General features: G+C 71.2%; 55 protein-coding genes, 2 pseudogenes and 1 riboswitch (2 of these 58 cut by a window edge). Of the genes and pseudogenes, 25 read left to right on the top strand and 32 right to left on the bottom strand.

Features of this window, described 5'->3' with window-relative positions:
- The 3 genes in view from OG331_RS12245 to OG331_RS12235 are tightly spaced (each overlapping or abutting the next) and all read left to right on the top strand, a layout consistent with a single transcriptional unit that may run on beyond the window.
- Positions 1 to 421: the 3' portion of a GvpL/GvpF family gas vesicle protein gene (locus tag OG331_RS12245; protein WP_406195030.1), read on the top strand. It extends 368 nt beyond the left edge of the window; the window shows 421 of its 789 coding nt (coding positions 369-789); its start codon lies off the left edge, out of view; it ends in the stop codon at positions 419 to 421.
- A complete protein-coding gene (locus OG331_RS12240; protein ID WP_030953078.1) occupies positions 418 to 606 on the top strand; it encodes a gas vesicle protein in 189 nt (62 codons plus the stop codon). Before OG331_RS12245 ends, OG331_RS12240 begins: the two co-directional genes overlap by 4 nt.
- Positions 603 to 887: a gas vesicle protein K gene (locus OG331_RS12235; protein ID WP_328421329.1), complete on the top strand. Its 285-nt coding sequence runs from the start codon at positions 603 to 605 to the stop codon at positions 885 to 887. Before OG331_RS12240 ends, OG331_RS12235 begins: the two co-directional genes overlap by 4 nt.
- A gap of 44 nt (positions 888 to 931) precedes the next feature.
- Here the strand turns inward: OG331_RS12235 and OG331_RS12230 are convergent, their stop codons facing one another.
- The 3 genes from OG331_RS12230 to OG331_RS12220 form a co-directional block, all read right to left on the bottom strand.
- Positions 932 to 1,102: a hypothetical protein gene (locus OG331_RS12230; protein ID WP_062716500.1), complete on the bottom strand. Its 171-nt coding sequence runs from the start codon at positions 1,100 to 1,102 to the stop codon at positions 932 to 934.
- A gap of 41 nt (positions 1,103 to 1,143) precedes the next feature.
- Positions 1,144 to 1,977, bottom strand: coding sequence for a methyltransferase domain-containing protein (locus tag OG331_RS12225; protein WP_406195026.1), 834 nt, complete (start codon positions 1,975 to 1,977; stop codon positions 1,144 to 1,146).
- A gap of 138 nt (positions 1,978 to 2,115) precedes the next feature.
- On the bottom strand, positions 2,116 to 3,609 hold the full coding sequence (locus tag OG331_RS12220) for a bifunctional phosphatase PAP2/diacylglycerol kinase family protein (protein ID WP_406195023.1): 1,494 nt from the start codon (positions 3,607 to 3,609) through the stop codon (positions 2,116 to 2,118).
- A gap of 72 nt (positions 3,610 to 3,681) precedes the next feature.
- On the opposite strand from OG331_RS12220, the gene OG331_RS12215 reads away from it, so the two are divergent.
- Positions 3,682 to 4,341, top strand: a complete 660-nt coding sequence (locus OG331_RS12215; protein WP_406195020.1) for a histidine phosphatase family protein — start codon at positions 3,682 to 3,684, stop codon at positions 4,339 to 4,341.
- 77 nt (positions 4,342 to 4,418) lie between these two features.
- Positions 4,419 to 6,038, top strand: coding sequence for an ABC-F family ATP-binding cassette domain-containing protein (locus tag OG331_RS12210; RefSeq protein WP_406195017.1), 1,620 nt, complete (start codon positions 4,419 to 4,421; stop codon positions 6,036 to 6,038).
- A gap of 44 nt (positions 6,039 to 6,082) precedes the next feature.
- Here the strand turns inward: OG331_RS12210 and OG331_RS12205 are convergent, their stop codons facing one another.
- Entirely contained in the window at positions 6,083 to 7,189 is a 1,107-nt protein-coding gene (locus OG331_RS12205; RefSeq protein WP_406195014.1) for a Vms1/Ankzf1 family peptidyl-tRNA hydrolase, read from the bottom strand.
- A gap of 59 nt (positions 7,190 to 7,248) precedes the next feature.
- Between OG331_RS12205 and OG331_RS12200 the strand changes: the two genes are divergently transcribed.
- Complete coding sequence (locus OG331_RS12200; RefSeq protein ID WP_328878179.1) at positions 7,249 to 7,506, top strand: DUF6158 family protein; 258 nt, start codon at positions 7,249 to 7,251, stop codon at positions 7,504 to 7,506.
- A gap of 36 nt (positions 7,507 to 7,542) precedes the next feature.
- Here the strand turns inward: OG331_RS12200 and OG331_RS12195 are convergent, their stop codons facing one another.
- The 3 genes from OG331_RS12195 to OG331_RS12185 all read right to left on the bottom strand — a co-directional run bounded on the left by OG331_RS12195 (position 7,543) and on the right by OG331_RS12185 (position 9,213).
- On the bottom strand, positions 7,543 to 8,097 hold the full coding sequence (locus tag OG331_RS12195; RefSeq protein WP_406195011.1) for a type 1 glutamine amidotransferase domain-containing protein: 555 nt from the start codon (positions 8,095 to 8,097) through the stop codon (positions 7,543 to 7,545).
- A gap of 208 nt (positions 8,098 to 8,305) precedes the next feature.
- On the bottom strand, positions 8,306 to 8,725 hold the full coding sequence (locus tag OG331_RS12190; protein ID WP_406195009.1) for a CBS domain-containing protein: 420 nt from the start codon (positions 8,723 to 8,725) through the stop codon (positions 8,306 to 8,308).
- A gap of 86 nt (positions 8,726 to 8,811) precedes the next feature.
- Positions 8,812 to 9,213, bottom strand: coding sequence for a DUF2795 domain-containing protein (locus OG331_RS12185; protein ID WP_406195006.1), 402 nt, complete (start codon positions 9,211 to 9,213; stop codon positions 8,812 to 8,814).
- Between the two features lie 132 nt (positions 9,214 to 9,345).
- Here OG331_RS12185 and OG331_RS12180 point away from each other — a divergent pair, with 132 nt between their 5' ends.
- Positions 9,346 to 9,477 carry a hypothetical protein gene (locus OG331_RS12180; RefSeq protein ID WP_406209968.1) on the top strand — a complete coding sequence of 44 codons (132 nt, stop codon included), beginning with the start codon at positions 9,346 to 9,348 and terminating at the stop codon, positions 9,475 to 9,477.
- A gap of 28 nt (positions 9,478 to 9,505) precedes the next feature.
- On the opposite strand, the pseudogene OG331_RS12175 reads toward OG331_RS12180, so the two are convergent.
- Positions 9,506 to 9,673, bottom strand: a pseudogene (locus tag OG331_RS12175) (IS5/IS1182 family transposase); the annotation flags it as partial.
- 47 nt (positions 9,674 to 9,720) lie between these two features.
- Between OG331_RS12175 and OG331_RS12170 the strand changes: the two are divergent.
- On the top strand, positions 9,721 to 10,458 hold the full coding sequence (locus OG331_RS12170) for a VOC family protein (RefSeq protein WP_406195003.1): 738 nt from the start codon (positions 9,721 to 9,723) through the stop codon (positions 10,456 to 10,458).
- Positions 10,459 to 10,536: 78 nt separating this feature from the next.
- A pseudogene (locus tag OG331_RS12165) lies at positions 10,537 to 10,617 on the top strand (IS5/IS1182 family transposase); the annotation flags it as partial.
- 95 nt (positions 10,618 to 10,712) lie between these two features.
- On the opposite strand, the gene OG331_RS12160 reads toward OG331_RS12165, so the two are convergent.
- From OG331_RS12160 to OG331_RS12120, 9 genes are all read right to left on the bottom strand, one after another.
- On the bottom strand, positions 10,713 to 10,949 hold the full coding sequence (locus OG331_RS12160; protein WP_406195001.1) for a hypothetical protein: 237 nt from the start codon (positions 10,947 to 10,949) through the stop codon (positions 10,713 to 10,715).
- Between the two features lie 96 nt (positions 10,950 to 11,045).
- Positions 11,046 to 11,702, bottom strand: a complete 657-nt coding sequence (locus OG331_RS12155) for a DUF3105 domain-containing protein (protein ID WP_406209965.1) — start codon at positions 11,700 to 11,702, stop codon at positions 11,046 to 11,048.
- Positions 11,703 to 12,417: 715 nt separating this feature from the next.
- Positions 12,418 to 13,443: an NlpC/P60 family protein gene (locus OG331_RS12150; protein ID WP_406194998.1), complete on the bottom strand. Its 1,026-nt coding sequence runs from the start codon at positions 13,441 to 13,443 to the stop codon at positions 12,418 to 12,420.
- Positions 13,444 to 13,602: 159 nt separating this feature from the next.
- Positions 13,603 to 14,514 carry a M56 family metallopeptidase gene (locus OG331_RS12145; protein ID WP_406194996.1) on the bottom strand — a complete coding sequence of 304 codons (912 nt, stop codon included), beginning with the start codon at positions 14,512 to 14,514 and terminating at the stop codon, positions 13,603 to 13,605.
- Positions 14,511 to 14,885, bottom strand: a complete 375-nt coding sequence (locus tag OG331_RS12140; protein WP_406194994.1) for a BlaI/MecI/CopY family transcriptional regulator — start codon at positions 14,883 to 14,885, stop codon at positions 14,511 to 14,513. The genes OG331_RS12145 and OG331_RS12140 overlap by 4 nt, the downstream gene beginning before the upstream one ends.
- A gap of 166 nt (positions 14,886 to 15,051) precedes the next feature.
- Positions 15,052 to 16,311 carry an MFS transporter gene (locus tag OG331_RS12135; protein WP_406194992.1) on the bottom strand — a complete coding sequence of 420 codons (1,260 nt, stop codon included), beginning with the start codon at positions 16,309 to 16,311 and terminating at the stop codon, positions 15,052 to 15,054.
- Positions 16,308 to 17,462 carry a PLP-dependent cysteine synthase family protein gene (locus OG331_RS12130; RefSeq protein WP_406194990.1) on the bottom strand — a complete coding sequence of 385 codons (1,155 nt, stop codon included), beginning with the start codon at positions 17,460 to 17,462 and terminating at the stop codon, positions 16,308 to 16,310. Before OG331_RS12130 ends, OG331_RS12135 begins: the two co-directional genes overlap by 4 nt.
- A 1,346-nt stretch (positions 17,463 to 18,808) precedes the next feature.
- Positions 18,809 to 19,555, bottom strand: coding sequence for a CbtA family protein (locus tag OG331_RS12125; protein WP_406194987.1), 747 nt, complete (start codon positions 19,553 to 19,555; stop codon positions 18,809 to 18,811).
- A gap of 14 nt (positions 19,556 to 19,569) precedes the next feature.
- Positions 19,570 to 19,788: a CbtB-domain containing protein gene (locus tag OG331_RS12120; RefSeq protein WP_406194984.1), complete on the bottom strand. Its 219-nt coding sequence runs from the start codon at positions 19,786 to 19,788 to the stop codon at positions 19,570 to 19,572.
- Positions 19,789 to 19,850: 62 nt separating this feature from the next.
- Positions 19,851 to 19,926, bottom strand: a riboswitch (cobalamin riboswitch).
- 112 nt (positions 19,927 to 20,038) lie between these two features.
- Between OG331_RS12120 and OG331_RS12115 the strand changes: the two genes are divergently transcribed.
- Positions 20,039 to 20,623: a histidine phosphatase family protein gene (locus tag OG331_RS12115; protein WP_406194981.1), complete on the top strand. Its 585-nt coding sequence runs from the start codon at positions 20,039 to 20,041 to the stop codon at positions 20,621 to 20,623.
- A gap of 213 nt (positions 20,624 to 20,836) precedes the next feature.
- Here the strand turns inward: OG331_RS12115 and OG331_RS12110 are convergent, their stop codons facing one another.
- The 4 genes from OG331_RS12110 to OG331_RS12095 all read right to left on the bottom strand — a co-directional run bounded on the left by OG331_RS12110 (position 20,837) and on the right by OG331_RS12095 (position 24,825).
- Complete coding sequence (locus OG331_RS12110) at positions 20,837 to 21,505, bottom strand: DsbA family protein (protein ID WP_406194979.1); 669 nt, start codon at positions 21,503 to 21,505, stop codon at positions 20,837 to 20,839.
- Positions 21,502 to 23,541 carry a cytochrome c oxidase assembly protein gene (locus OG331_RS12105; RefSeq protein WP_406194976.1) on the bottom strand — a complete coding sequence of 680 codons (2,040 nt, stop codon included), beginning with the start codon at positions 23,539 to 23,541 and terminating at the stop codon, positions 21,502 to 21,504. Before OG331_RS12105 ends, OG331_RS12110 begins: the two co-directional genes overlap by 4 nt.
- A complete protein-coding gene (locus OG331_RS12100) occupies positions 23,531 to 24,133 on the bottom strand; it encodes a copper resistance protein CopC (protein WP_406194974.1) in 603 nt (200 codons plus the stop codon). Before OG331_RS12100 ends, OG331_RS12105 begins: the two co-directional genes overlap by 11 nt.
- Before the next feature lie 89 nt (positions 24,134 to 24,222).
- On the bottom strand, positions 24,223 to 24,825 hold the full coding sequence (locus OG331_RS12095) for a hypothetical protein (RefSeq protein WP_406194972.1): 603 nt from the start codon (positions 24,823 to 24,825) through the stop codon (positions 24,223 to 24,225).
- Between the two features lie 362 nt (positions 24,826 to 25,187).
- On the opposite strand from OG331_RS12095, the gene OG331_RS12090 reads away from it, so the two are divergent.
- From OG331_RS12090 to OG331_RS12080, 3 genes are all read left to right on the top strand, one after another.
- Complete coding sequence (locus tag OG331_RS12090) at positions 25,188 to 26,222, top strand: cation diffusion facilitator family transporter (protein WP_406194970.1); 1,035 nt, start codon at positions 25,188 to 25,190, stop codon at positions 26,220 to 26,222.
- Between the two features lie 62 nt (positions 26,223 to 26,284).
- Positions 26,285 to 26,620 (top strand): ArsR/SmtB family transcription factor, encoded by a 336-nt coding sequence (locus tag OG331_RS12085; protein ID WP_406194968.1) that lies wholly within the window; start codon positions 26,285 to 26,287, stop codon positions 26,618 to 26,620.
- On the top strand, positions 26,620 to 27,369 hold the full coding sequence (locus OG331_RS12080) for a cation transporter (protein ID WP_406194966.1): 750 nt from the start codon (positions 26,620 to 26,622) through the stop codon (positions 27,367 to 27,369). Before OG331_RS12085 ends, OG331_RS12080 begins: the two co-directional genes overlap by 1 nt.
- Positions 27,370 to 27,390: 21 nt before the next feature.
- Here the strand turns inward: OG331_RS12080 and OG331_RS12075 are convergent, their stop codons facing one another.
- Complete coding sequence (locus OG331_RS12075) at positions 27,391 to 29,199, bottom strand: thiamine pyrophosphate-requiring protein (RefSeq protein ID WP_406194963.1); 1,809 nt, start codon at positions 29,197 to 29,199, stop codon at positions 27,391 to 27,393.
- Positions 29,200 to 29,460: 261 nt separating this feature from the next.
- Here OG331_RS12075 and OG331_RS12070 point away from each other — a divergent pair, with 261 nt between their 5' ends.
- Entirely contained in the window at positions 29,461 to 30,252 is a 792-nt protein-coding gene (locus tag OG331_RS12070) for an RNA polymerase sigma factor SigF (RefSeq protein WP_406194960.1), read from the top strand.
- A 16-nt stretch (positions 30,253 to 30,268) separates the two neighbouring features.
- Here the strand turns inward: OG331_RS12070 and OG331_RS12065 are convergent, their stop codons facing one another.
- A complete protein-coding gene (locus OG331_RS12065; RefSeq protein WP_406194958.1) occupies positions 30,269 to 31,405 on the bottom strand; it encodes a PAS domain-containing protein in 1,137 nt (378 codons plus the stop codon).
- Positions 31,406 to 31,529: 124 nt separating this feature from the next.
- Here OG331_RS12065 and OG331_RS12060 point away from each other — a divergent pair, with 124 nt between their 5' ends.
- The 4 genes from OG331_RS12060 (at position 31,530) to OG331_RS12045 (ending at position 35,733) form a co-directional block, all read left to right on the top strand.
- The gene (locus OG331_RS12060; RefSeq protein ID WP_406194955.1) at positions 31,530 to 32,246 is read left to right on the top strand and encodes an ANTAR domain-containing response regulator; all 717 of its coding nucleotides are present in this window, start codon (positions 31,530 to 31,532) and stop codon (positions 32,244 to 32,246) included.
- Between the two features lie 154 nt (positions 32,247 to 32,400).
- Positions 32,401 to 33,270, top strand: a complete 870-nt coding sequence (locus tag OG331_RS12055; protein WP_406194953.1) for a hypothetical protein — start codon at positions 32,401 to 32,403, stop codon at positions 33,268 to 33,270.
- Positions 33,271 to 33,352: 82 nt separating this feature from the next.
- Complete coding sequence (locus tag OG331_RS12050) at positions 33,353 to 34,600, top strand: aminotransferase class I/II-fold pyridoxal phosphate-dependent enzyme (RefSeq protein ID WP_406194951.1); 1,248 nt, start codon at positions 33,353 to 33,355, stop codon at positions 34,598 to 34,600.
- Positions 34,597 to 35,733: an MBL fold metallo-hydrolase gene (locus tag OG331_RS12045; RefSeq protein WP_406194948.1), complete on the top strand. Its 1,137-nt coding sequence runs from the start codon at positions 34,597 to 34,599 to the stop codon at positions 35,731 to 35,733. Before OG331_RS12050 ends, OG331_RS12045 begins: the two co-directional genes overlap by 4 nt.
- Here the strand turns inward: OG331_RS12045 and OG331_RS12040 are convergent.
- Positions 35,687 to 36,307 carry a DedA family protein gene (locus OG331_RS12040; RefSeq protein WP_406194945.1) on the bottom strand — a complete coding sequence of 207 codons (621 nt, stop codon included), beginning with the start codon at positions 36,305 to 36,307 and terminating at the stop codon, positions 35,687 to 35,689. The genes OG331_RS12045 and OG331_RS12040 overlap by 47 nt on opposite strands.
- Positions 36,304 to 37,077: an MBL fold metallo-hydrolase gene (locus OG331_RS12035; RefSeq protein WP_406194943.1), complete on the bottom strand. Its 774-nt coding sequence runs from the start codon at positions 37,075 to 37,077 to the stop codon at positions 36,304 to 36,306. Before OG331_RS12035 ends, OG331_RS12040 begins: the two co-directional genes overlap by 4 nt.
- An 83-nt stretch (positions 37,078 to 37,160) precedes the next feature.
- Between OG331_RS12035 and OG331_RS12030 the strand changes: the two genes are divergently transcribed.
- The 6 genes from OG331_RS12030 (at position 37,161) to dnaK (ending at position 45,378) form a co-directional block, all read left to right on the top strand.
- Positions 37,161 to 37,568: a hypothetical protein gene (locus OG331_RS12030; RefSeq protein WP_362381629.1), complete on the top strand. Its 408-nt coding sequence runs from the start codon at positions 37,161 to 37,163 to the stop codon at positions 37,566 to 37,568.
- A 190-nt stretch (positions 37,569 to 37,758) separates the two neighbouring features.
- Positions 37,759 to 39,807: a phage holin family protein gene (locus OG331_RS12025; protein WP_406209962.1), complete on the top strand. Its 2,049-nt coding sequence runs from the start codon at positions 37,759 to 37,761 to the stop codon at positions 39,805 to 39,807.
- Between the two features lie 98 nt (positions 39,808 to 39,905).
- Positions 39,906 to 40,967 (top strand): ATP-binding protein, encoded by a 1,062-nt coding sequence (locus OG331_RS12020; protein WP_406194940.1) that lies wholly within the window; start codon positions 39,906 to 39,908, stop codon positions 40,965 to 40,967.
- Positions 40,964 to 42,769, top strand: coding sequence for a DUF2201 family putative metallopeptidase (locus tag OG331_RS12015; RefSeq protein ID WP_406194938.1), 1,806 nt, complete (start codon positions 40,964 to 40,966; stop codon positions 42,767 to 42,769). Before OG331_RS12020 ends, OG331_RS12015 begins: the two co-directional genes overlap by 4 nt.
- 65 nt (positions 42,770 to 42,834) lie before the next feature.
- Positions 42,835 to 43,263: an OsmC family protein gene (locus OG331_RS12010; RefSeq protein ID WP_406194935.1), complete on the top strand. Its 429-nt coding sequence runs from the start codon at positions 42,835 to 42,837 to the stop codon at positions 43,261 to 43,263.
- A gap of 240 nt (positions 43,264 to 43,503) precedes the next feature.
- Complete coding sequence (dnaK, locus tag OG331_RS12005; RefSeq protein ID WP_406194932.1) at positions 43,504 to 45,378, top strand: molecular chaperone DnaK; 1,875 nt, start codon at positions 43,504 to 43,506, stop codon at positions 45,376 to 45,378.
- 7 nt (positions 45,379 to 45,385) lie between these two features.
- Here dnaK and narI read toward each other — a convergent pair whose 3' ends face one another.
- From narI to OG331_RS11975, 6 genes are all read right to left on the bottom strand, one after another.
- The gene (gene narI / locus OG331_RS12000; protein ID WP_406194930.1) at positions 45,386 to 46,108 is read right to left on the bottom strand and encodes a respiratory nitrate reductase subunit gamma; all 723 of its coding nucleotides are present in this window, start codon (positions 46,106 to 46,108) and stop codon (positions 45,386 to 45,388) included.
- Positions 46,105 to 46,599 (bottom strand): nitrate reductase molybdenum cofactor assembly chaperone, encoded by a 495-nt coding sequence (narJ, locus tag OG331_RS11995; protein ID WP_406194928.1) that lies wholly within the window; start codon positions 46,597 to 46,599, stop codon positions 46,105 to 46,107. The genes narI and narJ overlap by 4 nt, the downstream gene beginning before the upstream one ends.
- Positions 46,599 to 48,248, bottom strand: coding sequence for a nitrate reductase subunit beta (gene narH / locus OG331_RS11990; protein ID WP_406194925.1), 1,650 nt, complete (start codon positions 48,246 to 48,248; stop codon positions 46,599 to 46,601). Before narH ends, narJ begins: the two co-directional genes overlap by 1 nt.
- Positions 48,248 to 51,940: a nitrate reductase subunit alpha gene (locus OG331_RS11985; RefSeq protein ID WP_406194922.1), complete on the bottom strand. Its 3,693-nt coding sequence runs from the start codon at positions 51,938 to 51,940 to the stop codon at positions 48,248 to 48,250. Before OG331_RS11985 ends, narH begins: the two co-directional genes overlap by 1 nt.
- A gap of 116 nt (positions 51,941 to 52,056) precedes the next feature.
- A complete protein-coding gene (locus OG331_RS11980; protein ID WP_406194920.1) occupies positions 52,057 to 52,872 on the bottom strand; it encodes an SAM-dependent methyltransferase in 816 nt (271 codons plus the stop codon).
- Between the two features lie 46 nt (positions 52,873 to 52,918).
- Positions 52,919 to 53,782 carry a helix-turn-helix domain-containing protein gene (locus OG331_RS11975; RefSeq protein WP_406194918.1) on the bottom strand — a complete coding sequence of 288 codons (864 nt, stop codon included), beginning with the start codon at positions 53,780 to 53,782 and terminating at the stop codon, positions 52,919 to 52,921.
- 221 nt (positions 53,783 to 54,003) lie between these two features.
- Between OG331_RS11975 and OG331_RS11970 the strand changes: the two genes are divergently transcribed.
- Positions 54,004 to 54,429 carry a hypothetical protein gene (locus OG331_RS11970; protein WP_406194916.1) on the top strand — a complete coding sequence of 142 codons (426 nt, stop codon included), beginning with the start codon at positions 54,004 to 54,006 and terminating at the stop codon, positions 54,427 to 54,429.
- On the opposite strand, the gene OG331_RS11965 is transcribed toward OG331_RS11970, so the two are convergent.
- A protein-coding gene (locus tag OG331_RS11965) for a helix-turn-helix domain-containing protein (RefSeq protein WP_406194914.1) crosses the window boundary here: on the bottom strand, positions 54,411 to 55,143 show its 3' portion. 113 nt of this gene lie beyond the right edge of the window; only the last 733 of its 846 coding nucleotides appear in the window; the start codon falls outside the window, past its right edge; the stop codon is at positions 54,411 to 54,413. The two genes, OG331_RS11970 and OG331_RS11965, sit on opposite strands and share 19 nt — an antisense overlap.

Raw genomic sequence — 55,143 nt, 5'->3', positions numbered from 1 at the left:
GTGGGGCGTGAAGGTGTACGCCGAAACGGAGCCCACGGAGGGCGTGCAGCCCACGCCGCCCGCCGAGCCCGCGGGCACGTCGGGCCGTGACTATCTGCGCCGGCGTCGCATGCAGACGCGGGCCCGCGAGGACGTATGGCAAAGGGCCGCCGAATTCTCCGGACGGCTGCACGAAAAACTTTCCCTGTTCGCCGAGGATGCCCGGCTGCACGCCCCGCAGAGCGCCACGCTCTCCGGGGCATCCGGGCAGAATGTGCTCAACGCCGCCTATCTGGTACCGCGCGCGGTTTCCGAGGAATTCGTGGAACTGGTGGACCGGGAGAAGGACGACGCTCCCGGAATCCGGGTCGAACTCACCGGGCCCTGGGCGGCCTATTCCTTCACCGAGGAGTTCGCGGAGGAACCGGAGGAGCGGCAGTGACCGTCGTGGAACGCCGTGAGGTCGCCCTCGTGGACCTGCTCGACCGGCTGCTCGCCGGGGGCGTCGTCGTCACGGGGGACATCACCCTGCGCATCGCGGACGTCGACCTCGTCCGTATCGACCTGAACGCACTGATCAGCTCCGTCAACGAGCAGGTCCCGTCGCCCTGGGGGGAGCTGACGTGACATCACAACGCAACCGCCTGGATCTCGAACCCGACACCGTGGAACGCGATCTCGTGAAACTCGTCCTGACGGTGGTGGAGTTGCTGCGTCAGCTCATGGAGCGCCAGGCGGTGCGCCGCTTCGACACGGGCGAACTGAGCGAGGAGCAGGAGGAGCGCATCGGGCTCACGCTGATGCTGCTCGACGATCGCATGACCGAGCTGCGCGAGCGCTACGGACTGCGGCCCGAGGACCTCAATCTGGACCTCGGGCCGCTGGGACCGCTGCTTCCCCGGGAGTGAATTCATTTCAGCGAATTCAGTTCACTCCCGGCATATCCTTTTTCTCACCACCGATACCAGCGGCCCCTGCCTCCTGCCGCGGTCGTACCGCGCATCACGAATCCCAGGAGCCACAGAACGAGGACCACGATCGCGATCCACCACAGTGCCTTCAGTGCAAATCCGGCACCGAAGAGAATCAGAGCCAGTAGCAGTACGAGCAGAATAGGAACCATAGTTTGACCTCCTGCTCGCCGAGTTTCCAGAAAGGCGCGATTCAGGCGCCCTTTCGGCACAGAATTTCCCCGTGCAGCACGCTGAACCAGCCGTCGTCGTGGCGCCCCCACTCCCGCCAGGCCTCCGAAACGGCCCGCAACTGCTCGGCACTCGCGTGCCCGCCCTCGGTGGCCCGCTCGGCATACGCCGAGGCCAGCGTGCGATCCGCCCACAGCCCGCTCCACCAGGCCCGCTCGTCCGGCGTCGCGAAGGTCCAGGTGCTCGACGTGGCCGTGATGTCCGTGAGCCCCGCCCGCAGCGCCCAGGACCGCAGCCGGCGTCCGGCGTCCGGTTCGCCGCCGTTGGCGCGGGCGACCCGGCGGTACAGGTCCAGCCAGGCGTCCATCCCCCGGGACGCCGGATGCCAGGCCATGGCCGCGTAGTCCGAGTCCCGGACCGCGATGAAGCCGCCCGGCCTGGTCACCCGCTTCATCTCGCGCAGCGCCCCGACCGGATCGCCGACGTGCTGGAGCACCTGGTGGGCGTGGACCACGCAGAACGTGTCGTCCGGGAAATCCAGGGCGTGCACGTCGGCGACCGTGAAGCCGACGTTCGCAAGACCGCGTCCGGCGGCCGTGGCCCGGGCCTGCTCCAGGATCTGCGGTGACCGGTCGACGCCGGTGACGTGACCGTCGGGGACCAGGGCCGCGAGGTCGGCGGTGATCGTGCCCGGGCCGCAGCCGACGTCCAGGACCGACATGTGCGGCTTCAGTGAACCGAGCAGGTAGGCGGCCGAGTTGGCGGCGGTGCGCCAGGTGTGCGAACGCAGCACGGACTCGTGGTGCCCGTGCGTGTAGACGGCGGTCTCCTGCGGCTTCGCATGTGGCTTCGACATGCCGGTTCCCCTCGTCTCGTCGTAACGGCTCAGGGGGCGTACGGCCCCGGGGCGGTACCCGACACCGTACGCGCGCATGTCGCATGCTGAGACCTGTGTTTTACTATCTGGACAAGCCCGGAAGGCTCTCTCGACTGATCAGGCGCCGCGCAGCGGCCGGTAGACCGTCAGCGCCTCCGGCAGCTTCTCCAGCGTCACGTCGCCGCCCACCTCGGTGACTTCGCCGTCGTAGGCGAGCAGCGCGCCCGGTGTGACGCCGGACAGGTGCAGCCGGCCGACCTGGACCGCGGCGTGGGCGGGGGAGCGGGTCAGCGGGCCCGCCACGGCGGCCGCGAGCAGGCGCAGTGCGGGCCGGCGGCCGCCGTGCACGACCCGTACGTCGAGCACACCGTCCGCGAGATTCAGCCGCCGGGCGGGGGCGAGGCCCATCCGGTGGTACGTGCCGTTGCCGGCGAACAGCATCCACAACGGGTGGGCGCGGCCCGCGACTTCGGCGTGCAGCGGATGGCTGTCGCTGCGCAGGACACGCAGCGCCGCGAGCACTCCGGCGGGCCAGGCGCCGACCCGGTGCTCGAAGCGGTCCCTCTCGCGCACCAGCTCCGGATACACGCCGAGGCTGCACGTGTTGAGGAACAGACCCTGCTGTCCGTCGCAGGTGAACCGGCCCACGTCCACGCGCACGGCCTCGCCGCGCTGGACGGCCCGGCTCAGATCGCGTTCGTCCTCCACACCCAGGTCGAGGGCGAAGTGGTTCAACGTGCCGCCGGGCAGCACCGCGAGCGGCAGGCCGTGCAGCAGCGCGACCTCCGCGGCCGCGTTCACCGTGCCGTCGCCGCCGCACACGCCGAGTACCCGGGCCCGTTCTGCGGCCTTGTGCAACTCGGCCCGGGTGTCGTCCGGTTCGCACTCGACGAGCTCGGCGCGCGGCAGCAGGTCCAGCAGCGCGTGCACCCGGTCGGAGCTGCCCGACCCCTTGTTCGCGACGACGACCAGGCCGTCCCCCTCCGTCAGCGCCGGGACGTCCGTACGGGGCCGGGCCGGCGGGACCGCACGGTCACGCGTCGGCACCATCCCCCGTACGGCGAACGCGGCACCCGCGCCCAGGGCCGCGCCCGCCAGCACGTCGCTCGGGAAGTGGACGCCGGTGTACACCCGTGACAGCGCGACCGACCAGGCGATCGGGGCCACCGCCAGGCCCCACGCGGGCGACTCCAGCGCGACACCCGTCGCGAACGCGGCCGCCGACGCGGCGTGACCGGACGGGAACGACGTGGTGATCGGCTGCCGCTTCAGCTGCCGGATCGCCGGTACGGGGTCCAGTACGGGGCGGGGGCGGCGCACCGACCGCTTGCCGAGGGTGTTGATGGTCAGCGAGGCCAGGCTCAAGGAGGCGATGCCGCGGACCGCGGCCCGGCGGCCCCGGGGTGTCCGGCTTGCGGCCATGGCGGCGGCCGTCGCGAACCACAGCACCCCGTGGTTGGCGCTCCGGCTCAGCCTCGGCAGGGCCCGCTCGGCATATGGCCAGTTCCGCTCGGCGGCGAACTCGAACAGCCGGGAGTCGAGAGCGAGGAGCCGGTTGCGCAGGGCATGGCGGCCGCGCTTGGACAGGGTGAGGTCGACGTCTGGGCTCATACAGGGGTGGGTACCCTGAAGTGGCCGATTGCTGTCCGGCCAGTGGTGACCGACACACGGAGGAACCCGTACATGCGCCTGCTCCTCGTCCGCCACGGTCAGACCACCGCCAACCTGGACTACCTGCTGGACACGGCCGTCCCGGGCGCCGGCCTGACCGCGCTCGGCGAGCAGCAGGCCGCCGCCCTGCCCGAGGCGCTGGCGGACGAGGACATCGACGCGATCTACGCATCCACCCTGGTCCGCACCCAGCGCACCGCCGCCCCGCTGGCCGCCGCACGCGGCCTGGAGGTGCTCGTCCGGGACGGGATCCGTGAGGTGTTCGCCGGCGATCTGGAGATGCTGCGCGGCGACACGGAGGCCGGGCACACCTACATGAGGACCGTGTTCGCCTGGGTGGCCGGCGACACCGACCTGCGCGTGCCGGGCGGCGAGAGCGGCACGGAGGTGCTGGCGCGCTTCGACTCCGTGATCGCCGAGGCCGCCGACAGCGGAGCCGGGGCCGTCGCCATGGTCAGCCACGGCGCCGTGATCCGGATGTGGACGGCGGCCCGGGCCACCAACGTCGACGTCCCCTTCGCCGCGGCGCACCCGCTCGACAACACCGGGGTCGTGGTCCTGGAAGGGGCACCCGAAAGCGGCTGGAAGGCGCTCTCGTGGGCGGGAGCCGTCGTCACTCCCGCGAGCGACAGCGGGCCGGCAGGACAGGCCGTCGACGAGGACGCGCCGTAGGGCTGCGGCCCGAAACCGCCCGGCCTTCGGAATATGCGTTTGCCCGGGCTCCTCGGCGGCCCCCACAATTCGACCCCATGGGACATCTGGAAGCCGCGCACCTCGAGTACTACCTCCCCGACGGGAGGGCGTTGCTCGGCGACGTGTCCTTCCGGGTGGGGGAAGGGGCCGTCGTGGCGCTGGTCGGCCCCAACGGTGCCGGCAAGACGACCCTGCTGCGGCTGATCTCCGGAGAGCTGAAGCCGCACGGCGGCACCGTCACCGTCAGCGGCGGGCTCGGCGTGATGCGGCAGTTCGTGGGGTCCGTACGGGACGAGACGACCGTACGCGACCTGCTCGTGTCGGTCGCGCCGCCCCGGATCCGCGAGGCCGCGAAGGCGGTCGACACCGCCGAGCACGGGATCATGACCGTCGACGACGAGGCCGCCCAGCTGAAGTACGCGCAGGCCCTCGCCGACTGGGCCGAGGCGCGCGGCTACGAGGCCGAGACGCTGTGGGACATGTGCACCACGGCCGCGCTCGGCGTGCCGTACGAGAAGGCGCAGTGGCGGCAGGTGAGCACGCTGTCCGGCGGTGAGCAGAAGCGGCTCGTGCTGGAGGCGCTCCTGCGGGGCACGGACGAGGTGCTGCTGCTCGACGAGCCCGACAACTACCTCGACGTACCCGGCAAGCGATGGCTGGAGGAGCGGCTGAAGGAGACCCGCAAGACGGTCCTCTTCGTCTCCCACGACCGTGAACTCCTCGCCCGCGCCGCCGAGAAGATCGTCTCTGTCGAGCCCTCACCGGCAGGTGCGGACGCGTGGGTGCACGGTGGCGGCTTCGCCACCTATCACGAGGCCCGGCGCGCCCGCTTCGCCCGCTTCGAGGAGCTGCGCAAACGCTGGGACGAGAAGCACGCCCAGCTGAAGAAGCTGGTGCTGGCCCTGCGTCAAGCCGCCGAGAACAGCCCCGACATGGCCTCTCGCTACCGCGCCGCCCAGACCAGGCTGCGCAAGTTCGAGGAGGCGGGGCCGCCGCCGGAACCGCCGCGCGAGCAGGACATCAGGATGCGGCTGAAGGGCGGGCGCACGGGGGTGCGGGCCGTCACCTGTGAGGCGCTTGAGCTCACGGGTCTGATGAAGCCGTTCTCCCTGGAGGTCTTCTACGGCGAACGAGTCGCCGTTCTCGGCTCCAACGGGTCCGGCAAGTCGCACTTCCTGCGGCTGCTGGCCGGGGAGGGCGTGGCGCACACGGGGGAGTGGAAGCTCGGGGCGCGTGTCGTGCCGGGGCACTTCGCGCAGACGCATGCGCACCCGGAGCTGATGGGGCGGACGCTGCTCGACATTCTGTGGAAGGAGCATGCGCAGGACCGTGGGGCCGCGATGTCCCGGCTGCGCCGCTATGAGCTGACCCAGCAGGCCGAGCAGGCCTTCGACCGGCTCTCCGGGGGGCAGCAGGCCCGGTTCCAGATCCTTCTGCTGGAGCTGGAGGGTGTGACTGCCCTGCTCCTCGACGAGCCGACGGACAACCTCGACCTGGAGTCCGCCGAGGCTCTCCAGGAGGGGCTGGAGGCCTTCGAGGGGACGGTGCTGGCCGTCACGCACGACCGGTGGTTCGCTCGGTCGTTCGATCGATATCTGGTGTTCGGCAGCGACGGGCGTGTCCGTGAGACTCCGGAGCCGGTGTGGGACGAGCGGAGGGTGGAGCGGGCGCGGTAGTTTTCCTCGCCCCCGCCGCCCCTACCCGTCCGTGGGCTGGTTGCTCACGACCAGCGCAGCAAGGCACCCAGCCCGCCCGCCGGGTCCTTCTCCGGCCCGGTCGGGGTCACCGACAAGGCGCCGGCGCCCGTCGCGACCGCGCAGCGGAGCAGGGCGTCGTCCGCCCGGGCCGACCAGGAGTTCTGTTCGCCGAGGATCTTCAGGTCGGTGCGGCGTACCGCCAGCTGGTCCGCGTCCTCGCCGACCCAGACCGCACGGTGGGCGTCGGGGCTGTCCCGGCGGATCAGGAGTTCGTCGATACGGTGCTCGCGCGCGGCCTCGACCAGGGCGGGTACGCCCTCCACGGCCCCGGCGCGGCCCTTGGGCCCGGGATCGCGGGCCGCCAGGAACCGTTCCAGTTCTCGGGCCGCCCGCTGCCGTACGTGCTCGGCGCGGGCCTGTTCGACATCCTCGTCGAGCAGCCGGCTGCCGGTGCCGTGCGGGGCCTCGACCACGAGGTCGTGCAGCCGCTGCGGCAGCCGTTCGTGCACGGTCCGCCGCTCGCGGTCGTCCCCCACGAGGATCAGCAGGTCGGCGCGGGTCTCCTCCTGGCAGACGGTGAGCGCGTCGGCGATCTCGGCCGCGTTGTGCTCCCAGGTGTTCTCCACCTTGAGCTGGAAGTGCCGCTCCGACCAGTCGGCCGTGCTCGTACGGTGCACCGGATGCTGCCGCCCGGTGACCGCGCCGACGTCCTGCCGGCCCAGCGCGGTGCGCAGCTCGAAGGCGGCGCCCCTGCGGTCGACGTACGCCACCACGCACACCGGGTCCTCGCCCGCCAGCTCCAGCAGGGGCGCGGTGTGCGGCAGCGGGGCCCAGCGGGAGCTGTCGCGCTGCGGGGCGCGGGCCAGCGGCGGATCCAGGGCCACCTCACCCGCCCGGGCGAAGATCGCGCGACCGTACGGTTCCGACGAGTGCTCCAGCCCTTCCAGTGCTTCCTGTACGGCCCGGCAGGTCGCGTCGTCGGCGCCCTGCCCGGCCAGCTCGCGGGACAGGGCCCTGGCCGTCAGGTGCCGCTCATGAGGGGTGTCCTCCGTATGCCGGGACGTGCCCACGTACACGGAGGCCCAGGGCCCCGGGTGTTCGTACAGTGGATGCAGGAAGGCGAGATCCATGGCTGTCTCCCGTACTCCGCTCGGGTGCTGTGTGCTCAGCGGGCGGGTACCCGGACCGCATGATTGAACACGACGAGCGGGGTACCACCATGACCGGAGTCGACCCCGGCCGGCTGGACGACCAGCAGCTCATGAAGGAGCTGGAGACCATCCACCGGACGCGCCACGACACACTGCTGTACGGCTCGAACGACGCGCTGCGGGCCCACAACGACCGCATGGCGCAGCTGGAGGGCGAATACCTGCGCCGCAACCCCCGCCGCACCGTGGCCGCCGGCCGCACCCGCGAGGGCGCCCGCGACCGCGGCGCGGGGTGAGAGGAGGCGGCGGGAGGAGATGGGAGGTGGGCCGCGTCAGACGGCCTCCCTCTTGGACTCCCTGGCGAACACCTCCAGGAACGTCTGGCAGAACGCCTTCAGATCGTCCGGCTTGCGACTGGTGACCAGCTTGTTGGTGCCGTGGTCGCAGATCCGCACCTGCTCGTCGACCCAGGTGCCGCCCGCGTTGCGGATGTCCGTCCGCAGGCTCGGCCAGGAGGTCAGCACCCGCCCGCGTACGACGTCCGCCTCCACCAGCGTCCACGCGGCATGGCAGATCGCGGCGACCGGCCGGCCCTGCTCGAAGAAGTCCCGCACGAACGCGACGGCCTTGCTGTTCGTCCGCAGATAGTCCGGGTTGGCGACCCCGCCCGGCAGGACCAGCCCGCCGAAGGAGTCCGCCGACGTCTCGCCCACGACCTCCTGCACGGGGAACTTGTCAGCCTTGTCGAGATGATGGAACGCCTGGATCGTGCCCGGCTTCGTCGACACGAGCACCGGCTCATGGCCCGCGTTCACCGCCGCCCGCCACGGATCGGTGAGCTCGACCTGCTCGACGCCCTCGGGTGCGGTCAGAAATGCGATACGCATGATGCCTCAACTCTCTTTCGGGCCCTGAAATGGGCCTCGTCACTCGTGAAGCGCTTCATGTCCCACGTGTGGACGTGCTGCTCGACCGGCTTGACCTCGCGGTCACTGTCGACAGGCGTACGCACGTCCCACAGCGCGGTCGCCCCGTGCGCCGCGGTCGCGCCCAGCTGCACGCTCAGCGGCAGCGGGTCGACCTCGGCTCATCCGGTCACTCGCCCGGAGCGGCGCGGCTGATGTCCGCCAGCGCCGAGTCGGGGTCCTCGGTCTCCGCGAGATCGCCGAGGCTGACGACGCCGACCGGCAGCCCGTCCTCGACGACCGGCAGCCGCCGTACGGAGTGCTTCCGCATCAGCGCGACCGCGGCGGACACCCGCTCGCCCGGCCCGATCACCACCGGATTGCGGGTGCACACCGACCGGGCGCTCACCGTCAGCGGATCGGCGCCGTCCGCGACCGCCCGCACCGTGATGTCACGGTCGGTGAGGACGCCCACGACGTCCTGGCCGTCGGCCACCACGACATCACCGATGTCCTGTGCCCGCATCAGCTGTGCCGCCTCGACGAGCGAGGCGTCCGGGCGGACGGCGACCACGCCCGGCGTCATGACGTCCTTCACGAATTCAGCCATCGCTGGCCCTCCTGCGTTCCCGGCCGGTGACGGGTGCCGCGGCCGTGGCGGCGTGACCCCGCCCGCAGTACCCACCGACCGGGCCGCTATGCCTTCGCCCGGCGCGTGGCCCGCCCGCCCCCGGTCAGGGCCTCGGCCAGCTCCTGGACGTTGGCGTAGCGCGTCGAGCGCGGCAGGCGCTCCATCGGCTCGACCAGGGCGTCGGGGGCGTACCCGCGGCGCAGCACACTGATCAGCTCCCGTGGGGTCGCCGGGAACGCGCTGCGGCCCAGGAACCGGGCCAGCTCCAGCCGGACCACCGCCAAGGAGGCCGTGGACGTCCCCGGCGCCACCGGGCCGCCCGCGACCTCCAGGTCGTCGTCGGCGGTCGGTTCCGGATCGTGCCACTCCTCCGTCCGGGTGGGATGCCCGGATCGCAGCAGCCCTTGCAGTTCGTGCTTCATCTCGTCGTCACGATGGACGCTCAGCCGAGCACTGCCTCGCTGCATGACTCCCTCCAGATCTTCGCGTCCGCACCGCGTACCCGCACATCGGTGGCCGACACAGGGTTTGCCGATGCCAGGGAGGGTGACCCGGATCTCATCCCCCACACACGTTCGGTTCTGGGGAAGGACCAGGTCATGGCACTGCTCGCTGTGCTCCTCCCGCTTCTGATGCTCGGCGTGGTGCTGGCACTGGGCCGCTACGAGGAACTGCTGCTGCCGAGGGAACAGGACGAGGACCGCCCGGAAGGGGCGGCGCTCGGTCACTGAGGCGCCACCGCCCTGGGGTGCCGTCCACGACGAGCAGAACCCGGTCCTCCAAAGGCAGGCTCCACGGACGTCCGCGCCGTGCCTCCTCCGCGGTCTCGCGGCGCACCACGGTCACCGACTTGCCGAAGCAGCGCGGACTCAGCCCGGCGAACGGGGCTGTCCAGGACGGCTCCGACGCCGTGATCACACCAGCCACGTCAAGATCATCTCAGCTGTGACCAGGCAACCCCTAGGGTGTGCGGCATGACACTGCAACTTGTTCAGGTCAACTTCAAGGCCCGGGACGACTCGGCGCTCGGCCAGTTCTGGGCAGAGGTGCTCGGCTGGGGTGTTTCCAGCGAGGGGCCCGGAGTCACCAACCTGGAACCCGTGGGCTTCGACTGGCCGGACCCGTCCGCCGTCTGCGTCGATCTCGTCCGCGTCCCGGACCCGGAGACGGTGAAGTACCGCGTGCACATCGAGCTCGCCACCACCTCCGACGCCCATCGGACGGAGCTGGTCGCCCGTCTGAAGGAGCTCGGGGCGACGACCGCTGATGTGGGCCAGGGCGCCGTGCCGTGGACGGTGATGGCCGACCCGGAAGGCAACGTGTTCAGCGTCCTGGAGCCCCGAGAGCTCTACCGGGACACCGGGCCGATAGCCGCCGTGGTCGTCGAATGCGCCGACCCACGGGCCATGGTCCGGTTCTGGGGCGAGGCGATCGACTGGACCGTCCACGAACTGACCGACGACCGCGCCCTGCTGCGCTCCGTCAAGAACGTTGGGCCGTACCTGGAGTTCCGCCGCACGCCGGACGACAAGGTCGTATGGAACCGCATCCATCTCGATGTGATGTCCAACCCGGTCGAGGACCAGACGAAGGAGGTCACCCGGCTCGAAGGGCTTGGTGCGACACGGGCCGACGTGGGTCAGGGTGACGTCCCCTGGGTCGTCCTGGCCGACCCGGAGGGCAACGAGTTCTGCGTCCTCGGCCGGGGCTGACGCGGACCACCGTCCGCTCCCTCATGGCAGTGCGCAGCGCCGGCGTTCGCGGCGGGGCTTGCGCGTGCTGGTCGCGGCGACTGCCGTCTCAAGGGCGACGGTGTGCACCACGCGATGCTCGGCGTCGCGCACCTGCACAACCTCGCCCTGATGGGCTGAGCGAACCACCGCCCAACGGCATTCGGGCCCCGGTCAACGAAGATCATTTACGGGACAACCCGTAGGAGCAAGAACGGATAGGGCAGGGTGTCCGGCTAGGTCATGTAGCCATCGGGCGAACTCTTGGGCAGTCCCCACAGGTCCAGCCGGCCGAGCAGCATGCCGCGCTGGTTCGCCTGGGTCTGGGCACCGTCGTACGCGAGCCGGCGGACGTCCACATCACGGGCGAAGCCCGCGTCGGCCGAGTCTGTGGCCGGCATCGATGCGCCGGAATCGTCGCCGGCTCTGTAGGCGGTCAATGTCCACACCGCCAGGGCAAGCACGGCGACCACCGCCGCGACGATGAGCAGTGGTCGCGCCTTCGGACGGGGCCCGTTCGGCGTCGCTGCCCATCGTCATGGGCTCTTCGATAGGTGTTTCCATGTGGCTCATGCCGCGGTCAGGCCGCCCGTGCAGGCGGCTCCGGGCTCCGGAGTCTGGGCGCCCTGGACGTACTTGGTCAGAAACTGCTCGACCCGTGGCTCGGAGGCGTTGTCCACGGTGAGCTGGCGGCCCCAGGCCGACAGCATGATGGTCCCGGACTGGTCCTCGGCCGGGCTCATCAGGGTGTACGGGGTTCTGGAGACCTTGTCGCCGAGCTTTTTGATGTCGGCCTCGGTGGCCTTGTCGTTGTACGTGATCCAGACCGCCCCGTGTTCGAGGGAGTGGACGGCGTTCTCGTTCGCGATTGCCTTGGTGTAGACGGTCCCGTCGCAGGTCATCCACGCCTGGTGGTGGTCGCCGCCGACGGGCGGGTTCATGGGGTACTTCACCGCGCCCTGGACGTGGTTCTGGGTGAGCTTCTTCTTGTCCCAGGTCTTCTCGCCGCTGACGGGCGCCTTCGCCGCGGCCGCCTGCTGCTCCTTCTTCTCGTTGGCGCTGTTGAGGGCGTAGGCGCCCCAGCCGACCAGTCCGGCGACGATGACAGTGCTGAGCGTGATGGTGATGACGCGGTTGCGGCGCTCGCGCGCTCTTTCGGCGCGGCGCATCTCCTCGATGCGGGCCTTGCGCGACAGGGCTGCGGCCTTCTTGCTGGTCTTGCTCATGGCGTGGGCGTCCTTCCTCCCGCCGTACGGCGGTGGATGCGGGGAGTTGACGTGTTCTTCGGCGCGTCCGCTCGCGTGAGCGCACGGCGTCGAGGCATCCGTCCAGGTCCGCTGCACCTGGAGGACGTGGAGGTCGGGGCCTGCCCCCGTCGGCGGGGCGTGGGCGAGGAACGCGGGTGTGCCAACAGGCCTCGGGAGGTCCGGCAGGCGGGGCAGGAACACCGCCGGATGATGGGAGGGCGCGGCGAGGATCACTCGCACGTCGTGCACGGCGGGTGCGCAGCACGTGCCACCGGCGGGACGGTCGCCCGAGTGAGCAGCCGGCACGGCATGGTGGTCGGTCATGTCGCCGGTCGGCACCTGCACGCCGGAAATGCCGGTCATGGCGGCGGCCCGGTCACCGTTGCTGCCATGAGTCGCGTACCCCAGACACAAAACCAGTGCTCCGAGCAGGACGGCCAGGGCAGGGCAGAGGGCCGCGGTATGCGTGGTCCACCACGGACCGCGGGTTCGGGGCTGCGCCAACTGCGCCCGGCTCATCACGGGAGATGTTGAGCGGTTCCTGTGGGTGATGTGACGGTCGGGCACAACTGGGCAGTGCTCCAGGTCGCCTTCACGTGCCTCGGCGCAGACGCAGGTGCGCAGCGACGCATCCTTCGCCCGGAGCGAAGCATCACCCGTTGATCAGGAACGAGGCCGAGGCCTGCTGAACTGCTCAAGGTCGGGACGCGGCGAAGAACGGCATCGAGTCCACCGGGACGATCTCGATGTTCTTGCCGGTGCGCGGAGCGTGGATGGCCTTGCCGTCACCGACGTACATCCCGTTGTGCTGGGTGTCGTTGTACCAATAGATGATGTCGCCGGGCTGCATGTCCGACCTGGACACCTTCCGGCCGGCGTCGTACATCTCCTTGACGGTGCGGGGCAGGGACACGCCCGCCGTGCGCCAGGAGGCGCCCACGAGTCCTGAGCAGTCATAGGAGTTGGGGCCGGTCGAGCCCCACTCGTACGGCTTGCCGAGCTGGGCGTAGGCGAAGTCGAGTGCGGACTTGGCGCGACCACTGGCGGGACCGTTGTAGTCGGCGGCCGAGTCACTGACGCCCGCGGCGGCGTCGTCGCGCTCCTGGGCGGCCTCCATACGGGCGCGCTGTGCGGCGGTCAGGCTGTTGAGGAGCTTGCGGGCCTTGGTGAGTTTGGCTTGGACCTCGTCCTTCTTCTCCTTGGCCTTGGTGCGCGCCTCCTGGAGGGCCTCCAGCCGCTGCGCGGCGCCCGCGCGTTCCTGGGCGAGTTCCCGCTGCTTGCTCTGAAGGGCGCGCAGGGCGTCGGCCTGACGGTCGCTCGTGCGGCTGACAACCTCGGCCTTCTCCAGGAAGTCGTCCGGATCGCCGGCGAGGAAGAGCTGCACGCTCGGGTCGATGCTGCCGCTGCGGTACTGCTCCGCCGCCAATGGGCCCAGCTTGTCGCGTAGTTCGTTGAACTCCTGCTGCTTGCGAGCCAGCCGGTCCTGGGCGCCGTCGACCTCCCGCTGAAGCTTCTTCTGCTCGGCGAGGACGCCGTTGTACTCCTCGGTGGGGCCCGTGGCTTCCTCGTAGAGCTTCTCCACCTGCTTGCGGACCTCGTCCACCGTGGGCTTCGGAGCCGCCTGACTCTGTGTCGGCAGGAGGCTGACCGCGCCGACGATGCTACCGAGGGTGGCTATCCGGGCACGGCTGGGCGGCTTCGGCCGACGGTGGGTTCCCATGCTCGGGGTGACTCCTCTGGGCGTCCGGGGACCGGGGGAGGGCCTGCGGTCGTCGGATCGGAGCCTTCGACATCGGCCTGGTAAGCACGTTAGAACTTAGTGCCTTAGTAGTAAGTGCCGCAAGTGACCCCAGGTGACGGTGGTTTCAGGCGGAGCCGATCAGCCGAGCAGAGGGGGGCACGCGACGAGCAGTGGCAGCAGCGGAACCAACGCGGCCGCGGTGGCCACGGTCCCCCAGAACACAGGGTGAGGGGACTGGCGAGGAGCGAGCACTCGCTGAAGGCGGATCAGTACCGTCTGCCCGCCGGCAGCGAACGCGCCCTTCGGTGTGCGAGCCGCGGCCATCTCGTACATCGCCGTGGCCAGGGCCTCACCGGAGTGGCGGCGCAAGGCACAGTCATCGGCGACCATCTCCAGGAGAAGCGCGGTCTGTTCCCGGCCGTGGCGGGCAAGCGGCAGTCGGCGGAACACCGAGTGGAACGCCTGAGCGGCGGCCAGGGCCAGATGATGACGCCCCACGATGTGGCCCCGCTCGTGCTCCAGCACGGCGGCGAGCTGCTCCGGCGTGAGTCCACGCACGGCAGCGTCGCTGATCACCACGCGCGGGTGGCGGCCGGGAAGGCAGTACGCGGCGGGGAGATCGTACGGCAGGACGGTGGCCCGCAATCTGGCTGAGTGGTGGCCCACCAGGTCGACCGCTTCGCGGTGCCGTGTCCGCTCGCGGCGCGCTCGTACTGCATGGGAGGCGAAGCTCGCGATCAGGGCGATACCGATGGCGGCCGGCAGGGCGACGGCGAGTCGGTCCGCCGTCGCGGGGTCGGGCTCGTCGGGGCCCACGTGCAGTCCACAGGAGTGGAGCAGGCCCACCAGGCCCGCGTGCAGGTGCTCGGTCGGCATGGCCAGGTTGTATGCCGCGAGCGCGGCCCCGATCGCGAACGCGACCATCAGCGCGTGCCACACCGCCGCCGCCAGGGCGGGTGCCCGGTGCGGCCAGACCGCACGCAGGAGCAGGCGCGGGGCGACGAAGCCCACGGCGGCCGTGTACCCGACCAGGAAGGGGGCCGCGTTCACTGCTTCGCCTGTCGGCCCACGTTCTGCAGAGCCTTGCGTAGGGCGGCCACCTCGTCCTCGGACATGTTCTCGACGAAGTGGACGAGTGCGGCCGAGCGGTCCTTGCTCTCGTCCAGGCCGTCCTCCATCAACGCGGCGGCATACGCCTCGCGGCTGCGGACCGGTGAATACAACCAGGCTCGCCCCCGCTCCTGCTTTGTGCGCAGCAGCCAGCCCTTGGTGTAGAGGATGTTGGCGACGGTCATCACCGTGGTGTAGGCGATGGGACGGGTCTTGTTGAGGTCGTCGACGACCTCGCGCACCGTCGCCGGACGGTTCCACGTCCAGAGACGATCCATGATCTCCGCCTCGAGATCCCCCAGCCGCCGCATGGCCCCGACTTCCTTCCACCACCGAATGCGCAGGGGCCATAGTAGACGTCTGCCCTGCCCGGATTGCATGGGCGGCTGACGTCACCGTGATGCCTGGGCCGCAAACAGTGGGGATGGCGTGGCCGGCCGGGGAGGCCGGGCGGCCACACCTGTCCCCGCCACAGTGTCAGACAGAAGTGAGCTGCGGTTCCGCACGTACCGCCAGGCGCCCGCTGCGCGCGAGCCCGGCGACCGAGGCCGCGCAACCGAGTCCGACGGCGGTGAGGACGCACCAGGCCAGCCAGAGAGCGTCGTGCTGTTGCGCGAAGCCCCAGAGAGCGCCGACGGCGAGGTTGCCGAGGGTGATGCCCAGACCGGAGACGGTGTTGTACAGGCCGTAGTGGGTGGCCACGAGCTGGTTGCCGGAGAGCCTGACGACCGTGTCCATCTCGAAGGGATAGGCCACCGCGCTGCCGACCGCGAGCAGCGTCACTGCCGCGACGAGTGCGGCAAGGATGGCGAGTGTGGCGCCGGGTGGGGTGAGGACGAGAGGCAGGAAGGCCAGCCCCATCACGGCCAGCCCTCGCACCAGTGCCTGGGCGGGGCCCCAGCGTTGCTTCGCCCAGCCCGTCAACCGCAGCTGCCCGAGGACGGCGACCGCGGCCGAGACGACGAACAGCCCGCTTGTTGCCCAAGTCCCCTTGACGCCCAGGGCGCCGGCAGCAGCCAAGGGGAGCGCCAGATAGACCTGGAAGGTCAGCACGTATGAGCCGATCATCGCGGTGGCGAAGAGCAGGAAGGGCCGGTTGGCCACAACCGTGCGCCACTGTGCCAGCACACTGTCCGGCTCGCCTGCCGCGCCTGCCGTCTCGCCGCGGCGGGCGGGCAGGGCACGCCACTGCAGCAGCGTCAGGACGGCGAAGATCGCGGCTGCCACGACGCACACGAGGCGGAAGTCGGTCGCAAGCAGCGCGAGTCCGACCAGGGGACCGAGAAGCATGCCGGCCTGGTAGTAGACGTTGAAGGTGGCGAAAGCATCCACACGCCGGTCGCCGGCTTCGGCGGCGAGGTAGGCGCGGACCGCCGGGTTGAACAGAGCGCCGGCGAAGCCCGTGGCCGCCGAAGCCGCGATCAGGGCGGGGAGGTTGTCGACCCAGCCGAGCATGCCGAAGCCGAGCGTGCGCAGCAGGCAGCCGGCCATGATCGGGGCCTTGTAGCCGAATCGGTCGGCGATCGTGCCGCCGATGAGGAACATGCCCTGCTGGGAGAAGTTGCGCACGCCCAGGACGAGTCCGACCGCCCAGGCCGCAAGTCCGAGACTGCCGGAGAGGTGGGCGGCCAGGTAGGGCATGAGCATGTAGAAGGCGAGGTTGATGGCGAACTGGTTGGCCATCAACAGCCGCACGGCGGGCGGGAAGAGGCGGGTCTGGCGCCACAGGGTCTTCACCGGGCGGCTCCCGCGAGTGCCTGCTCGGCGGTGCTCCGCTCGCTGGTCGCGGCGACGGGATCGGCGATGTGGGTGCAGCGGGTCCAGCGGGTGACGACCCGGTCGGTGGCGCGGGCGATCTCGTCGGGGTCGTCGGCAGGCACGTGGCCGAGGAGGCGGTGTTCGCCGCAGAAGGCGTCGTCGAAGACCGTGCCGACATAGCGTTGTGGGCCGTCGGGGAAGACGGCGACGATCCGTTCCTCGGCGGGCAGAGTGCGGGCCAGCCAGCGGGCGACCAGGGCGACCGCGCCGACGCTCCAGCCGCCGGTGGCGTAGTGGTGGCGGGCCAGGCGGCGGGCGGCCCACACCGCTTCGGGGGCCGCGACCCAGTGGACCTCGTCGAACAGGTCGTAGGCGACATTGCGGGGGTAGATGCTGCTGCCCAGCCCGCGCATCAGACGGTGCGCCGCGGGCTGGCCGAAGATGGTCGAGCCGGTGGTGTCCACACCGGCCACGCGCAGCTGAGGGAAGAACCCGCGCAGGACGGAGGCGATCCCCGCGGAGTGACCCCCGGTGCCCACGGAGACGACGAGGGTGTCGATCCGGCCGAGCTGGGCGACGAGTTCGTGGGCGAGCGGGGTGTATGCGGCCACGTTGTCGGGGTTGTTGTACTGGTCCGGACACCAGGCCTCCGGGTGCTCGGCCAGGAGTTCGGCAACGCGCCGACGGCGGGCCTCCTGCCAGCCCCCGGTGGAGTGCGGGGTGTCGACGAGGTCGACGTCGGCGCCGTATGCGGTGAGCAGCCCGGTCAAGAGGGGTTCCATTCCGGGGTCGGTGACGACGGTGATCGGGTGGCCGTAGGTGGCGCCGGCGAGCGCGAGACCGAGACCGAGAGTGCCGGAGGTGGACTCGATGATGCGGGCGCCGGGCAGCAGCTGTCCGCGTGCACGGGCGGCCCGGACCATGTAGAGGGCGGTGCGGTCCTTGATGCCACCAGGGTTGTGGCCTTCGAGCTTGGCCCAGAAGCCGCGACCGGCGGCGGTGAAGGGTTCGCCGATCCACAGCGTGGGCGTGTCGCCGACCAGGCCGGCGGGTGTGTGCATCGGGCGTTTGGTGTCGGCCGGCAGCCGGGCGGGTGAGTCGGGGACGGCAATGGGGGTGAGGTGGTTCATGGCGTGCTTCTCCTGCGGCCGGCGCCGCGAACGGGAGCCGGTCGTGTGCCGGGGGAAAGATGCGGAGGTGATCGGGTTACCGCGCCGGAGTCGTACGTGAGGGCGCGGCAGCGGGGTCGATCAGGTCCGCCACACGCCGATGCGGGCCCGCGTCTGCCCGGCGGATGGCACGCCGGGCGCCGGGGGTGAGGGCTGCAGGGCCGGAGACAGAGACTGCGTATGTGCGCCGAGTTGTTCGGCGGGCGGGGCGTCAACGACCGCGGGAACGGCCAGAGTGACATCGCGCGGGGGTTGAACAGTCGGCTCGTCCAGGCCCCAGCAGTGAACACCGCCGTTGTTCGCTGGAGGCGTCTGCTGGAACGTCGCTTGCTGTGACTGCTCCGAAGTCGGCCCACAGCTCACGGAGGGGGCGAGCCGCAGAGTGTCGGCCTGCCCTGCCGGGGTGGTTGCAGGACCGTGTGCACAGGCCAGGAAGTGCACAAGCGCGGCCAGCAACACCACGAGCACCGCTCCGGTCCGTGACACGGAGCGGCTGCTTCGAGGGATCGAGCCAGCCCACATGAACACAAAGGGTAATCAATCGAGTACATAAGGTTCTTGTCAAAGGAAGCGTCTGCGTGCACGGTCAAGCCGCGGCGCGAGGCCGAGACTCCCCGCAATGCCTGGACCCGTACGCTCTCTGGACGGATGCCGGTACGGACAGCTCTCGTTGCCGCTGATCACCGGATCGGGTGAATCCGGCCCCCGATCGGCGTCATCTGACTGCTGTCGTGCTCTTCGCGCCCCTGGCCCTCCTGCACGCGATGTTCAGCCCGCCCTCTCCCACATTTCCGGGCTGGACCTGGACGGCTGCCGACTGCGAGCCGCCGCCTCGAATCCGCATCGCTGGCAGCCGGTGGCGAACTTGCTCGCCACCGGAGTGGGTGCGGAACACCACAGCGGTGACTCCTCCCAGTCCTACGACGCTGCCGGCTGCGGGCCACGCCGGCTCGCCCCGAACTCCGTGTCAGCCTCGCGCAGCGTGCCCAAGGCGTGGGCCCGTTGGATGCGAAACTCGCCGGCCGGGGCGGCTACTGGACCACCGACCGCCTGCGGCTTTTGCTGCCCGGTACCTGGACATTGCGCGTCACGGTGCGCCTCACCGACGTCGACCGGGGCACAGTGACCAAGGACGTGACCATCAGGCCGTCACCGGCCTGGCCGAGGCGTCCGGCACGCTCCTCGCAACCGACCGGTGCACACCACGCCGCGGCGGCGGAGGCCCCTGGCGCCGTCTCCCGACACACCAAAGGGCGGGATCCACCGGGCGCGCCCCCGGCTGATCCCGCCCTTTCGCGTGTGCCTGTTCAGACGGCCAGCGTGGATACCTGGCCGCGAGCAGGCTTCGGTTCGAGGACGCGTTCGGCCAGGAAGCCGAACAGGAGCCCGAACGTCGACCACAGCACGGCCTGCACGCCGATGGAGGCCAGACGGAACTCCCACAGGTCGGTGGCCGGGAAGCCCTTGGGAGTGTTCTCGCCGGACGGCAGGACGACCATCGCCATCGCCACTACCGCGACGAAAGCGAGGCCGGCGGCGATGGAGGCGTTCCAGTTCCCCCACGCAGGTGCGAGCCTTCGACCCAGCAGGAGGGCGGCGATGCCCAGCAGCACGGTGAGGGCGATCATCAGGACGAACAGGATGGTGCGCTTGTCGAGGGTGTCGGGGTTGCCGACGGCGGGTGGGTTGGCCGGGTACTTCAGGATCGGCACGAGGTAGACGAGCAGGAACCCGGACAGAGCAGTCAGGCCCGCCGTCGCCCGTGCGCCGAACCCACCTATCCGGCCCAGCGCGAAGCAGAACGCCAGGGCCGCGATGCCGCCGATGGCGACACCGAAGACCAGCACCCCCGTGGCGAGCCCGGCAGTTGACTGCACGGAACGGCTGACGAGTTCCTCGCCGCCGTGCTCATGGGAGTTGGCACTCTCGAACGCGATGGCCGCGTCGACGGGACCTTCCCCGACCAGGTAGGCGAAGACGAAAGCGAGCACGCCCGCGGCGACGCCGGCGAGCATGCCGCGTACCAGCAGGGTGCGTACGGTGACGGAGTTCATGGAAGGGCGCTCCGTCAGTGGCAGGGGAAGCCGAGGAGATGGCGGGCGTCGTGCACCCACTCGTGCACGCCCTCACCGGAGACCACGGCCGTGGCGCCCTGTTCGGCGCCGACGAAGTACAGCAGGACCAGCATCAGAACGCCGAAGAAGACGGCCCACGGGGCGATTGCCCGCAGCGGCAGCGGCGTGAGGGTCTGGGTGGTGGGAGTGGGGGCAGCGGTGGACTGCGTCATGGCGAGACCTCCTCGGGAACATCGCGTCCCGCATCGTGTGGAGCACTCGACGACAGCGTTGGGTCTGACTCACCACCCTCGCCTGGTTGGCTGGGTGGCACACAGTGGCGCGACCGTGCCGGGCTTGCACCGGCTTCCGTAGCGCCGTCGTCCTTGTCGCCCCAGATGGTAGGGGCAATATGAACTTCGGCCAATATGGCGTAAGCCACCTACGATGAACCGCCCCCGGCGACCCGACGAAAGGGCCTGCATGACCGTCCGGCTCACCCTGCTGTGCGCCGCCGCTCCCGTCGAGCGCGACGTTCGCTTCGGCGACGTGCCCCTCGACGAACGGGCGCTCCGGCAGGCCAAGGCGGCCGCCGGGGCCCTCCCCTCGGTCGGCACTCTGCTCACGGCGCCGTCGCAGCGGTGCACGCAGACGGCCCAGGCCCTGGGCTGGGACGTGGTCACTGCGGAACCTGCGCTCCGGGACATCGACATGGGCTCCTGGCGCGGCCGCACTCTCAGCGAGGTCGCGGCCAGTGATGGTGCTGGTCTCGCCACCTGGATGGTGGACCCCGGAGCAGCGCCGCACCTCGGGGAGTCCGTGGCCGAGGCGTGCCTCCGGGTCGCCGCCTGGCTGGACGCGCTGCCGGCCGATGCGGGGCGGATTCTGGCCGTGGTCGAGCAGGCGGTCGCGCGCGCAGCCGTGGTCCACGTGCTGGACGCCCCGCAGCGGTCGTTCTGGAACGTCGACGTGCCGCCGTTGTCCACCGTGCAGCTCACCGGCCGGAACGGCCGATGGAATCTGCGGATGGGGGGCGTCTCTGACGCGCCCGTCGGTGGAGACGGCTGAACGCCGTGCTGCCCCAGGTGTCGTGGGCCGTCGATTCCTGGTGAGCCGGCTCAGGAACGGGCGCGGGCCGCAACGCCCTCGACGAGGATGTCCAGGGAGAACTCGAAGAGGGTGTGCAGACGCGGTGGCGTTGTTCACAGGGCAGGAAGGTGCTGGCGCGGAAGACGCGGGCCTGGTCGATCAGGGACTGCATGGTGTGGCGTCCCCACTCCGTCAGTCGGCGAGTTTGTTGTCGAGGAGCGCCTTGAACGCCTTGTATGTGGCGGGGTTGTCGATCCGCTCACCGTCGAGGAAGAAGGTCGGGGTGCCCTGGACGCCCAGGCCGAGGCCGTCGCGCTGGTCCTCCTGGATGCGTGCGGCCACCTTCGGATCGGTGAGGTCGGCGTCGAACCGGTTCATGTCGAGGCCGAGGGCTTTGGCGTAGCCGCGGAAGACGGACTTCTTCGACTCCTGGGATTCGCCCCATTCCTTCTGGGTGGTGAAGAGCTTGTTGTACATCTCCTCGAACTTGCCCTGGCGGGCGGCGGCTTCGGCGGTGCGGGCGGCGAGATCGCCGTTGCGGTGGCCGGGCATGGGGAAATAGCGGGCGACGAAGGTGACCCGGTCGCCGTACTCCTCGCGCAGCTGCTCCACGGCCGGGAAGTACGCCCCGCACGCCTCGCATTCGAAGTCGAGGAACTCGACCAGAGTGAGCTCACTCTTCTTGGGCTCGGTCAGGCGGTGGCTGGACTCGCGCACGGGCAGCGGCTTGGCCGCCGGCTGGACATCCATCCCGGCACTGCGCCGATCCTCCGGGGAGAACAGCAGGTAGGAGCCGAATGCGGCGGCGAAGCCGGCCACCAGCACGGCGGCGACGATCAGGTTCTTCTTCAGCTTGCTCATGATTCCTCGGGGGTACGGGAGTTGGCGGGGAGCCGGTCGCGGGCATGGAGGCCGGCCAGGTAGGCGTTGTAGGCGGCGAGCGGGTCGTTGTGGTCGCCGCGGTCGATCTGCCGGTCGATACGGCGGGCCTCGCGCTGGTCGGCGCGGACCCACTGGATGGCCAGGATGATCGTGGTGATCAGGACGGGGATGTCACCGGTGGCCCAGGCGATCGCGCCGGCGTCGTACTGGTCGTCCATCGCCCGCTCGACCCACGGCCGGTCCAGCAGCGACCACCAGCCCTCACCGATCAGCGCGGTGGAACTCATCAGCGAGATGCTGAACCAGGAGTGAAAGGGCATCGTCAGAATCAGTGCGAACAGCCGGGCCAGGTGCGGCGGACGGCGCGGGCCCGGATCGATCCCGATGACCACCCAGAAGAACAGCAAGCCCACCGCGAGGAAGTGCACCAGCATGAACATGTGCCCGAGGTGGCTGCGCATCAGCGTCTCGAACAGCGAGGTGTGGTAGACGGCGAAGGCGCTGCCGATGAACAGCACGCTCGCCACCACCGGGTGGGAGATGACCTTGACGTAGCGGCTGTGCAGCAGCTTCATCAGCAACTCGCGCGGACCGTCCGGCCCGCCCTTCGGCGCGGCGGGCAGCGCTCGCAACGCGAGGGTGGCGGGGGCGCCGAGCACCAGCAGGATCGGCACCGTCATCGCGAGGATCATGTGCTGGCCCATGTGCACGCTGAACAGCACCTTGCCGTACACGTTCAGGCCGCTCATGGTGGCCAGGACGGTCACCGCGAGACCCGCGAGCCACGAGATCGTCCGCCCGACCGGCCACTTGTCGCCCCGCGTGTGCAACTTCCGTACGCCCGCCAGGTACAGCAGCGCCGCGGCGCCCGTACCGAAGGCGAACAGCGGGTCGAAGTGCCACTGGGTGAACAGCGGCGTCCACGGGAAGTCGCCGAGCGGGGGAGGCATGGCGAAGCCGAGCAGCTCCTCGGCGGGCGAGAGCTCGGCGTCACCGGCGCCGGGTGCCGGGGTGCGGGCGAGGGCGACGGCAAGACCCATCGCGGCGGCCATGAGCAGGAGTTCGCCGGCTGCCGGCCGGACGAACGCGCGCCGCCTTCCGTCGTTCAGGGCGGGCAGGGTGCGCCGCCGGTGCCACCAGCCGATGCCGCCGAGTACGGCGAGCGCCGCCGTCTTGGCGAGCACCATCAGCCCGTACCGGCTACTGAACACATCGCTCACGGACGGCAGCCGGACCGCGGCGTTGACGATGCCGCTGGCCGCGACCGCGATCAGTGCCCAGCCGGCGAGTGGGCTGAACCGCCGGGCAGCAGTCGCCGCATCCGACTCGCGGCGTGCGACGGCCACGAGGACGAAGACCAGCCCGCCGACCCACACGGCCACACCCATCAGGTGCAGGGCGAGGCTGATGACGGCCGCGTCATGGTTGCCCGCGGCCGAGGAGTGCCCGCTGAACGCCGGAGGCAGCATCCCCGCGAGCGCGACCAGCAAAGCCAGACGCGCCCACCACGCCGTCCCGATACCCGCACACAGGGTCGCGACGACTCCTGCGGCCGCCGCCATCAGGGCGTACGAGCGGCCCTGGGCATCGGTGGTGACGAAGTCGGCCACCATGGCAGCGGACGCCACCTCGCCCACCGGCTGGGCGAACAGGTCCGACAACGTGAAGAGCAGGGTCGCCACCGACGCGGCGGCCCACAGACCTGCCCCGACCGCGGCCCAGGTGAGATAGCGCAGCTGCGCCGGGCCGAGCTTCCTGCCACCCGGCAGCAGCACGGCGACGAGCAATAGCGCGCCGACGGTGGCCACGGCCGACGCGTCCACGACCGTACGGGCCACCGGCAGCCCCCAGGCGGTGAATGCCCCGGCGTCCGGGATGCCGGGGACGCGGACCGCCGTGCCGCCACCGGCCCACACGGCGACCGCCGTCACCGCGACCGCGACGCCGAGTGAGGCGGCCAGGACGAGAGGCAGCCGCGGAAGCCGCCGGCGTTCGGTCGTGGTCTCAGTCGCCATGACCGGCTCGCCTCCGCCGCGCCAGGTACGCGCCCACGGCCGCCACGATCAGGGCCAGCGCACCGCCGCCCACGAGGGCGAAGGTGGTCGTGCCGGCCGACTCCTCGTCGGCTGCGTCGGCTTGGCCCGCGCGGGCGGCGGGCGAGGGCGGTGCGTCGGCAGGCTGTTCCGTTCGCGGCGAGGGGCTCGGACGGTCGGCTGCCTTGACGGTGAAGGTGTACGAACCGGAGACCGGGTGGCCATCGGCGGAGACCACCCGGTAGCCCACGGTGTAGCGACCGGCCGGCGACCCGGTTTCGAGCGGCAGGGTGACGGTCTTGCCCTGGACATCCGGCTCGCCGGTGCCGGCCGACTTGCCGTCGGGGCCGGTGATGGCGACCTTGGCGTACTTCTGCGTCATCTCGTCGCTGAAGGTCAGCCTGACCCGCGGAGGCAGCCCGGCGAGCGTCGCCTCGGCGCCCGGACTGCTGACGTCGAGTTCGGTGTGGGCGACGGCCTGCGGAGCGGCGACAGCCAGGATCGCCAGCACGGCGGTCGGTACGGCGATGCCGCGTGCCGCCACGCGGGCGGCACGCCGAGGAAAGGCGTTCATGATGCGGGACTCTCTGTGTCCCCCGGCGAGGAGCTGCGCCGGGACGAAAGGGACCGGCCCGCGCGACGGTCACCTTTGCGCCCGCCTCGTCAGGGCAGGCAGAGACCGCCGATCAGCGTCGGCCGGAGAAGGGCAACGGGGTTCTGCCCGGCACGCGGGGGTGCCCTGCCCTCGTTCAGCCGCACCAGTAGCGCCGACACGAGCGGGGCCGTGCTCTGGGGCATCGCCGTTCGTGGTCCTGTGGCGTGCCCTCCGCGGAGCAGCGGCCACAGGGAGAGCAGCCATCGTCGTACGACCGTCAGCACAGACCTGCTCTGCCACAGCAGCCGTTCGGTCAGGCCCAACAGACGTGCCGCCAGCAGCAGCATGACCAGATGCCCGGCCGGCAGCACACCCGCGGATGGCCCGGCGACCGCGTCGTGCTCGACCAGCCGGGACAGCCCACCTGTGGAAGCGCCCTGCTCGGTCACCGCCGCGCACGCCCCGGGCAGCGAGTAGGCGGCGTGGTACGCCAGCTGTGCGAGCGCCAGTACGGCCAGCACCTGATGGTCCGTCAGTCGCCGCCGGGTCAGCACGACCGCACTCGGAACCGCGACAGCGGCGATGGCGCCCGTGATGATCCACCGGGGGGCGTGGCACTGCGCGAGCACATGACCGGCCAGCGGCAGCAGCACGCACAGCACTGCCAGCACGCCCGCCCGTAGCCCTCGCAGCACGCCGGACGCCGGAGAGACGGCTCCCCGCGGACGGTGTGCTCATCAGGTTCGGGCCTTCGGAAGCCCGCCCGGGATCGGACGGGGCAGTGGACAGAGGTGGAGCGGACCGGCTTCCGGTCCCGCCCAGGAAGCGTACCGACCGGCTCGCCCGTGGGTTCACGACAGGGTGGCACTCGCTGACGGCGGGACTGGACGATCCTCCATGAGCGACGCGTTCTCGCAGGTCAGAGGCGTGTTATTCGACATGACAACGGTCACCGATGCAGCCTTTGGTGATTCGCTCAGGTGTGCGTTTCACTGCGGGCAGGACATCCGTCGTCTCGAGGGGGAACGTCAGCATGAGTGATCACGACCATGAGTACGGCCCGGGCCACGATCACGGTCCGGGCGGCCACGCCGGACACTCCCACGGCGTCTCGGCGGACGCCGACCGCCGCTGGCTGGCCATCGCTCTGACGCTCATCACCGCGTTCATGGCGATCGAGGTCGTGATCGGTGTCATCGCCCGGTCCCTGGCCCTGATCTCGGACGCGGCGCACATGCTCACCGACGCCGCGTCCATTGTCCTGGCCCTGATCGCGATGAGGCTGGCGGCCCGCCCCGCCAAGGGCGGCTACACCTACGGCCTCAAGCGCGCGGAGATTCTCTCCGCCCAGGCCAACGGACTGAGCCTGCTCCTGCTCGGCGCGTGGCTGGCGTACGAAGCCGTGCTCCGCCTGATCGACCCGCCCGAGGTCGAGGGCGGGCTCATGCTCGCCACCGCCCTCGCGGGCATCGTCGTGAACGTGGCCGCGACCTGGTGCATCTCCAAGGCCAACCGCACGTCCCTCAACGTCGAGGGCGCCTACCAGCATGTCCTCAACGACCTGTTCGCCTTCATCGGCACCGCGGTCGCCGGCCTGATCGTCGTCCTCACCGGCTTCGCCCGCGCGGACGCGATCGCCACCCTGGTGGTCGTCGCCCTCATGTTCAAGGCCGGCTACGGACTGCTGCGCGATTCCGGTCGGATCTTCCTGGAAGCGGCCCCGGCCAACATCGATCCCGACGCGCTCGGCGACGAGCTCGTGGCCCAGCCCGCCGTCGTGGAGGTCCACGACCTGCACGTCTGGCAGATCACCTCCGGTCAGGCCGCCCTCTCTGCCCACATCCTGGTCGAGACCGGTGGGGACTGCCACGCCGTGCGCCGAGACCTCGAACAACTCCTGCGCGACGCCTACGGCATCACCCACACCACCCTCCAGGTCGACCACGCACCGTACCCGGTGCTGGAGCTCGCTCTGCACGGCAACCGCGACCTGCTGACATCCAGTGCAGGCCTGCACTGCGAGGGTGCACACGGCCCGGTTCATCGGGACGAACCACACGACCACTGAGCCGCTGAGCATCTGTCAGTACAGGGTTTCCTGAATTCAGGAAACCCTGTACTGTCATTGCTGTGCTGACCATCGCCTCCGAGATCGACGCCCTGGCCCGCTTCGGCCGTGCTCTCGCCGACCCGATCCGCTGCCGGATCCTCCTCGCCCTGCGCAAGGCGCCCGCGTACCCGGCCGACCTGGCCGAGCAGCTCGAGATCTCCCGCACCCGGCTGTCCAACCACCTCGCCTGCCTGCGTGACTGCGGCATCGTCGTCACCGTCCCCGAAGGCCGCCGCACCCGCTACGAGTTGGCCGACGCCCGCCTCGGCCGCGCCCTGGACGACCTGCGCGGCGCGGTCCTCGCAGTCGAAGCCGACCGCACCTGCGTGGAGGCCGAAGAGAAGGGCTGCTGCTGATGACGGCCATCTCCCTCGGCCCCACCCCGGACCGCCGCACCCAGCTGGCCCGCCGCATACGCCTGCTCGTCGCCGCCACCATCACCTACAACGTCATCGAAGCGGTGGTCGCCGTCACCGCCGGCACCCTCGCCTCCTCCACCGCCCTGATCGGCTTCGGCCTGGACTCGGTCATCGAGGTCTCCTCCGCGGCAGCCGTGGCCTGGCAGTTCTCCGCGGCCGACCACGCCGTCCGCGAAGCCCGCGAGAAGACCGCCCTGCGCATCATCGCGCTGTCGTTCTTCGCCCTGGCCGCCTACGTCACCGTCGAATCCGTCCGCGCTCTCGCCGGCACCGGCGAAGCCCAGCACTCCACGCCCGGCATCGTCCTGGCCGCGCTCTCCCTGGCCGTCATGCCGTTCCTGTCCGCGGCCCAGCGCCGCGCCGGCCGCGAACTCGGCTCCGCGTCCGCGGTGGCCGACTCCAAGCAGACACTCCTGTGCACCTACCTGTCGGCCGTCCTCCTGGCCGGCCTGCTCGCCAACTCCCTGTTCGGCTGGAGTTGGGCGGACCCGATCGCCGCCTTGGTCATCGCCGCCGTCGCGGTCAGGGAGGGCCGCGAGGCGTGGCGGGGGGACAGCTGCTGTGCCGTCCCCATCGGTGGGATCACTGAAGCGGAGGGCCAGAGCGACGCGTGCGGCTGCGCTCCGGGTTGCGCCTGCTGCACGGCTGCCAAGGAGAAGGAGGCGGAGCCCCGATGGGTGCCGTAGGTGTCGCCGTGCGCCGGCGAGCTACAGCTGCTCCTCATGGCCTCGGCCTCCTTGCAGGAAGTCCTGCATCTTCGCCTTGAACCCCTGCCGGATCATCGACCCGCGATCGGCGTCCCCCTTCAGGATCGACGCGGCCGTCGCCTCCATCTGGTCCCAGGTGGCGTGCGGCGGGATCGGGGGTACGGCCGGGTCGGTGAGGAACTCGATCACCGCGGGCCCGTCCGCCTCCAGCCCGGCGCGCCAGGCGGCCGCCACGTCCTGCGGCTTCTCCACGCGGATGCCGGTCAGGCCGAGGGAGCGGGCGAAGGCGGCGTACTGGACGTCGGGGAGCTCCTGGGACGGCAGGAAGGACGGGGCGCCCTCCATGGCGCGCATCTCCCAGGTGACCTGGTTGAGGTCGTGGTTGTTGAAGATGCCCACGACCAGGCGCGGGTCCGCCCACAGGTCCTTGTACTTCGCCGCGGTGATCAGCTCCGCAAGGCCGTTCATCTGCATCGCCCCGTCCCCGACCAGAGCGATCGCCGGACGGTCCGGGTGGGCGAACTTGGCGCCGATCGCGTACGGCACCCCGCAGCCCATCGTCGCGAGCGTCCCGGACAGCGACCCGCGCATGCCGGGGCGCATCGTCAGGTGGCGGGCGTACCAGTTCGCCGCCGAACCCGAGTCGGAGGAGACGATCGCGTTGTCGGGGAGCAGCGGGTCCAGGGCGCGGGTGACGTACTCCGGGTTGATGGGGTCGGCCGACAGATTCGCCCGCCGGTCCATGACCTCGTGCCAGCGCGCCACGTTGTCGCACACCGTGTCGTACCACTCGCGGCCGCGCTCCTCGGAGCGGATCAGCGGGATCAGCCGCTCCAGCGTCGCCTTCGCGTCCCCGACGAGATTCACCTCGTACGGATAGCGCATCCCGACCATGTGCGGATCGATGTCGATCTGCACCCCACGGGCCTTGCCGAAGTCCGGCAGGAACTGCGTGTACGGGAAGGACGACCCGATCGTCAGCAGGGTGTCGCAGTCCCGCATGAGCTCGTACGACGGGCGGGTGCCCAGCAGGCCGATCGCGCCGGTGACGTACGGCAGCTCGTCGCTCAGGGCGTCCTTGCCGAGCAGCGCCTTGGCCACGCCGGCGCCGAGCAGCTCGGCGATCCGCGCCACCTCGGTCCGTGCACCGGACGCGCCCTGCCCGACCAGGATGGCCACCTTGTCCCCGGAGTTGAGGATCTCGGCGGCCCGGCGCACCGAGTCGTCCGCGGGGGTCGCCGTCCAGCTGCTGCTGTCCAGGCTGGAGGGCACCATCTTGAACTCGTGCGTGGGGGCGGAGTATTCGAGCTCCTGGACGTCGCCGGGGATGATGATCGCCGTGGGGGCGCGGCGCGCGTACGCGGTGCGGATCGCCCGGTCCAGGACGTTCGGCAGCTGCTCGGGGACCGTGACCGTCTCCACGAAGTCCGAGGCGACGTCCTTGTAGAGCGAGTGCAGGTCCACCTCCTGCTGGTACGAGCCGCCCATCGCGGTGCGATGCGTCTGGCCTACGATCGCCAGGACGGGGACATGGTCGAGTTTGGCGTCGTACAGGCCGTTGAGCAGATGGATCGCGCCGGGTCCGGAGGTCGCCGCGCACACCCCGAGACGCCCGCTGAACTTGGCGTAGCCGACCGCCTGGAACGCGGACATCTCCTCGTGCCGGGACTGGATGAACAGGGGCTGGTTGTCGGCGCGTCCCCACGCGGCGAGCAGGCCGTTGATGCCGTCGCCGGGATAGCCGAAGACGTGCTCCACACCCCACTCGCGCAGGCGCTGCAGGACGTGATCGGCGACCTTGGTGCTCATGCGGGACCTCCCGGACTCCGTGGGACTGCGCGGCGCCGCTACGAGTGACCCCGCGTACGGGCGGAAAACGCGCGGGCGGAAAACCTGCGTGGGTGTTTGCGGACCGGGAGTGAGGGCAGGCGAACAATCAGTGCTTCGGACAGGAGGCACGTCCGTGGGAGCGGCAATTCCCGCCACGGGTGTGTCCGGTCCCCGGCGCACGCCCGCACTCCCTCGGTGACCGTCCAAGCCAGAGCACAACCAAGGGAGTTGCGACGCACAATGCCCACCTCAGTGAGCGCGAAGCACCACCCGCACGACGACGCCCCCGACACCGCGGAAGACTTCCGCAAGCTCGCCGCCCTGCCCGAGGGGCAGCAGCGCGACACCGTCCGCGAGAGGATCGTCGAGGCGTGGCTGCCCATGGCCGACCGGCTCGCGGGACGTTTCCGCAGCCGCGGCGAGAGCTTCGACGACCTGCGCCAGGTGGCCGCCCTCGGGCTGGTCAAGGCCGTCGACCGCTACGACCCCGAGCGCGGCAACGCCTTCGAGAGCTACGCCGTGCCCACCATCACCGGCGAGATCAAGCGCCACTTCCGCGACCACATGTGGACGCTGCACGTACCGCGCCGGGTCCAGGACCTGCGCAACCGCGTGCGGTTCGCCGTCCAGGACCTGCAGACCGTCTCGGGCCGCAGGCCGACCACTGCCGAGATCGCCGCGCACGCCGACATGAGCGAGGCCGACGTCAAGGTCGGTCTGGAGGCCCTGGAGAGCTTCACCGCCCTGTCACTCGACGCGGAGCTGCCCGGCAGCGAGGACGGCTACTCCCTCAGCGACGCGCTGGGAGCCGCCGATCCCGCGCTGGACACGGTCGTGGACCGCGAGGCCGTGGCGCCGCGGCTGGCGGCCCTGCCCGAGCGTGAGCGCGCCATTTTGTACATGCGCTTCTTCGGGGACATGACGCAGAGCCGGATCGCCGAACAGCTCGGTATCTCGCAGATGCACGTGTCCCGGCTGATCAGCCGGTGCTGCAGCCGGGTGCGGGAGCAAGTGCTCGACGACGTGGGCTGACACAGCCACGCGCCGCTCAGGGCGTTCCTGTCACCGCCAGCGCGATGTGGCGGGACATGGTGTCCATCGCCCGCGCCTCCGCCATCGAGAACGCCAGGCGGGCGCCGCATCTGAACAGGGTCAGGACGCCTGCCACGGTGCCCTCGGCAGCGAGGGGCACACACAGCAGTGACGTGACGTTCGCCTGCACGAGGACCGGGGCGCCTTCGGCATCATGGCCGAAGGCGTCCGGGTTCGGCGGGCGGACCTGAAGGGTCGGGGAGGCGGTGCGTGCCGTCTCCACGACGAGGGGGCACCTGGCCGGCGACTGGGCCGCCAGCGTCTTCGCCTCCTGCTCCGAGGGGGCCAGCACGGTCGTACGGGACAGTCCGGTCGCGGCGGACGCGCCCGTGTCGGCGACGACCCAGTCGGCGAAGCGGCCGTGCAGGACCTGGGCCGCCCGCCGGACCACCGCCTCGCGGTCGCCGCGCGGCGCCGTCAGCAGGGCCGTGGTCATCTCGTCCAGGACGTCCGTCAGGGCCGCGTGCCGGGTGGTCTCGGTGAGGTCGGGGACCTGGGTCGTCGGGCTGTCGCCCGGAGCCGGGGCCCCGGTCGCGCGCAGGTCGCCGGGCTGCAGCACCACCAGCACGGTGGTGTGGGGCTCCCCGCTGGGGCGTACGGCCGTCAGGGTCGCGTGGACCGGGACGGACGGGCGCTGCTGGAGGTGCACGGTCAGGCTGCGGTCGCCCTCGCCGCGCGCCACCGCAGCGGCCTGCGAACGGAAGGCCGCCCGGTCGGCGTGGGCGAGGAACCCGGTCAGCGGCCGGCCCGTCGCATACCCCGCCCGGACACCGGTGAAGGACGTCGCCGCGAAGTTCAGCCGGCGCACCACCGCTTCCCGGTCCACCAGCGCGACGGGCAGCGGAAACCGCTGGAACACCGCCCGCAGCAGGTGCTGTTCCTGACGGTCGGCGGACGTCGTACGGGGCAGACCGCCCGAGGTCAGCCGCTCGTACGACGGCCACAACTGGCCGGCCACATGGTCCAGTTCGAAGATCGCCGCGTCCAGGACGGTCGGCAGATCCCCTCCCGAAACGGACCGTGCCGCCTTGAGCTCCGCGACGCGGCGCACGAAATCCGCAAGTTCTTCACCGAATTCGTCGGTCCTCTCCATGGGGATGAACCTAGCTCGCGGCGATGTGGTCCGGGGCGGCGGGGATCCAACTGGTCCCCCTTGTTCTCCCACTGTTTTCCCCGCGCAGTACCGGGAAAGCGCCCAAAATGAGGAGGAGTTGAGGATGCCCGCTCACGATCGTGTCGGTCGCTGGGGAGACCAGTCCGCCGAAGCCGCCCTTCCGGGGCGCAGGCTGTCCGAACTGGTCGAACAGGCCGTGCGCTGCACCGCCGACTGCTGCGGCGCGAGCAGCATGGTGGCCGAGGCAGGTGCCGAGCGGCCCGCCGCCGTCACCCACCCCGACCTCGCCGGACTCGTCGCCGTACAGCTCCGCTCCGGGGACGGACCCATCCCGGCGGCCCTGGAACGAGGCGAGCCCGTCGACTCGGCCGACCTGCTGCGCGACGAGCGCTGGCCGGAGTACCGCGCCATGGCGCTCGACTCGGGGGTGCGCTCCAGCGTCACGCTCCCGTTCCGTCGCTCCGGGCTCACGGTGACGCTCAGTCTCTACAGCTTCCGGCCCGGCGCCCTGGAGGACGTCGTGCACGGGCCCGTGCACGCCCTCGGCGAACTCGCCGCCAGCTGCCTGGTCCGCGACCGCTCCTACCGCGCCGCGCTCAGCGAACTGGACCATCTCGGCACCGCCCTGCGCTCCCGACCGGTCGTCGACCAGGCGTGCGGCATCGTCATGCACGTCCTCGGCTGCGACGCCGACACCGCCTTCGGCGTACTGCGCCGCATCTCCCAGGGCACCAACCGCAAGCTGTCGGACGTCGCCGCCGGAGTGGTCGACAGGCGGGGGCGCGGGCTGGAGCGGGACCTGGCCGCGCTGCTGAACTGAACCCGGCGGTCGACCCGTACGGCGTCACCCACTCGGCCGTGCCCGTCGCGCGAATGGTGCCCGGCCGCGCGCGCCCGGACGCCGGGCGGGCTGTCATGGCTGCGGGGGCACGACCGCCGTACCCCCGCAGCCGTCGGCCGAAGGAGCTCACCCCATGCGCCGCACCGCCCGCGCCCTGTCCGTCGCCGCTCTGGCCGGTGTCGTCCTGGGCTTCGTCGCCTCGGCCGCCTTCGCGGAGCCGACCGCGGAGGTCAGCCCCGGTTCCGTCTCCCCGGGCGGCAGCGTCACGGTGTCGGTGTCCTGCGACGCCCTCGGCACAACCGCTCCGGCCACCATCGACGCCACCTCGCAGGCCTTCGAAGAGGGCACAGTCCAGCTGAAGCGGGTATCCGGCAACGACGAGAAGGTCGCCGGGCCCGCCTACAGCGGCACCGCTCGCATCCCCCCGGCCGAGAACTTCGAGGACGATCCGGACGCGGCCGGACCGGATTCCGCGTGGACGGTGGACGGCACCTGCCCGGCGGCGTCCGGCGGGGAGGGCAAGGAGTGGAGCGCGTCGCTCACCGTTGCCCTCGACAGCGGCGGCGGCAAGGAAGGTGGCAAGGGCGGCGGGGAGGCCAGCACGGAGGGCGGCAGCGCGGGCGGCGGCACAGAGACCGGCGGCGAGGGCGCCACGGGCGGCACGCAGAGCGGTGGTGAGGGCGGCAAGGGCGGCACCGAGGGCGGCTGGAGCGGCGCCGACGGGGGCGGCGATCCCTGCACCGAGCCCCACTTGGGCAACACCGAACCCGGCAAGGCCGGAACCGGGTGGGAGGAAGGCGCGCCCTCCGGCAAGGGCGAGCACAGCGGGTCACAAGCGCAGGACTGCGACGGTGCGGCCGTCGACCACGGCGTGCAGGCCGGTGACGGCGGCACCTTCACCGACTCCGTCCCCGCCCTCGTCGCCGGTGGCGTGCTGATCGCGGGCGCGGCGGGCGGTGCGGTGTACCGGCTGCGTCGCAAGACGCCCACCGTGCAGGACTGACTCCCGGCGGGCGCCCATGGTGTGGCGGCACGATGGGTACTCGGAGCACCACTGAGGCACCTGGCACAGCGCGGAGGCAAGGATGCGCCCGACGGACCCCGAAGGCCACGGCCCCGTCCGTTACGGGCCCCCGCTCCCCGGCGACGGACTGCCCGTGCTGCCCGAACTGGCCGCCGTCCTCGCGGCTGCCGCCGGCCGGGCCGAGAGCGAGCTGATCGGCGGCGGCGACGGCCTCCTGGCGGCCGCGTGCGGATACTGGGGCCGGCGCGGGCTGCCGACCGGGCCCGAGCACGCGGTGGCCGCTCCCGGGGCGCCCGCCCTGCTGCTCGCCCTGACCGCCGCGATCGGCGGCGACGTCCTGGTGCCGCGGCCCTGCGCCGCCTGGTGGGCGCCGTACGCACGCCTGTTGGGCAGACCCGTCTTCCACGTGGCGACACCGGCGGAGTGCGGCGGTGTGCCGGATCCGTACGCCCTGCTGGAGACCGTACGCCGGGTCCGGGCCGAGGGCGGTGACCCGCGGCTGCTCGTGCTGTCCGTCGCCGACGACCCCACGGCCACCGTGGCCCCGCCCGAGGTGCTGCACGAGACCCTGGAGGCGGCCACCGGAGAGGGGCTGCACCTCGTCAGTGACGAGACCTGGCGCGACACCGTGCACGCCCGCCACGACACCGTGCTGCTCAGCCCCGCCGAGATGCTGCCCGGACAGGTCACCGTCGTCACCGACCTGTCCGGCGCCCACCTCCCGCCGGGCTGGCCGGCCGCGGTCGCCCGCTTTCCCGCCGACTCCGCCGGCGACGACCTCCACGCGCGCGTGCTCGACGTGCTGACCGCGCTCGGCGCCCGGATCGCCGGCCCCGTCGCTCTCGCTGCCGCGTACGCGCTGGAGGAGCCCGAACCGGTCACCGAGCGGGTCACCGCGACCGTACGCCTGCACGCACGCGTGGCAGCCGCCGTGCACGCCGCTGCCGTAGGAGCGGGCGCCTTGGCGCGGCCCCCGCAGGCCGGGCGGCACGTCTACGTCGATCTCGGCCCGCTGCGCGCGGCGCTGTCCGCGCACGACGTGGGGGACGCGCAGGACCTGGAGGACTTCCTCGCCGAACGGCTCGGCATGCCCGCACCGGGCGGGCACCGCTTCGGCGACGACCTCGGCGCGCTGCGCGTACGGCTGTCCACCGGCCCCCTGCTGGCCGGTACCGACGAGGAACGCGCGGAATGCATCACGTCACCCTCGCCGTTGGAACTGCCACACGTGCAACGTGCGTTGATCCACTTGAAGTCGGTCTTCGACGATCTTCGTGACGAAGCTCAGCGATGGGAGCCTCCTCGATGACGCAGCAGTCCGAGTCATCCATGTCGACAACACGGCGTACGACCACCCGGAAAGCCGACGCCCCGGCGGACCCGTCCCCCTTCGCGCCCCCGTTCCCGCCGCTCGCCGCACCCCGCCCGCTGGGCGAACGCCGGGTGTGGCCGCGGACCTTCCACGACCGGCTCACCGCCCCGCTGCCCGGCTTCAAGACCCTCGCCCGCTTCGCCCGCGAGGGCGCCGTACGCCCTGGGCGGGAGGGCCTCGCCGACATCCCGAAGCTGCCCTTCGAGCCGGGCCCGGTGCCCCGCGTGGACGCGCGCACGGTCGCCGTCTCCTGGGCGGGACACGCCAGTTGGGTGGTCCGGATCGGCGGACTGACGGTCCTCACCGACCCCGTCTGGTCGCGCCGCATCCTCGGCACCCCGGCCCGCATCACGCCCGTCGGCGTCGCCTGGAGCGCCCTGCCGCGCGTCGACGCGGTCGTCATCAGCCACAACCACTACGACCATCTGGACGCCCCCACACTGCGCCGACTCCCGCGCGACACCCCCGTGTTCGTGCCGGCCGGCCTCGCCGCCTGGTTCCGTCGCCGCAAGTTCACGCAGGTCACCGAGCTGGACTGGTGGGAGGCGGCCGAACTGTCCGGTGTCCGCTTCGACTTCGTACCGGCCCACCACTGGTCCAAGCGCACCCTCGTCGACACCTGCCACAGCCTGTGGGGCGGCTGGGTGCTCACCGCGCCCGACGGACAGCGCGTGTACTTCGCGGGCGACACGGGCTACGGCCACTGGTTCGCCCGCATCGGCGAGCGCTACCCCGGCATCGACCTCGCCCTCCTCCCCATCGGCGCCTACGACCCCCGCTGGTGGCTCAGCGACGTCCACTGCGACCCGGAGGAGGCGGTGCGGGCGGCCCGGGATCTGGGGGCCCGCAGGATGGCGCCGATGCACTGGGCGACGTTCGTGCTGTCGGCGGAGCCGGTCCTGGAGCCACTCACGCGGGTGCGGGCGGCGTGGGAGAAGGCGGGGCTGGACCGCGAGGACCTGGTGGATCTGCCGGTAGGGGGATCGCGGGTACTGAACCAGCCGACGGCCAGGGGCCGAGACGTCACCGGGCGGACCGGATTCGCCTCCACAGAATCGGCACCCCGCTGATGACCAGCGTCAGCGCAACGGCCGCGACGACGCCCTCCCACGGCTCGTCGAACAGCGACCCACCCAGAATCCCGATCAACTGATACGTCACCGCCCACGCCAGACACGCCGGAAGGTTCCCGCGGGCGAACCGCCGCATCGGCCACTTGGCCAGCAGACACGCCAGCATCACCGGCAACCGCCCCGCAGGAACCAACCGGGACAGCACCAGGACGGCCACACCGTGCTCGGCGAGCTTCTCCTGCGCCTGAGTGAGCCGCTCCTCCGGCGCGCGCGAGCGGATCGCCTCCAGCCAGCGCGAACCGTTCTTCGAGCGCATGCCGCGCCGCCCGAGCCAGTACAGCGTCGCGTCGCCCAGGAACGCCGCCGTCGACGCCGTCACGAACACCAGCGCCAGCGAGAAGGGTGCCGTCTGGTGAAACGCCACCACCGCCGCCGAACTCACCAGCGCACCCGTCGGGATCACCGGCACCAGCGCCCCGATCAGCACCAGCAGGAACAACGTCGGATAGCCGATCGCCTGCTGGGTCGACTCGTACGGCACCGTCGTCGCGGCGGTGGCCAGAACGGTCACCGGGCCACCTCCGGGCGCACGCGCTCCCCGTGCGTGAGCCGGTGCACGGCCACGCCGGGCGCGCGCTCCGCCGCGAGCCGTGCGAACTCGTCGCCGGGCGCATGGAATTCATGGGGGCGCACGGCGTCCATGCCGATCGGCCAGTACGTGCCGTAGTGCACCGGCACCGCGCTGCGCGGTGCGAGCCGGGTCAGCGCCTCGGCCGCCCGCCCCGCGTCCAGATGCCCCTCCCCGAGGTACGGTCCCCAGCCGCCGACCGGCAGCAACGCCACGTCGACCGGTCCGACCTCCTTCGCCATCGCGTCGAACAGCCCCGTGTCCCCGGCGAAGTAGGTGCGTGCCTCGCCCTCGATGACGTAGCCCAGGGCGGGGGAGCGGTGCGGGCCGACGGGCAGCCGGCGTCCGTCGTGCCGCGCGGGCACGGCTCGTACGGCCACGTCGCCGACCGTCGTCACGTCCCCCGGCGCCATCTCGGTCACCCGCAGATGCGTGAGCCGGCGCAGGCCCGGCACCGCCCGGCGCGCGCCCCGGGGCACGAGCAGACGGGTGTCCTGCGGCAGCCTGGCGAGAGACGGAACGTGCAGATGGTCGGCGTGGAGGTGGGAGACCAGGGCGACGTCCGCGCGCCAGGCGCCGGGCGTGGGCGGTGCGCCCCGGCGGCGGCGCAGGTGTGCGAGCCGGCGTGCGAACAGAGGGTCGGTGAGGAGGCGCACGTTCGAATCCTCGACCGTGCAGGTGGCGTGACCCCACCAGGTGATCTCCACCGGCACCTCTTTGCCTCGTTCGTGCGACTCCCCGAAGCGTACGGGCTGGAGTAGGGTCGGCGGCGAAACCCGGAGGTGAGGGGGACGCCATGGGGTCATCCGTAGTGCGTGTGACGGCGATCGCCAGTCTGACGCCGCTCGAAGAGCTGGACGCCGACCCCTTCCTGGTGGACTCCCGCAGCCAGCACGCGATGTGCGCGCGCTGGGCCGCCGAGCACGGGTACGTCGTCGCGCGCGAGCTCCTCGTACGCCGGTTGCGGGCGGACCACAGCGTGCTGTGGGAGGGCGTCCGCCCCGGCCTCGACCTGTTCGTGGCGCCCAGCCGGAGAGTGCTGGAGAGCGCGCTGTCGTCCGTCGACGACTTCTCCGCGGAGTGCGCCCGGCGGGGCGTGCGCGTGGAGATCGTGGGGCGCGCGGAGCCGTTGTACGACGCGCAGATGAAGGCGCGGGTGCACCGGAGGCTGTCGATGCCGACGGCCGGCTACGACGGGCGTTGACGATCACGGCCCTCGGCGCGTGACGAAGCAGGCGGGCGGGACGGCGTGCCCGGTCGGGTGTCACAGGGGTGTGCCAGGCTGGGGGCGTGAAAGGCCCGTTTCGGGGTGCTGGGCCGGGACGTGAGGTGGGCTGGGCGTGCGTGGTGGGCGTTGGCGGCGGGTTGCCAGTCAGGTCGGGCGGAGCGTGGCCGTGTGGGCCGTCTCCACCGTCACCATGCTCGTGCTCGCCGGGATCCTCCCGGATTTCCAGCTGCAGTCGGCCGACGGTGACAGCGCCACCCACATCGCGATGACCGCCGCCCTCGGTGCCGGTGCCTTCGGTCTGCTCTCCGCGCTCGCCTGGCCTCTTCTCGTACGGCTCCTGCTGCTGGTGCCCGCCCTGGTGCTGGGCCTGCTGGTGTTCTTCCTGAACGGCTCACTGCTGATCGTGGCCCTGCGTCTCGTCCCCTCCGGCGACAGCGAGGCCGCCCCCGAGACCGCCGTCATCGTCGCCGCCGTGATGTCCGCCGTGGCGTCCGCCACCGGCGCCGCCCTCGCCGTCCGGGACGACGACGCGTACCGGCGCCGCCTGTACCGTCTGGCCGACCGCCGCCGCAGGGCCCTGCCGCCCGGCCCGTCCAGCCCCGGCACCGTCTTCATCCAGCTCGACGGCGTCGGCCACGACGTCCTCCTCGACGCCGTCGGCAAGGACCTGATGCCCACCGTCGCCCGCTGGCTCGGCCACGGCGGCAACGGCGGCGGCACCGGTCGCGCGGACGGCGCCCGCGCCACCCACCGGCTCACCCCCTGGCGCACCGACTGGTCCAGCCAGACCGGCGCCAGTCAGCTCGGCATCCTGCACGGCAGCAACCACGACGTCCCCGCCTTCCGCTGGTACGAGAAGGCCGCCCGCGAGGTCATGGTCTGCAACCGCCCCGCCAACGCCGCCGAGCTCCAGCGCCGCGCCATCGACCGCACCGGCGACGGCGGACTGCTGACCGCCGACGGCGCCAGCCGCGGCAACCTGTTCAGCGGCGGCGCCGACGAACAGGCCCTCGTGCTGTCCATCGCCACCAAGCGCCGCAGCCGCGAGAACCGCTCCCGCTCGGGCTACTTCGCCTACTTCTCCGATCCGGCCAACGCCGTGCGCACCGCCCTGTCCTTCACCGCCGAGGTCGGCCGGGAGATCGGCCAGTCCACCCGGGCCCGCGCCCGCAAGGTCAGACCGAGGGTCTCCCGTGGCGGTCTCTACCCCCTGGTCCGTGCCTTCGCGACCGTCGTCGAACGGGATGTCGTCGTCGCCGCGGTGATGGGCGACATGCTCGCCGGCCGCACCGCCGTCTACGCCGACCTCGTGGCGTACGACGAGGTGGCGCACCACTCCGGGCCGCGCGGCCGTGACACCGAGAAGGTTCTCGAACGCCTCGACCGGGCGCTGGCGTTGATCGAGAACGTCGCCGAGCACGCGCCGCGGCCGTACCGGATCGTCGTGCTGTCCGACCACGGCCAGAGCCCCGGCGAGACCTTCCGCGCCCGCTACGGCCTCGGCCTCGGCGACCTGGTGCGGGCCGGCTGCGGGCTGCCCGTGCCGCGCCGGGCGCGGCGCACCCACAGCGGCGCCGAGGCGCGAGCGGCCGTGCGCGCGGCGCTGCGCCGGCCCGTCGAGGACGGCGGCGAGCAGCACCGCCCGTCCCGCCGTTCGGAGCCGATCGTGCTGGCCTCCGGCAACCTGGGCCTGGTCTCCTTCCCGGACGTGCCGCACCGGATGACCAAGGAGGAGGTCGACGCCCGTCACCCGGCCCTGCTCACCACCCTCGCCAACCACCCCGGCATCGGCTTCCTGCTCGTCCGCAGCGAGAAACACGGAGGAGTCGTGCTCGGCGCGTACGGCGCCGAGATCCCGCTGGACCAACTCGACGACAAGCCGGGCCCGTTGGAGGCGTTCGGGCCGGGCGCCGCCGACACCGTGCGCCGTACGCACTCCTTTCCCAACGCCGCCGACATCATGGTCAACTCCGCCTACGACGAGGCCGACGACGAGGTCCTCGCGTTCGAGGAGCAGATCGGTTCGCACGGCGGACTCGGCGGGGCGCAGGGCAAACCGTTCCTGCTGTCACCGCTCGCCTTCTCGGCGCCCGTCGGCGACGGGGAGGACCTCGTGGGCGCCGAGCACGTCCACCGTGTGCTGCGCCGGTGGCTGCGGGAGGTGAGCGGCCCGCAGGTGCCCGTGGAGGCGAAGCCGGAGGAGCGGGCGGCCTGAAAATCGGATGACGACCGCAACCATCAATTGAGAACCTCGACGGCGAGCAACCACATCCGCGCGGCGCCGGTTCAGGCGCAAAGAGGGGAGCCCCTGCTTTGCAGGCAGCCGTAACCGTCACGCCCGCCCGAATCCCCGACCTCCTTCTCGGCCTCGCCACCGTGCGGCCGGTCTTCATCTGGGGTGCCCCCGGCATCGGAAAGTCCTCCCTCGTCAGGAACTTCGCCGAGTCGCTGGGGCTTGAGTGCGTGAGCCTGCTCGGCACCCAGCTGGCGCCGGAGGACCTGATCGGCGTGCCGCAGATCCGCGACGGACGGTCGGTGTTCTGCCCGCCGGAGGCCATCGCCCGCGACGAGCCGTACTGCCTGTTCCTTGACGAGCTGAACGCGGCCACCCCGGATGTGCAGAAGGCGTTCTACTCGCTGATCCTGGACCGCCGTATCGGTAACTACGAGCTGCCCAAGGGCTCCATCGTCATAGGCGCCGGAAACCGGGCCACCGACAACGCGCTCGCCCGCCCCATCGCCTCCGCGCTCGTCAACCGCCTCACTCACGTCCACCTGGAGGCGTCCGCCACGGACTGGCTGGTCTGGGCCGCGAACAACGGCATCCACCCGTGGATCCTGGACCACCTCACCGACCGCCCCGACCACCTGTGGTCCAAGCCGCCGAAGACCGAGGAGCCGTTCTCCACGCCCCGCTCCTGGCACATGCTCTCCGACGCGCTGCACTCCTTCGGCCGTGACCTCGACGAGGAGACGCTGAAGGTCCTCGCGCACGGCACGCTGACGCCCGTGCACGCCACCGCGTTCTGCGGCTACGTCAAGATCGTGCGCAGCCAGTACGGCATCGAGGCCATCATCAAGGGCGACGCCCGCTGGCCGCACCGCATGCAGGACCGCGACCTGCTCTACTACCTCGCCGAGTCCTTCCGCGGGCGCCTCATCAAGGAGCTGCCGGTCAGCAAGGACCACATGTCGGCGACCGGCCGCCAGACCGCGTACCGCGCGAAGTCGCTGCTGGTGCAGCTCGCGGAGATCTCCGTCGAGGTCGCCCAGAGCGTCATCGCCTCCGACGCCGACGGCAACCCGGTCCTGCCGTCCTGGTTCCTGGTGGAGGCCGCGCGGGACATGCCCCGGCTGGTCGAGGCGCGCCGATGAGCCGTACCCCCGACAAGGGGAAGGGGAAGAAGAAGCGGGACCTCGCGGCGGAGGCGTTCGCCGAGGGCCTGCGACTGGTGCGTGCCAATCCCGCGCTCGCCACCGTCGAGTTCGCCGTCTGCCGCCAGGAGAAGTGCGAGCAGGCGCCCCACGACGGGCTCGTCCTCGTCGACTCCCAGGGCGACCTGCACATTCACCCCGATCGCATCGCCGAACCGGCGACCTGGGCCTGGGCGATCGCGCACGCCGTCCTGCACCTCGGCTTCGGCCACGTCCCTTCCAAGAAGGGCACACCCGTGCAGCCCGACCGTGCCGACCTCGCCGCCCGCTGCGTCGTCGTCAACCGCTTCCTGCTCAGCTTCCCGATCGGCACGGCCCCGGACCACCTGCCCCTGAGCTACCCGGACGGCGACGAGGAACAGCTCGCCGCGCGCTGGCGGCGCGACGGCATCCCGGCCGCGTACGAGCGCTGCGGCACGGCGGGCTCCGAGGCCGACCAACTGCTCGTGGAGTGGATGGGCTGGTTCGGGTCGCCCCCGGACCACCAGCTGGCCTTCGCGACCGCGCTGACCCGCACCGTCTCCACCGCGATGGACCTGGCGGGCGGCCGCCGCGAGTCCATGGACGGCGAGCCGGTCAAGAAGCGGCCGTGGCAGTGGGCGCTGGAGTGGTTCATCACCTCCTACCCGCTGCTCGGCGGCCTCGCGGCCGGCATCAAGCTGGTCGCCGACGCCGAACTCGCCCGCGCGCACGGCATCGCCGTCGCCGCCGTCAATGCCGAGGCCGGCGAGATCTACATCAACCCGCTGCGGACGTTCGAGGACGAGGAATGGCGGTTCATCCTCGCCCACGAGATGCTGCACGCCGCCCTGCGCCACGGCGACCGCTGCGGCGCCCGCGACCCGTACCTGTTCAACGTCGCCTGCGACTACGTCATCAACGGCTGGCTGCGCGAGATGCAGGTCGGCGAGATGCCCCAAGGCCTGCTGTACGACGCGCAGTTCAGCGGCCTGTCCGCCGAGGAGGTGTACGACCGCATCGTCGGCGACCTGCGCCGGATGCGCCGCCTGGCCACCCTGCGCGGCAAGGGCGTCGGCGATGTGCTGGGCGCCCCGCTCGGCGCCCCCGGCGACTATTGCGACCTCGACGAGTTCTACCGCCGCGGCCTCTCCCACGGCCTCGACCTGCACCAGCAGCAGGAACGCGGCTTCCTGCCCGGCGGCCTGGTCCAGGAGATCCGCGCGCTCAGCCATCCACCGCTGCCCTGGGACGCCCGGCTGGCCCGCTGGTTCGACGAGTTCGTGCCGCGTCCGGAGCCGGTGCGGACCTACGCCCGTCCCTCGCGCCGTCAGTCGTCGACGCCCGACATCCCGCGCGCGGGGCGCTACTTCCCGCCCGAGGAGATCGCCCGCTGCACCTTCGGCGTCGTCCTGGACACGTCCGGCTCGATGGGCAGCGTGCTCCTCGGCAAGGCGCTGGGCGCCATCGCCTCCTACGCCGCCGCCCGGGACGTACCGGCCGCGCGGGTGGTGTTCTGCGACGTGGCGCCGCACGACGCCGGCTATGTGCCGGTGACGGAGATCGCGGGGCGGGTGCGGGTGCACGGCCGTGGCGGTACGGTCCTGCAGCCCGGGATCGACCTCCTCCAACGCGCGGACGACTTCCCGCCCGGCGCGCCCGTCCTGGTCATCACGGACGGCTGGTGCGACGTGCTGCGGGTGCGGCGCGAGCACGCGTACCTGCTCCCGCAGGGCCGTCGTCTGCCGTTCACCCCGCGTGGGCCGGTCTTCCGGGTGCAGTGAGCCGGAGTGTGATCGGATGGGGGCACGGACCCAGGAAAACGGGCCCCCACGCGAAAGGAAGAATCGTGGCTACCACGCGCTCCGCACACACCGTCTGGGAAGGCAACCTGCTCCAGGGCAACGGTGTCGTCAACTTCGACTCTTCCGGCGCCATCGCCGCACAGCCGGTCACGTGGGCCTCGCGCTCCCAGGACGCGAACGGCAGGACCAGCCCCGAGGAGCTGATCGCCGCCGCGCACTCCAGCTGCTTCTCCATGGCGCTGTCGCACGCCCTGGATGGTGCCGGCACCCCGCCCACCAAGCTCGTCACCTCGGCCGACGTGAGTTTCCAGCCGGGTGAGGGCATCACCGGCATCCACCTCACCGTCGAGGGCACCGTGCCCGGCCTCGACGCGGAGGGCTTCGCTGCGGCGGCGGAGGACGCGAAGAAGAACTGTCCGGTCAGTCAGGCGCTGACGGGCACGACGATCACTCTGTCGGCGAAGCTGGCGTAGCGGGTCGCCTACGGGGGTGCCACGGTTCGGTCGTCCGGCGGCTGCGGCGCCGCGGTGGCTGGTCGCGCAGTTCCCCGCGCCCCTCCGGGGGGCGGCCCTTCGGGCCAGCCCACCCGGCCCCCTGAGCGAGCGCTCAGCTACCGTTTGGTGGCCGTCCGCTCGGTCACTCGTCCCATTGACAAGAACCCGCTCAAGTTTTGTGCTGGAGTTCAAGGGGTGCCCTGGCGGAAGGGGACAGCGATGGCACGCGCGGTCGGGATCGATCTCGGGACCACGAACTCGGTGGTCGCCGTCCTGGAGGGTGGCGAACCCACGGTCGTCGCCAATGCGGAGGGGGCCAGGACCACACCGTCGGTCGTGGCCTTCGCCAAGAACGGCGAGGTACTCGTCGGTGAGGTGGCCAAACGGCAGGCGGTGACGAACGTCGAGCGCACCGCCCGCTCCATGAAGCGGTACATGGGCGACGCGAACTGGCGCTTCCCGGATCAGGGCGACATCGACGGCTCCCGCTACCGGGCCCAGGAGCTGTCGGCCCGGGTGCTGCAGAAACTGAAGCGGGACGCCGAGTCGTACCTCGGCGAGGACGTCACCGACGCGGTGATCACCGTCCCGGCGTATTTCGACGACGCCCAGCGGCAGGCCACGAAGGAGGCCGGGGAGATCGCCGGCCTGAAGGTGCTCAGGATCATCAACGAGCCCACGGCCGCCGCCCTCGCCTACGGACTCGACCGGGGCGAGGAACAGACCGTGCTGGTCTTCGACCTCGGCGGCGGCACCTTCGACGTCTCGCTGCTGGAGATCGGCGACGGCGTCATCGAGGTCAAGGCCACCAACGGCGACACCCACCTGGGCGGCGACGACTGGGACCAGCGGGTCGTCGAGTACCTGGTGAAGAAGTTCAAGGGGCAGTACGGCATCGACCTCGGCAACGACAAGATGGCCGTGCAGCGGCTGCGCGAGGGCGCCGAGAAGGCCAAGATCGAGCTGTCCAGCTCCACCGAGACGACGATCAACCTGCCCTACATCACGGCCTCCGCCGAAGGGCCCCTCCACCTCGACGAGAAGCTGACCCGCGCCCAGTTCCAGGAGCTCACCGAGGATCTCCTCGACCGCTGCAAGACCCCCTTCCACCAGGCGGTCAAGGACGCCGGCATCAAGCTCTCGGCGGTCGACCACGTCATCCTCGTCGGCGGCTCCACCCGGATGCCCGCCGTCACCGACCTGGTGAAGGAACTCACCGGCAAGGACCCGCACAAGGGCGTCAACCCCGACGAGGTCGTCGCCGTCGGCGCGGCCCTCCAGGCGGGTGTCATCCGCGGCGACGTCAAGGACGTCCTGCTGCTCGACGTCACCCCGCTGTCCCTCGGCATCGAGACCAAGGGCGGCATCATGACGAAGCTCATCGAACGCAACACGACCATCCCCACCCGGCGTTCGGAGATCTTCACCACGGCCACCGACAACCAGCCCTCGGTCGGCATCCAGGTCTACCAGGGCGAACGCGAGATCGCGGCGTACAACAAGAAGCTCGGCGTCTTCGACCTCACCGGCCTGCCGCCGGCCCCGCGCGGCGTCCCGCAGATCGAGGTCGCCTTCGACATCGACGCCAACGGCATCATGCATGTCTCCGCCAAGGACCTGGCGACCGGACGTGAGCAGAAGATGACGGTGACGGGCGGCTCGGCCCTCCCGAAGGACGACATCGACCGCATGATGCGGGAGGCCGAGCAGTACGCCGAGGAGGACCGCAAGCGCCGCGACGACGCCGAGACCCGCAACCAGGCCGAACAACTCGTCTACCAGACCGAGAAGTTCATCCGCGACAACGAGGACAAGGTCCCGGCGGACACGAGGTCCGAGGTCGAGGCGGCGATCACCGACCTGAAGCAGCAGCTGGAGCAGAACGCCGAGACGAACGCCCTGCGCACCGGCATCGAGAAACTCGCCTCGGTCAGCCAGCAGATGGGCCAGGCGATGTACGCCCAGTCCCAGCAGGCACCGAGTGAGAGCTCCACCGGCCCGGGCACCGAAGAGGCCTCACCGCAGGACGACGACGGTGTGGTGGACGCGGAGATCGTGGATGACGAGAAGGACCAGAAGGGCGGCGCCGCCTAGGGGCCGCTCAGGACCCGGTCTTCTCCCAGCCCCGCCGCTCCGGCCGGGGCCCCAGCTGCTCGGGGTCCCGGCTGCGGTACACCAGGTACGGCCGGAACAGGTACTGCACCGGCGCGCTGAACATGTGGACCAGCCGGGTGTACGGCACCAGCGCGATGAGCACCATGCCGATCACCGCATGCACCTCGTACAGCACCGGCACGCCCGCCATCCGGTCCAGGTCCGGTTGAAGGGTGAAGAGGCTGCGGGCCCACGGGGCGATGGACTGGCGGTAGTTGTAGCCGTCGCCGGAGGAGTGGGACAGCTTGGCGACCATGCCCATCACGATCGCCGCCGCCAGCACGACGTACATGAGCTTGTCGTTGACCGTGGTCGCCCGGAACACGGGTGCCTTCGTGCGGCGGCGGTAGATCAGCAGGGCGATCCCGGCGACCGTCAGCACCCCGGCCGCCGTGCCGCCGTAGAGGGAGAACAGGTGGTACGTCCGCTCGCTGACCCCGAGTGCGTCCGTCCAGGACTCCGGGACGAACAGGCCCACCAGATGGCCGACCAGCACGAACAGGATGCCGTAGTGGAAGGCGGGCGAGGCGATGTTCAGGAGCCTCGACTCGTAGACCTGGGACGAGCGCGTGGTCCAGCCGAAGCGGTCGTAGCGGTGGCGCCAGATCAGGCCGGCGACGAGCATGGCGAGCACGACGTAGGGGAGGACGCCCCACAGGAGTGTGGTCATGGGCGTGCCCCCGGTTGTGCGGTCGGCAGGGTGGCGCACACGGCGTCCAGGACGGACGCGTACGGTGTGCCGAAGTCGGTGAGCCGGGCGCGGAGCTCCTCCAGACAGTCCCGGTGTTCCAGCAGGAGGTCGGTGTCGCCGGTGCGGGCCGCGAACTCCAGTACCGCGGGCAGGAAGTCCGGCAGTTCCTCGCCGGTGAGCTCCAGGCCGTGGGCGCGGTAGACGTCCTTGAAGCGCAGCAGCGACATGCCGCGCCGCCGGGTGTCCCCGTCCCGCCACCAGCTCAGGTACAGGCTGTGGCGGTTCTTGAGGTCGAAGACCTCGACGTAGTGCGCGGCCAGCTCCTGCGGGGGCGTGAGGGCCGCGTGGTCGGTGAACTCCCGTAGCTGCGGGGCCGCCTCGCGCAGGAGCGGCAGGCGGGCACGGAAGTCGTCGTCGGGGTAGGTCAGGCAGAGTGCGGCCGCCTGGTACAGCACCTCGAAGGACGGCATCAGGCCTCCTCGGTCTTGGCTGTGTCGGCTGTTTGGGCCATGGGGGCTGTGGGGGGCAGGCCGGCCGCGTCGTCCGCCGTCTGCCGTCTGCGCAGGGCGTGGAAGTTCTCCACCGACACCAGCGGCAGCAGCTTGCGGCCCGAGTCCTGGCCGACGGGGCCGTCCCCGCCCATCCCGGGCCCGCCGTCGTAGTCGAGGCTGCACCCCTGCGGAAGCGCCGACTCCTCCAGGTGCCGGGCGTCCGCGACCGCGGCCGTCGGAATCACGTACCGGTCCTCGTACTTGGCGATCGCCAGCAGCCGGTACATCTCCTCGATCTCGTGCGCCCCCATCCCGACGGCGGCCGACACCGAGGGATCCGGCTCCTCACCGAGGTTGATCGCCCGCATGTGGGAGCGCATCGCGGCGAGCTTCTCCAGCGAGGACCGGACGGGGCCGATGGCGCCGGCCGTGAACATCTCCGCCAGGTACTCCAGCGGAATGCGCAGGCTGTCGATCGCGCCGAACAGGTTCCCCGCGTCCTCACCGTCGTGCCCGGTCTCCGTCAGCACGTCCACCACCGGGGAGAGCGGCGGGATGTACCAGACCATCGGCATCGTCCGGTACTCCGGGTGCAGCGGCAGCGCCACCCGGTACTTGCTGATCAGCGCGTGCACGGGGGAGCGGCGCGCCGCCTCCACCCAGTCGTACGGGATCCCCGCCGCGTCGCACGCGTGCCGCACCCCGGCGTCCTCGGGGTCGAGGAAGACACCCAACTGCGCCTCGTACAGATCCCGTTCGCTGCGCACCGACGCCGCGGCGGTCACCTTGTCGGCGTCGTACAGCACCACCCCGAGATAGCGCAGCCGGCCCACGCACGTCTCCGAGCAGACCGTCGGCAGACCGACCTCGATCCGCGGATAGCACATCGTGCACTTCTCGGCCTTGCCGGTGGCGTGGTTGAAGTACACCTTCTTGTACGGGCATCCCGTCACGCACATCCGCCAGCCCCGGCACCGGTCCTGGTCGACGAGGACGATGCCGTCCTCCGCCCGCTTGTACATCGCCCCCGACGGACACGACGCCACACAGGACGGGTTGAGGCAGTGCTCGCAGATACGCGGCAGATAGAACATGAAGGTCTGCTCGAACTCGAACCTCACCTTGTCCGAGGCCTGCGTGCGCGCCCGCTCGACCATCGGGTCGAGGTCGCCGTGGGCCGGGGCGCCGGCGAGGTTGTCGTCCCAGTTCGCCGACCACTCGATCTTCATCGGTTTGCCGTCGATCTGCGAGATCGGCCGGGCGACCGGGTAGTCGTCGCCGAGCGGGGCGTCGGTGAGGTTCTTGTAGTCGTACGTCCAGGGCTCGTAGTAGTCCTTGATCTCCGGGAGTTCGGGGTTGGAGAAGATCCCGGCGAGCTTGCGGAAACGGCCGCCCGCCTTCAGCTTCAGCGCGCCGCGCCGGTTCAGCTCCCAGCCGCCGCGCCACCGCTCCTGGTCCTCGTAGCGGCGGGGATAGCCCTGGCCGGGGCGGGTCTCGACGTTGTTGAACCAGACGTACTCCATGCCCCGCCGGTTGGTCCACGCCTGCTTGCAGGTGACCGAGCAGGTGTGGCAGCCGATGCACTTGTCGAGGTTCATCACCATCGCGATCTGGGCCATCGGACGCATCAGTACTCGACCTCCTGGCTGCGGCGGCGGATCACCGTCACCTCGTCGCGCTGACTGCCCGTCGGGCCCAGGTAGTTGAACGCCCAGGAGAGCTGGGCGTACCCGCCGACGAGATGGGACGGCTTGAGGATCAGCCGGGTGAGTGAGTTGTGGATGCCGCCGCGCCTGCCGGTGGCCTCCGTCCTCGGGACGGCGATGGTGCGTTCCTGCGCATGGTGCAGGTAGACGGTGCCGGCCGGCATCCGGTGCGAGACGACGGCCCGGGCGACGACCACGCCGTTGCGGTTGGCCGCCTCCACCCAGTCGTTGTCGACGACACCGATCGCGTCCGCGTCCTGCGGGGACATCCAGATGTTCTGGCCGCCCCGGGACAGCGCCAGCATGAACAGGTTGTCCTGGTACTCGGAGTGGATCGACCACTTGTTGTGCGGGGTGAGGTAGCGGACCGTCACCTCCTTCTGCCCGTCCGGACCCAGGCGCGGTTCACCGAACAGCTTGTTCATGTCCAGCGGCGGCCGGTAGACGGGAAGCGCCTCGCCCAGCTCGTGGATCCAGTCGTGGTCGAGGAAGAAGTGCTGGCGGCCGGTGAGGGTGTGCCAGGGCTTGAGGTGCTCGGTGTTGAGGGTGAAGGCGGTGTAGCGCCGCCCGCCCGACTCGCTGCCCGACCACTCCGGCGAGGTGATCACCGGCACGGGCGCGGCCTGGGTGTCCGCGTACGTGACCCGCTCGGCCTCGTGCTCCGCCGCCAGGTGCGCCATCTCCTGCCCGGTGCGGGCCTCAAGGGTGCGGAAGCCCTGAGTGGCGAGGCGGCCGTTGGTGGTGCCGGACAGGGCGAGGATGGTGTTCGCCGCCTTCACGGCCGTATCGAGCAAGGGCCGGCCGTCGGATGTCACGCCGTTCAGATGCCGGAGGTCCTCGACCTCCTCGTCCGGCTTCAGCGTGATGCCCTTGGCGGGCAGGCCGAGCTCCTCCACCAGCGGCCCGAGCGCGGCGAACCTGGCGCCGATCGCCGTGTAGTCGCGCTCCACGACGGTGAGGTTCGGCATGGTCCTGCCCGGCACGGGATCGCACTCCCCGCGCCGCCAGTCCAGGACGACCCCGCCCGGCTGGGCCGTCTCGCCCGGGGTGTCGTGCTGGAGCGGGGTCGCCATCAGGTCCTTGCGCACCCCCAGATGACCGACGGCCAGCTCACTCAGCCGCTCCGCCAGCGCCTTGAACGCGTCGAAGTCGGTGCGGGCCTGCCACGGCGGGTCCACGGCCGGGGTGAAGGAGTGCACAAAGGGGTGCATGTCCGTGCTGGACAGGTCGTGCTTCTCGTACCAGGTCGCGGCGGGCAGGACGACGTCCGACAGCAGGGTGGACGACGTCTGCCGGAAGTCCAGCGACAGCAGCAGGTCGAGCTTTCCCTCGGGCGCCTCGTCGTGCCAGGTCACATCCCGCGGCCGCACGTCCTCGGGCGCCTCCTCCGCCTGCAGGGACGAGTGCGTGCCCAGCAGGTGCCGTGTGAAGTACTCGGCGCCCTTCGCCGACGAGCCCAGCAGGTTGGCCCGCCACAGCGTCAGCACCCGCGGCCAGTTCTGAGGCGCGTCCGGGTCCTCGCAGGCGAACTTCAGGGTCCCCGCGCGCAGTTCGGCGACCACCCGTGACACCGGATCACCGAACACCTCGCCCAGCTCCAGCGGATTGCGGTCGAACGTCGGATACGACGGCATCCACCCCGTCCGCGCCGACAGCGCGAGACAGTCCGCGCCCGTCATCCCACGGAACCGGCCCGTGCCGAGCGGCGAGGCGAGCACGTCGGCGGTGAACCGGTCGTAGCGCCACTGGTCGGTGTTGAGGAACCAGTACGCCGTGCCGATCATCTGGCGCGGCGGCCGCGACCAGTCCGACGCCGAGGCGAGCGTCGCCCAGCCGGTCACCGGACGGCACTTCTCCTGGCCCACGTAGTGTGCCCAGCCGCCGCCGTTGCGGCCCTGGCAGCCGGTGAGCTGGAGCAGGGCGAGGAAGGCGCGGTAGATCGTCTCGGAGTGGAACCAGTGGTTGGTGCCGGCGCCCATCAGGATCATGCAGCGGCCCTTCGACCGCTCGGCGGTGCGCGCGAACTCCCGTGCAATGCGTATGCACTTGGCGGCCGGGACGGACGTGTGCGCCTCCTGCCAGGCCGGGGTGCCGGGCGCGTCACGGTCGTCGTACGACACGGGCCAACGGCCGGGCAGCCCCTCCCGCGCCACGCCGTACTGCGCGAGCAGCAGATCGAAGACCGTCGTCACCAGCGGCCCTCGCGCCCCGCCGAGCTTCGTCGCCGGGACCCCACGCCTCACGACGTCCCCGCGCCCCTGCCCATGTGCCCCACCCTCGGTGTCGAAGCGCGGCAGCAGCACCTCGACGCCCGCGGCGACCTCACTGCCGTACAGGCTCAACTGTGGGCGTATATCGCCGAGTTCGAGGTTCCACTTGCCCATGCCCGACTCGGACCAGCGGAAGCCGAGAGAGCCGTTCGGGGCGACCGCGCGGCCTGTGGCGGCGTCCAGCACGACCGTCTTCCACTCCGCGCTCGCGCCCTTCTGGCCCAGGTCCGAGGCGCGCAGGAACTTCGCCGGGACGTAGGCACCGCCTCGCTCCTCCAGCGTGACCAGGAAGGGCAGGTCGGTGAACTGCCGTACATAGTCCTCGAAGAACGGTGTCTCGCGGTCGACGAAGAACTCCTTGAGGACGACGTGCCCCATGGCGAGGGCCAGCGCGCCGTCCGTGCCGGGGTGCGGGTGGAGCCACTCGTCGGCGAACTTGGCGTTGTCGGCGTAGTCGGGGGCGACCACCACGACCTTCTGTCCCCGGTAGCGGGCCTCCGCCATCCAGTGCGCGTCCGGCGTCCGGGTCACCGGGACGTTCGAGCCCCACATCATCAGATACGCGGCGTCCCACCAGTCGCCCGACTCCGGCACGTCGGTCTGGTCGCCGAAGACCTGCGGGGAGGCGACGGGCAGATCGGCGTACCAGTCGTAGAAGGAGAGCATCGGCGCGCCGATGAGGGAGTGGAAGCGGGCGCCCGCCGCGTGCGACACCATCGACATCGCGGGGATGGGGGAGAAGCCGGCGATGCGGTCCGGGCCGTACGCCTTGATCGTGTGGACGTGCGCGGCGGCGACGATCTCGACCGCCTCGTCCCAACTCGCCCGCAGCAGGCCGCCCTTGCCGCGCGCCTGCTGGTAACGGCGGCGGCGCCCGGGGTCGTTCACGACGTCCGCCCAGGCCAGGACCGGATCGCGCAGGCGTTGCTTCGCCTCCCGGTACATCTCCAGGAGGACGCCCCTGATGTACGGGTGGCGGACCCGGGTGGGGGAGTAGGTGTACCAGGAGAAGGCGGCGCCCCGGGGGCAGCCGCGGGGCTCGTACTCGGGGCGGTCGGGGCCGACGCTCGGATAGTCGGTCTGCTGGGTCTCCCAGGTGATGATCCCGTCCTTGACGTACACCTGCCAGCGGCACGAGCCCGTGCAGTTCACGCCGTGCGTGGAGTTCACGACCTTGTCGTGGCTCCACCGGTCCCGGTAGAAGGCGTCCGCCTCACGCCCGCCCGTCAGCGCGACGCTGTGCAGATCGGGCGCGGGCGTGCCCGGCCGGAACCACCTGCCCGCCTTGAGCAGCGCCGTGCCCGGTTCGGCGGGCGGGACGGGCGGTATCCGCGTGTCGGTCACAGGCGCTCCCTTGCTTGCCCGGGGGCCGGGGCTCTGGTCCCGAACCTAGGGCGGGGCGCGGGAGCGCACCCCTTCACAGCAGCCGTACGGGTCACCTCCGCACGGCATCCGGACGACTAGGGCTTGCGGGCGACCCCCGCGTACACCGGCACGATGCCCTCCGCCTGGGCCGCCACGTCCACCGCCTCCGGCCGCCAGCCGTAGACCGGGATGATGCCGGGGCCGAGCAGGTCCAGACCGTCGAAGAAGCGGGAGAACTCGGGCAGCGACCGGGGAAAGAACGGGGTGCCGCTGTGCCGGAAGTGGTTCGCCGCCTTCTCGATGGCCGCCGGGCTGAGGTCCGGGGTGACCTGGGAGAGGATCAGATGGCTGCCCGGGGCGAGCGCGGCGACGTACTTCTCCAGCAGGCCGTACACGTCGTCACCGTCGGCGTCGGCGCCCAGGTAGTGGGTCAGCGCGACCAGCGACAGCGCGACCGGCCGGCCGAAGTCCAGGGACTCGCCGGCCCGGCCCAGCAGCATGTCGACGTCACGGACGTCGGCGTGCACATAGTCGGTGCTGCCCTCGGCCGTCCCGTGCAGCAGCGCCTCCGCGTGCCGCAGCACGATCGGGTCGTTGTCGGCGTACACGACCTTGGACTCCGCGGCGACGCCTTGCGCCACCTGGTGCAGATTGGGCTCGGTGGGGATGCCCGTGCCGATGTCCAGGAACTGGCGTATCCCGGCCTCGGCGACGGTGCGCACGGCACGGTGCATGAACCGGCGGTTGGCGCGCGCACCGCGCAGAACCGTGTCGTCCACGGCGAGGATCTTTTGGGCCAGTTCCTCGTCCACCGGGTAGTTGTCCTTGCCGCCGAGCCACCAGTCGTAGACGCGGGCCGGGTGCGGCCGGCTGGTGTCGACGCGGGCGGGCACGGCCTCGGAACCGGTCATGCGGTGTGTTCTCCTCGGGGATCGACGGCCTTCCTGGCCGGCTGCCTCAACAGTCCTCGCGGTGCTCCCGCAGGATCTTCCTCGTGCGCTCGGCCGACGCGGCGGCCGTCGACATGTGGTCCAGGACCTCCAGATGCGCGGCGACCTCCTTGCGGGAGTCCAGGTACAGGGCGCCGGTCAGGTACTCCGTGTAGACCATGTCGGGCAGCTCGGGCTCGGCGAAACGGAACAGGGTGAACGGCGCATACGTCCCCGGGTGCGGGCCGGAGGCGAACTCGGCGATCTGCAGCGTGACGCGGTCCCGCTCGGCGAACTCCAGGAGCTTGTCAAGCTGGTCGCGCATCACCTCGCCGCGGATGCTCACCGGACGCAGCAGCACCGTCTCGTCCATGATCACCCACATGTGGGGCGGCTCCGGGCGCTCCAGCAGCCGCTGCCGTTCCATACGCAGTGACACATGCCGCTCGATGGTCTCGGGCCCCGTCTGCCCTATCGTCCCCGCCTCCAGTACGGCGCGCGCGTACTCCTCGGTCTGCAGCAGGCCGGGGACGAAGTGCGGCTCGTAGGAGCGGACGATGCGGGCGGCGCCCTCCAGGCTCACGTACAGGCTGAACCAGTCCGGCAGCACGTCGTGGAACCGCTGCCACCAGCCCGGCTGGTTGGCCTCCTCGGCCAGCGACACGAACGCTGCCGCCTCGTCCTCCGGGACGCCGTACGTCTCCAGCAGCACCTGTACGTACGGGATCTTCAGCGCGACCTCGGCCGTCTCCATCCGCCGTACGGTCGCCGCGGCCACACGCAGCACGCGGGCAGCCTCGTCACGTCCCAGCCCGGCCGCCTCCCGCAGCTCCTGCAGGCGCCTGCCGAGCACCACCTGACCCACGGTCGGCGCGGGCCGCCGCTCACTCACGCCACGCCTCCCCTACGCGCCGAAAGTACGTCGAGCAGTGTGTCATGTTCCCGGCGCCCCCGGGGCGTTGCCATTACCCCACAAGTAATCGACCGCCCGATCCGGACACGAGACGGTGGAGTCACCGGATCCCGGGCCGGCGCACTCCGGCCCGGGATGCGGGCCCGCGCATCTCCACTCGACCTGCATCTCAATCCGACCTCGACGGAGGGTGATTCGTCATGTCCGCCACCTCGCTCGCCGCGCTCGCCCGGACCTCCGACCCGCAGACCGTGCTGCGCCGACTTCTGGCCCTGGACGCGGTGGTGACCGGGGCGAACGGGCTCGCCTACCTCGCCTTCTCCGGTCCGCTGGGACGGCTGCTCGGGGTCGACAGCACCCTGCTGCTCGCCCTCGGCGCCTTCCTCACCGTGTACGCCGCCGCCGTGGGCCTGCTCGCCTCCCGGGCCCGCCCCGCCGCGCTCCCGGTCCGTGCCGTGATCGAGGCCAACCTCGCCTGGAGCGTGCTGAGTCCGGTCGCCCTCGTGCTGTGGCTGTCTCCCGCCACCGCGGGGGCCGTGTGGACGGTCCTTCAGGCTCTCACCGTCGCCGGTTTCGCGGCGCTTCAGCACCTGGCCCTGAAGGCCCGTCAGGACATCAGGGACTGAAGGTACTTGACCGTCGCCGGGTCGGCCGGGAGGAACGTCTCGATGGCCAGCTCGGCGACGGTCACGTCCATGGGGGTGTTGAACGTGGAGATGGAGGAGATGAAGGACAGGACGCGGCCCTCGTGCTCGATCTGCATCGGCAGGGCGAAGTACGGGGCGGATTCGAGCGGTTCGGGGTTCGCCTCCCGTGAGCCGGGCCTCTCCTCCGGCGCCGGGTACGCCGCGACCTCCTCGTACAGCCGGCGCAGTGGTTCGGAGCGGTGCAGGGCGATCTGGCGCTCCATCTGGGAGAGCAGGTGGCCGCGCCACTCGTGGAGGTTGCGGATACGCGGCGCGAGGCCCTCCGGGTGCAGCGTCAGACGCATCGCGTTCAGCGGGGGCGCGAGCAGGCGCTCGGGGATGCCGTCGAGCAGCATCAGGATGCCCCGGTTGGCCGCGTGGACGTTGTACATCGCGTCGACCACGACCGCCGGGTAGGGCTCGTACCCCTGGATCAGCCGCTCCATGCCGGCGCGCAGGGAGTCCAGCGCCGGGTCGTCCAGCGGGGTCTCCGGATAGCGCGGGGCGTACCCGGCGGCCAGCAGCAGCGCGTTGCGTTCGCGCACCGGCACGTCCAGGTGCTCGGCCAGCCGCAGCACCATCTCCTCGCTCGGCCGCGAACGGCCCGTCTCGATGAAGCTGATGTGCCGCGCCGAGGAGTCCGCCCGTAGCGCC

This window comes from Streptomyces sp. NBC_01017, from assembly GCF_045162795.1.
In the GTDB taxonomy this organism is placed as follows: Bacteria; Actinomycetota; Actinomycetes; order Streptomycetales; family Streptomycetaceae; genus Streptomyces; species Streptomyces machairae.
The sequence above is the reverse complement of the archived record's forward strand: the minus strand, read 5'-3'. Positions and strand labels throughout refer to the sequence as shown.

Bases quoted from the DNA above. Each gene is read 5' to 3' on its own strand.
- OG331_RS12015 (WP_406194938.1), top strand. From the start codon at position 40,964: ATGAGCCGTACCCCCGACAAGGGGAAGGGGAAGAAGAAGCGGGACCTC.
- OG331_RS12080 (WP_406194966.1), top strand. From the start codon at position 26,620: ATGACGGCCATCTCCCTCGGCCCCACCCCGGACCGCCGCACCCAGCTG.
- OG331_RS12100 (WP_406194974.1), bottom strand. From the start codon at position 24,133: ATGAACGCCTTTCCTCGGCGTGCCGCCCGCGTGGCGGCACGCGGCATC.
- OG331_RS12210 (WP_406195017.1), top strand. From the start codon at position 4,419: ATGGGACATCTGGAAGCCGCGCACCTCGAGTACTACCTCCCCGACGGG.
- OG331_RS12130 (WP_406194990.1), bottom strand. From the start codon at position 17,462: ATGAACCACCTCACCCCCATTGCCGTCCCCGACTCACCCGCCCGGCTG.
- OG331_RS12185 (WP_406195006.1), bottom strand. From the start codon at position 9,213: ATGCAGCGAGGCAGTGCTCGGCTGAGCGTCCATCGTGACGACGAGATG.
- OG331_RS12070 (WP_406194960.1), top strand. From the start codon at position 29,461: ATGCCCACCTCAGTGAGCGCGAAGCACCACCCGCACGACGACGCCCCC.
- OG331_RS12125 (WP_406194987.1), bottom strand. From the start codon at position 19,555: ATGAACTCCGTCACCGTACGCACCCTGCTGGTACGCGGCATGCTCGCC.
- OG331_RS12170 (WP_406195003.1), top strand. From the start codon at position 9,721: ATGACACTGCAACTTGTTCAGGTCAACTTCAAGGCCCGGGACGACTCG.
- OG331_RS12110 (WP_406194979.1), bottom strand. From the start codon at position 21,505: ATGAGCAAGCTGAAGAAGAACCTGATCGTCGCCGCCGTGCTGGTGGCC.
- OG331_RS12155 (WP_406209965.1), bottom strand. From the start codon at position 11,702: ATGAGCAAGACCAGCAAGAAGGCCGCAGCCCTGTCGCGCAAGGCCCGC.
- OG331_RS12225 (WP_406195026.1), bottom strand. From the start codon at position 1,977: ATGTCGAAGCCACATGCGAAGCCGCAGGAGACCGCCGTCTACACGCAC.
- OG331_RS12230 (WP_062716500.1), bottom strand. From the start codon at position 1,102: ATGGTTCCTATTCTGCTCGTACTGCTACTGGCTCTGATTCTCTTCGGT.
- OG331_RS12140 (WP_406194994.1), bottom strand. From the start codon at position 14,885: ATGCGGCGGCTGGGGGATCTCGAGGCGGAGATCATGGATCGTCTCTGG.
- OG331_RS12115 (WP_406194981.1), top strand. From the start codon at position 20,039: ATGACCGTCCGGCTCACCCTGCTGTGCGCCGCCGCTCCCGTCGAGCGC.
- OG331_RS12150 (WP_406194998.1), bottom strand. From the start codon at position 13,443: ATGGGAACCCACCGTCGGCCGAAGCCGCCCAGCCGTGCCCGGATAGCC.
- OG331_RS12105 (WP_406194976.1), bottom strand. From the start codon at position 23,541: ATGGCGACTGAGACCACGACCGAACGCCGGCGGCTTCCGCGGCTGCCT.
- OG331_RS12075 (WP_406194963.1), bottom strand. From the start codon at position 29,199: ATGAGCACCAAGGTCGCCGATCACGTCCTGCAGCGCCTGCGCGAGTGG.
- OG331_RS12030 (WP_362381629.1), top strand. From the start codon at position 37,161: ATGGGGTCATCCGTAGTGCGTGTGACGGCGATCGCCAGTCTGACGCCG.
- OG331_RS12120 (WP_406194984.1), bottom strand. From the start codon at position 19,788: ATGACGCAGTCCACCGCTGCCCCCACTCCCACCACCCAGACCCTCACG.
- OG331_RS11970 (WP_406194916.1), top strand. From the start codon at position 54,004: ATGTCCGCCACCTCGCTCGCCGCGCTCGCCCGGACCTCCGACCCGCAG.
- narJ (WP_406194928.1), bottom strand. From the start codon at position 46,599: ATGCCGTCCTTCGAGGTGCTGTACCAGGCGGCCGCACTCTGCCTGACC.
- narH (WP_406194925.1), bottom strand. From the start codon at position 48,248: ATGCGTCCGATGGCCCAGATCGCGATGGTGATGAACCTCGACAAGTGC.
- OG331_RS12180 (WP_406209968.1), top strand. From the start codon at position 9,346: ATGGCACTGCTCGCTGTGCTCCTCCCGCTTCTGATGCTCGGCGTGGTG.
- OG331_RS12090 (WP_406194970.1), top strand. From the start codon at position 25,188: ATGAGTGATCACGACCATGAGTACGGCCCGGGCCACGATCACGGTCCG.
- OG331_RS11980 (WP_406194920.1), bottom strand. From the start codon at position 52,872: ATGACCGGTTCCGAGGCCGTGCCCGCCCGCGTCGACACCAGCCGGCCG.
- OG331_RS12065 (WP_406194958.1), bottom strand. From the start codon at position 31,405: ATGGAGAGGACCGACGAATTCGGTGAAGAACTTGCGGATTTCGTGCGC.
- OG331_RS12190 (WP_406195009.1), bottom strand. From the start codon at position 8,725: ATGGCTGAATTCGTGAAGGACGTCATGACGCCGGGCGTGGTCGCCGTC.
- OG331_RS12200 (WP_328878179.1), top strand. From the start codon at position 7,249: ATGATTGAACACGACGAGCGGGGTACCACCATGACCGGAGTCGACCCC.
- OG331_RS12205 (WP_406195014.1), bottom strand. From the start codon at position 7,189: ATGGATCTCGCCTTCCTGCATCCACTGTACGAACACCCGGGGCCCTGG.
- dnaK (WP_406194932.1), top strand. From the start codon at position 43,504: ATGGCACGCGCGGTCGGGATCGATCTCGGGACCACGAACTCGGTGGTC.
- OG331_RS12195 (WP_406195011.1), bottom strand. From the start codon at position 8,097: ATGCGTATCGCATTTCTGACCGCACCCGAGGGCGTCGAGCAGGTCGAG.
- OG331_RS12060 (WP_406194955.1), top strand. From the start codon at position 31,530: ATGCCCGCTCACGATCGTGTCGGTCGCTGGGGAGACCAGTCCGCCGAA.
- OG331_RS12045 (WP_406194948.1), top strand. From the start codon at position 34,597: ATGACGCAGCAGTCCGAGTCATCCATGTCGACAACACGGCGTACGACC.
- OG331_RS12215 (WP_406195020.1), top strand. From the start codon at position 3,682: ATGCGCCTGCTCCTCGTCCGCCACGGTCAGACCACCGCCAACCTGGAC.
- OG331_RS12220 (WP_406195023.1), bottom strand. From the start codon at position 3,609: ATGAGCCCAGACGTCGACCTCACCCTGTCCAAGCGCGGCCGCCATGCC.
- OG331_RS12050 (WP_406194951.1), top strand. From the start codon at position 33,353: ATGCGCCCGACGGACCCCGAAGGCCACGGCCCCGTCCGTTACGGGCCC.
- OG331_RS12055 (WP_406194953.1), top strand. From the start codon at position 32,401: ATGCGCCGCACCGCCCGCGCCCTGTCCGTCGCCGCTCTGGCCGGTGTC.
- narI (WP_406194930.1), bottom strand. From the start codon at position 46,108: ATGACCACACTCCTGTGGGGCGTCCTCCCCTACGTCGTGCTCGCCATG.